General features: G+C 40.0%; 50 protein-coding genes and 1 tRNA gene (2 of these 51 cut by a window edge). 30 read left to right on the top strand and 21 right to left on the bottom strand.

Features of this window, described 5'->3' with window-relative positions:
- Positions 1-822: the 3' portion of a sensor histidine kinase gene (locus HJP15_RS10935; protein ID WP_212760669.1), read on the top strand. 486 nt of this gene lie to the left of the window's left edge; 822 of the gene's 1,308 nt are visible here — the last part of the coding sequence; its start codon lies off the left edge, out of view; its stop codon occupies positions 820-822.
- Positions 823-1,047: 225 nt separating this feature from the next.
- The gene (locus HJP15_RS10930; protein WP_054203172.1) at positions 1,048-1,431 is read left to right on the top strand and encodes a DUF1842 domain-containing protein; all 384 of its coding nucleotides are present in this window, start codon (positions 1,048-1,050) and stop codon (positions 1,429-1,431) included.
- Positions 1,432-1,651: 220 nt separating this feature from the next.
- Here the strand turns inward: HJP15_RS10930 and HJP15_RS10925 are convergent.
- Positions 1,652-1,736: transfer RNA gene (locus HJP15_RS10925), tRNA-Leu, on the bottom strand.
- 272 nt (positions 1,737-2,008) lie between these two features.
- Between HJP15_RS10925 and HJP15_RS10920 the strand changes: the two genes are divergently transcribed.
- Complete coding sequence (locus tag HJP15_RS10920) at positions 2,009-2,503, top strand: RDD family protein (protein WP_054203171.1); 495 nt, start codon at positions 2,009-2,011, stop codon at positions 2,501-2,503.
- 40 nt (positions 2,504-2,543) lie between these two features.
- On the opposite strand, the gene lptG is transcribed toward HJP15_RS10920, so the two are convergent.
- Positions 2,544-3,611, bottom strand: coding sequence for an LPS export ABC transporter permease LptG (lptG, locus tag HJP15_RS10915; protein WP_054203170.1), 1,068 nt, complete (start codon positions 3,609-3,611; stop codon positions 2,544-2,546).
- The gene (gene lptF, locus HJP15_RS10910; protein ID WP_054203169.1) at positions 3,608-4,720 is read right to left on the bottom strand and encodes an LPS export ABC transporter permease LptF; all 1,113 of its coding nucleotides are present in this window, start codon (positions 4,718-4,720) and stop codon (positions 3,608-3,610) included. Before lptF ends, lptG begins: the two co-directional genes overlap by 4 nt.
- A 272-nt stretch (positions 4,721-4,992) precedes the next feature.
- On the opposite strand from lptF, the gene pepA reads away from it, so the two are divergent.
- The 4 genes from pepA to HJP15_RS10890 all read left to right on the top strand — a co-directional run bounded on the left by pepA (position 4,993) and on the right by HJP15_RS10890 (position 10,595).
- Positions 4,993-6,504, top strand: a complete 1,512-nt coding sequence (gene pepA, locus HJP15_RS10905; RefSeq protein ID WP_054203168.1) for a leucyl aminopeptidase — start codon at positions 4,993-4,995, stop codon at positions 6,502-6,504.
- A gap of 168 nt (positions 6,505-6,672) precedes the next feature.
- Positions 6,673-7,119 (top strand): DNA polymerase III subunit chi, encoded by a 447-nt coding sequence (locus HJP15_RS10900; RefSeq protein WP_170173772.1) that lies wholly within the window; start codon positions 6,673-6,675, stop codon positions 7,117-7,119.
- A gap of 59 nt (positions 7,120-7,178) precedes the next feature.
- A complete protein-coding gene (locus tag HJP15_RS10895; protein WP_054203166.1) occupies positions 7,179-10,034 on the top strand; it encodes a valine--tRNA ligase in 2,856 nt (951 codons plus the stop codon).
- A gap of 117 nt (positions 10,035-10,151) precedes the next feature.
- Positions 10,152-10,595 carry a hypothetical protein gene (locus HJP15_RS10890; protein WP_054454511.1) on the top strand — a complete coding sequence of 148 codons (444 nt, stop codon included), beginning with the start codon at positions 10,152-10,154 and terminating at the stop codon, positions 10,593-10,595.
- A 120-nt stretch (positions 10,596-10,715) separates the two neighbouring features.
- Here HJP15_RS10890 and HJP15_RS10885 read toward each other — a convergent pair whose 3' ends face one another.
- Positions 10,716-11,978 carry an outer membrane protein transport protein gene (locus tag HJP15_RS10885; protein ID WP_054203164.1) on the bottom strand — a complete coding sequence of 421 codons (1,263 nt, stop codon included), beginning with the start codon at positions 11,976-11,978 and terminating at the stop codon, positions 10,716-10,718.
- Positions 11,979-12,263: 285 nt separating this feature from the next.
- Between HJP15_RS10885 and HJP15_RS10880 the strand changes: the two genes are divergently transcribed.
- Positions 12,264-12,605 carry a hypothetical protein gene (locus HJP15_RS10880; RefSeq protein WP_054454513.1) on the top strand — a complete coding sequence of 114 codons (342 nt, stop codon included), beginning with the start codon at positions 12,264-12,266 and terminating at the stop codon, positions 12,603-12,605.
- Here the strand turns inward: HJP15_RS10880 and HJP15_RS10875 are convergent.
- The 11 genes from HJP15_RS10875 to HJP15_RS10825 all read right to left on the bottom strand — a co-directional run bounded on the left by HJP15_RS10875 (position 12,565) and on the right by HJP15_RS10825 (position 25,524).
- Positions 12,565-13,788, bottom strand: a complete 1,224-nt coding sequence (locus tag HJP15_RS10875) for a cyclic di-GMP phosphodiesterase (protein WP_170173771.1) — start codon at positions 13,786-13,788, stop codon at positions 12,565-12,567. The two genes, HJP15_RS10880 and HJP15_RS10875, sit on opposite strands and share 41 nt — an antisense overlap.
- A gap of 712 nt (positions 13,789-14,500) precedes the next feature.
- Positions 14,501-14,836: a ribonuclease E inhibitor RraB gene (rraB, locus tag HJP15_RS10870; protein WP_054454519.1), complete on the bottom strand. Its 336-nt coding sequence runs from the start codon at positions 14,834-14,836 to the stop codon at positions 14,501-14,503.
- Positions 14,836-15,549, bottom strand: coding sequence for a 1-acylglycerol-3-phosphate O-acyltransferase (locus HJP15_RS10865; RefSeq protein ID WP_054203161.1), 714 nt, complete (start codon positions 15,547-15,549; stop codon positions 14,836-14,838). Before HJP15_RS10865 ends, rraB begins: the two co-directional genes overlap by 1 nt.
- A gap of 243 nt (positions 15,550-15,792) precedes the next feature.
- Positions 15,793-18,084 (bottom strand): DNA topoisomerase IV subunit A, encoded by a 2,292-nt coding sequence (gene parC / locus HJP15_RS10860; protein ID WP_054203160.1) that lies wholly within the window; start codon positions 18,082-18,084, stop codon positions 15,793-15,795.
- Positions 18,085-18,094: 10 nt separating this feature from the next.
- Entirely contained in the window at positions 18,095-19,189 is a 1,095-nt protein-coding gene (locus HJP15_RS10855) for a PQQ-dependent sugar dehydrogenase (protein ID WP_170173770.1), read from the bottom strand.
- Positions 19,182-21,107, bottom strand: a complete 1,926-nt coding sequence (locus tag HJP15_RS10850; RefSeq protein WP_170173769.1) for a tetratricopeptide repeat-containing diguanylate cyclase — start codon at positions 21,105-21,107, stop codon at positions 19,182-19,184. Before HJP15_RS10850 ends, HJP15_RS10855 begins: the two co-directional genes overlap by 8 nt.
- A 15-nt stretch (positions 21,108-21,122) precedes the next feature.
- Positions 21,123-23,012 carry a DNA topoisomerase IV subunit B gene (gene parE / locus HJP15_RS10845; RefSeq protein ID WP_169326747.1) on the bottom strand — a complete coding sequence of 630 codons (1,890 nt, stop codon included), beginning with the start codon at positions 23,010-23,012 and terminating at the stop codon, positions 21,123-21,125.
- A 5-nt stretch (positions 23,013-23,017) separates the two neighbouring features.
- On the bottom strand, positions 23,018-23,602 hold the full coding sequence (locus HJP15_RS10840) for a YqiA/YcfP family alpha/beta fold hydrolase (protein WP_054203156.1): 585 nt from the start codon (positions 23,600-23,602) through the stop codon (positions 23,018-23,020).
- Positions 23,587-24,378 (bottom strand): metallophosphoesterase, encoded by a 792-nt coding sequence (locus HJP15_RS10835; RefSeq protein WP_170173768.1) that lies wholly within the window; start codon positions 24,376-24,378, stop codon positions 23,587-23,589. The genes HJP15_RS10840 and HJP15_RS10835 overlap by 16 nt, the downstream gene beginning before the upstream one ends.
- A complete protein-coding gene (locus HJP15_RS10830) occupies positions 24,365-24,823 on the bottom strand; it encodes a DUF1249 domain-containing protein (protein WP_054203154.1) in 459 nt (152 codons plus the stop codon). The genes HJP15_RS10835 and HJP15_RS10830 overlap by 14 nt, the downstream gene beginning before the upstream one ends.
- 74 nt (positions 24,824-24,897) lie before the next feature.
- Entirely contained in the window at positions 24,898-25,524 is a 627-nt protein-coding gene (locus tag HJP15_RS10825) for an NUDIX domain-containing protein (RefSeq protein WP_054203153.1), read from the bottom strand.
- A gap of 174 nt (positions 25,525-25,698) precedes the next feature.
- On the opposite strand from HJP15_RS10825, the gene tolC reads away from it, so the two are divergent.
- The 3 genes from tolC (at position 25,699) to HJP15_RS10810 (ending at position 28,708) form a co-directional block, all read left to right on the top strand.
- Positions 25,699-27,039 (top strand): outer membrane channel protein TolC, encoded by a 1,341-nt coding sequence (tolC, locus tag HJP15_RS10820; protein WP_054203152.1) that lies wholly within the window; start codon positions 25,699-25,701, stop codon positions 27,037-27,039.
- A gap of 115 nt (positions 27,040-27,154) precedes the next feature.
- On the top strand, positions 27,155-28,081 hold the full coding sequence (gene lpxL / locus HJP15_RS10815; RefSeq protein WP_170173767.1) for an LpxL/LpxP family Kdo(2)-lipid IV(A) lauroyl/palmitoleoyl acyltransferase: 927 nt from the start codon (positions 27,155-27,157) through the stop codon (positions 28,079-28,081).
- Positions 28,082-28,135: 54 nt separating this feature from the next.
- Positions 28,136-28,708: a TcpQ domain-containing protein gene (locus HJP15_RS10810; RefSeq protein ID WP_054203150.1), complete on the top strand. Its 573-nt coding sequence runs from the start codon at positions 28,136-28,138 to the stop codon at positions 28,706-28,708.
- Here the strand turns inward: HJP15_RS10810 and glnE are convergent.
- Positions 28,697-31,495, bottom strand: a complete 2,799-nt coding sequence (gene glnE, locus HJP15_RS10805; protein WP_170173766.1) for a bifunctional [glutamate--ammonia ligase]-adenylyl-L-tyrosine phosphorylase/[glutamate--ammonia-ligase] adenylyltransferase — start codon at positions 31,493-31,495, stop codon at positions 28,697-28,699. The genes HJP15_RS10810 and glnE overlap by 12 nt on opposite strands.
- Before the next feature lie 73 nt (positions 31,496-31,568).
- Between glnE and HJP15_RS10800 the strand changes: the two genes are divergently transcribed.
- The 6 genes from HJP15_RS10800 to ruvX all read left to right on the top strand — a co-directional run bounded on the left by HJP15_RS10800 (position 31,569) and on the right by ruvX (position 35,865).
- Positions 31,569-32,462: a DUF350 domain-containing protein gene (locus tag HJP15_RS10800; RefSeq protein WP_054203148.1), complete on the top strand. Its 894-nt coding sequence runs from the start codon at positions 31,569-31,571 to the stop codon at positions 32,460-32,462.
- A 31-nt stretch (positions 32,463-32,493) separates the two neighbouring features.
- Positions 32,494-32,967: a hypothetical protein gene (locus HJP15_RS10795; protein ID WP_054203194.1), complete on the top strand. Its 474-nt coding sequence runs from the start codon at positions 32,494-32,496 to the stop codon at positions 32,965-32,967.
- Positions 32,968-33,052: 85 nt separating this feature from the next.
- On the top strand, positions 33,053-33,787 hold the full coding sequence (gene rsmE, locus HJP15_RS10790) for a 16S rRNA (uracil(1498)-N(3))-methyltransferase (RefSeq protein ID WP_170173765.1): 735 nt from the start codon (positions 33,053-33,055) through the stop codon (positions 33,785-33,787).
- 55 nt (positions 33,788-33,842) lie between these two features.
- The gene (gene gshB, locus HJP15_RS10785) at positions 33,843-34,796 is read left to right on the top strand and encodes a glutathione synthase (protein WP_170173764.1); all 954 of its coding nucleotides are present in this window, start codon (positions 33,843-33,845) and stop codon (positions 34,794-34,796) included.
- 27 nt (positions 34,797-34,823) lie between these two features.
- Positions 34,824-35,381 (top strand): YqgE/AlgH family protein, encoded by a 558-nt coding sequence (locus HJP15_RS10780; RefSeq protein WP_054203145.1) that lies wholly within the window; start codon positions 34,824-34,826, stop codon positions 35,379-35,381.
- A gap of 37 nt (positions 35,382-35,418) precedes the next feature.
- A complete protein-coding gene (gene ruvX, locus HJP15_RS10775; protein WP_054203144.1) occupies positions 35,419-35,865 on the top strand; it encodes a Holliday junction resolvase RuvX in 447 nt (148 codons plus the stop codon).
- Here the strand turns inward: ruvX and HJP15_RS10770 are convergent.
- The 3 genes from HJP15_RS10770 to HJP15_RS10760 are packed head-to-tail and all read right to left on the bottom strand — an operon-like array spanning position 35,828 to position 38,981.
- Entirely contained in the window at positions 35,828-36,787 is a 960-nt protein-coding gene (locus HJP15_RS10770) for a hypothetical protein (RefSeq protein WP_249365848.1), read from the bottom strand. The genes ruvX and HJP15_RS10770 overlap by 38 nt on opposite strands.
- 1 nt (position 36,788) lies before the next feature.
- Positions 36,789-37,919 carry a PilT/PilU family type 4a pilus ATPase gene (locus HJP15_RS10765; RefSeq protein ID WP_054203143.1) on the bottom strand — a complete coding sequence of 377 codons (1,131 nt, stop codon included), beginning with the start codon at positions 37,917-37,919 and terminating at the stop codon, positions 36,789-36,791.
- 21 nt (positions 37,920-37,940) lie between these two features.
- Positions 37,941-38,981, bottom strand: coding sequence for a type IV pilus twitching motility protein PilT (locus HJP15_RS10760; protein WP_054203142.1), 1,041 nt, complete (start codon positions 38,979-38,981; stop codon positions 37,941-37,943).
- A 2-nt stretch (positions 38,982-38,983) separates the two neighbouring features.
- Here HJP15_RS10760 and HJP15_RS10755 point away from each other — a divergent pair, with 2 nt between their 5' ends.
- The 8 genes from HJP15_RS10755 to HJP15_RS10720 all read left to right on the top strand — a co-directional run bounded on the left by HJP15_RS10755 (position 38,984) and on the right by HJP15_RS10720 (position 46,062).
- On the top strand, positions 38,984-39,697 hold the full coding sequence (locus HJP15_RS10755) for a YggS family pyridoxal phosphate-dependent enzyme (protein ID WP_054203141.1): 714 nt from the start codon (positions 38,984-38,986) through the stop codon (positions 39,695-39,697).
- A 15-nt stretch (positions 39,698-39,712) separates the two neighbouring features.
- The gene (gene proC, locus HJP15_RS10750; protein ID WP_054203140.1) at positions 39,713-40,534 is read left to right on the top strand and encodes a pyrroline-5-carboxylate reductase; all 822 of its coding nucleotides are present in this window, start codon (positions 39,713-39,715) and stop codon (positions 40,532-40,534) included.
- 31 nt (positions 40,535-40,565) lie between these two features.
- Positions 40,566-41,099 (top strand): YggT family protein, encoded by a 534-nt coding sequence (locus HJP15_RS10745; RefSeq protein WP_054454534.1) that lies wholly within the window; start codon positions 40,566-40,568, stop codon positions 41,097-41,099.
- A gap of 50 nt (positions 41,100-41,149) precedes the next feature.
- Positions 41,150-41,593: a DUF4426 domain-containing protein gene (locus HJP15_RS10740; RefSeq protein ID WP_170173763.1), complete on the top strand. Its 444-nt coding sequence runs from the start codon at positions 41,150-41,152 to the stop codon at positions 41,591-41,593.
- 3 nt (positions 41,594-41,596) lie between these two features.
- Complete coding sequence (rdgB, locus tag HJP15_RS10735; protein WP_054203137.1) at positions 41,597-42,196, top strand: RdgB/HAM1 family non-canonical purine NTP pyrophosphatase; 600 nt, start codon at positions 41,597-41,599, stop codon at positions 42,194-42,196.
- A complete protein-coding gene (hemW, locus tag HJP15_RS10730; protein ID WP_170173762.1) occupies positions 42,193-43,329 on the top strand; it encodes a radical SAM family heme chaperone HemW in 1,137 nt (378 codons plus the stop codon). Before rdgB ends, hemW begins: the two co-directional genes overlap by 4 nt.
- A gap of 82 nt (positions 43,330-43,411) precedes the next feature.
- Positions 43,412-45,244 carry a DUF885 domain-containing protein gene (locus tag HJP15_RS10725; protein ID WP_170173761.1) on the top strand — a complete coding sequence of 611 codons (1,833 nt, stop codon included), beginning with the start codon at positions 43,412-43,414 and terminating at the stop codon, positions 45,242-45,244.
- A gap of 125 nt (positions 45,245-45,369) precedes the next feature.
- Complete coding sequence (locus tag HJP15_RS10720; RefSeq protein ID WP_170173760.1) at positions 45,370-46,062, top strand: hypothetical protein; 693 nt, start codon at positions 45,370-45,372, stop codon at positions 46,060-46,062.
- 281 nt (positions 46,063-46,343) lie between these two features.
- Here HJP15_RS10720 and HJP15_RS10715 read toward each other — a convergent pair whose 3' ends face one another.
- Complete coding sequence (locus tag HJP15_RS10715) at positions 46,344-47,060, bottom strand: SIMPL domain-containing protein (protein WP_054454538.1); 717 nt, start codon at positions 47,058-47,060, stop codon at positions 46,344-46,346.
- 143 nt (positions 47,061-47,203) lie between these two features.
- Between HJP15_RS10715 and HJP15_RS10710 the strand changes: the two genes are divergently transcribed.
- From HJP15_RS10710 to HJP15_RS10690, 5 genes are all read left to right on the top strand, one after another.
- Positions 47,204-49,870 (top strand): bifunctional acetate--CoA ligase family protein/GNAT family N-acetyltransferase, encoded by a 2,667-nt coding sequence (locus HJP15_RS10710; protein ID WP_170173759.1) that lies wholly within the window; start codon positions 47,204-47,206, stop codon positions 49,868-49,870.
- Positions 49,871-49,880: 10 nt separating this feature from the next.
- Complete coding sequence (locus HJP15_RS10705; RefSeq protein ID WP_170173758.1) at positions 49,881-50,813, top strand: uroporphyrinogen decarboxylase family protein; 933 nt, start codon at positions 49,881-49,883, stop codon at positions 50,811-50,813.
- 30 nt (positions 50,814-50,843) lie between these two features.
- Positions 50,844-51,884 carry a tetratricopeptide repeat protein gene (locus HJP15_RS10700; RefSeq protein WP_170173757.1) on the top strand — a complete coding sequence of 347 codons (1,041 nt, stop codon included), beginning with the start codon at positions 50,844-50,846 and terminating at the stop codon, positions 51,882-51,884.
- Positions 51,881-52,354, top strand: a complete 474-nt coding sequence (locus HJP15_RS10695) for an FAD synthase family protein (protein ID WP_054203128.1) — start codon at positions 51,881-51,883, stop codon at positions 52,352-52,354. The genes HJP15_RS10700 and HJP15_RS10695 overlap by 4 nt, the downstream gene beginning before the upstream one ends.
- Positions 52,355-52,511: 157 nt before the next feature.
- On the top strand, positions 52,512-53,459 hold the full coding sequence (locus HJP15_RS10690; RefSeq protein WP_054203127.1) for an ion transporter: 948 nt from the start codon (positions 52,512-52,514) through the stop codon (positions 53,457-53,459).
- A gap of 11 nt (positions 53,460-53,470) precedes the next feature.
- Here HJP15_RS10690 and HJP15_RS10685 read toward each other — a convergent pair whose 3' ends face one another.
- Positions 53,471-57,671: the 3' portion of an EAL domain-containing protein gene (locus tag HJP15_RS10685; protein WP_170173756.1), read on the bottom strand. The gene runs 302 nt beyond the window's last position; 4,201 of the gene's 4,503 nt are visible here — the last part of the coding sequence; its start codon lies off the right edge, out of view; its stop codon occupies positions 53,471-53,473.

The raw sequence follows: 57,671 nt of genomic DNA, 5'->3' as shown, positions 1-57,671 counted from the left end.
GAATTTAAACAGACACAATGGCAAACCTTACGCTACACCAGCGCAGAACAATTAGGGCTTACAAAACAAGGCGCACATTGGCAATTTAGCGATGTTATTACAGCCCAGCAATGGCAAATACGTCACAGTGAATTTATAGAGCAAGGCAGCTGTCATCAGCTTATTGTTATGATCGACATCACCTCAGCCCTTCGCGAAAACCAACTGCAAGCATGGCAGCAAATTATTCGCGTACTTGGTCACGAAATTCGCAACTCACTCACCCCTGTTACTGCTATGGCTGAAAATCTCGCCGTGAAGCTCACCGAGCCACGCCAGGTACAAGCGCTTAATGTAATAAGTGAGCGCTGTAATTATCTTAATGAGTTTGTCACCCGCTATGGCGATATAAATAAACCACTGACGCTCAATATAGTTGAAATAGACACGGCTGCATTTTTAAAACAAGTATGTGCTATTTATCCTGATGTTAAATTTAGCTGCGTGACTAACGCCACAACCTTTAAGGCCGACCGCACGTTTATTCACCAAGTGATGATCAACCTAGTAAAAAATGCCATCGAAGCAAGCATCCCGCCCATAAAAATAGCACTGAGCGTGCATAATCAAGGCAAAGTAAACTGCATCACCATTGATGATAACGGCCATGGGCTCGCCAACCCCGACAACATATTCGTGCCATTTTACACTACTAAACAACAGGGCCAAGGCATCGGCCTCAGCTTTTGCCGTAACGTAATAGAGCAACATCACGGTAGCTTGAGTTTAATAAACAAGAACAAAACCCAAGGCGTGATCGCAACCGTCTTGCTGCCTAATTAGTTAATATCGAAAATAAATAATAAAAGATATTTAGCGCAATCTGTGAATACTTTTTTGCACAAACGTTTCGTTTTTTAAATATAACAGCGAAAATGCCCAGCCTCACTCACATTTAACTTAGTGTAATGTGCTGTAATATACTTTTTTTTGAGCCCCTCCTACACTTTTCCTCGATAAATGAATGACCGCACAATAATGTGCAGCACATATAAAAGGAAGAAGAAAATGTCTAATGAAAGCTTATACCTAGTTAAACTACAATTTAAATCTTCTGTAGTTGGTGGGGGCTCTATGGAGATCCAACTTGCCGTAGATCCAGTAACAGGCTCATTAAATGGTCGAGCGAATGGGAGCATTCAAGAAGGGACGCAGCATTCACCTCATTTCACATCCAGTGCATCAGGACATATGCATGCAACTGGCTTTAATGGTGTCACTAAAGTGGGCGCTGTAACAGGCCAAGCCGTTGTATCTTTCCCACCACCGGCAATTGGTAGTTACCAGTCTCCATTTACCGCAAGCTTTGGCGTTGATAATGAATACAATGGTAAAGGTAGTTTCTCTGTTGGTGATAACACCTATCAATGTGAAGTAAGCCTAATAGACTAATCGATTGAAGTTAGTTTTTATATTAAATGGCATTCAATTTTGTTGAATGCCAAATATCAATCTGGATAGATATGGGGTCTATTTAATTCGTTAAATTGTTCAAATATTTATGCAGATTGGTATAAGTCCCCACCAAAACCAAATACTCTAAAACTTATACCAATCGACTTTATTTCAGACATAAAAAAACCCCGACCAATTTGGTCAGGGCTATTAAAAGTGGTACCAGCGGCCGGACTTGAACCGGCACGCCTTTCGGCAGGGGATTTTGAATCCCCCATGTATACCAATTTCATCACGCTGGCATCATTTTTCTTTAACCTTCTAACATGAGAAGATAAAGAAAAACCACTTTAGAGCTAGGACTTATCTAGCCGTCTTCGTCTCTATGCCAAGCATTATACAAACAATAAACACTGCGGCAAGCGTTTTTTACAAAACAACGATCAACCGCTTAACAATTAAGCAACCATTAACATTCAATAAGGCTTGTAACTGTGTTGAGTGTTTGTGTGAGCCTAGTATTTATCAGCCTATTTGCTAAACTAGCGCGCATATTAACTTTGTGAGTGTATTTATGTCTGGTGAGTTTCCTCGTGCGGGGTTTTGGCGCCGCTTTGCTTCATTGATTTACGACTCTTTAGTCGTCATTTCATTATCAATGCTTACAGCGATACTCTATTTTGCGGCTATTCAGGCTTTAATTGCATTGGGTGTTATTGCAAAAACTGACGATCCTGCTGCGTTTATACAAGATTCACCGCTTTTGTATGGTATTAGAAGTGCGTTATTTATTGGCGTTAACGTGGTGTTCTTTGCTTATTTTTGGACTAAAAGTGGTCAAACAATTGGGATGCGTGCATGGCGTTTAAAAGTTCAAACACGTGATGGCGCGTTAATAAGTTGGCCACAAGCCGTTATTCGTAGTTTAAGTGCATTACTTGGGCTTGGCACGTTAGTGGTATTAATTGATTTTAAAAATAAACGTGCTCTGCAAGATTACATATCAAAAACAGACATGGTATCGCTAACTAAAGAAGAGAATAAGCGTATTTATCAATCTTTAGATTAAAACTAAGTTACTCAGGAGCTAGGGTTCTAGCTCCTAGCTATCAGTTTCGCTTGTTAAGTAAATACGTCGCAAAGCCAATAAAAATAACGCTTGGTAAGGTGGCGCCAACCACCGCAGGAATTTGATACACCATTACCACGGGGCCAAATATTTCATTTGTTAAGTGAAATACAATACCCGTGACAACGCCCATAACAATTCGTGCGCCCATTGTTACTGTTCTAAGCGGACCAAATATAAATGACAGTGCAACTAATAACATCACCGCAATAGAAACCGGCTGCATGATTTTACGCCATAACGCTAATTCATATGTGCTGGTGTCTTGCTCATTTTGCTCTAAATAACTCAAATAAGACCACAAACCAGTAAACGATAACGACTCAGGTTTTACTGATACTACACCGAGTTTTTCAGCGGTTAATTGTGATTCGTAAAACTCTTCTTTTAGCTGTAGTGTCGTTATTTGCTGCTCGCCAAGCTGCACTTTATTTACATCACGCAGTAGCCAACCATCTTTGCGCCCTACGGCCTGATTAGCTTTTGTTATTTGGGTTAATTGCAATGATTTATCAAAGTGATACATGTTCACGCCATGTAATACGCCATTTTGATCAACATCTTCTATATTAATAAAATTATTGCCATCTTTGGCCCAGACGCCTTGCTGCGCATTAAATACATCTCCACCATAAATCGCTTGGTTACGCATTTCTTTAGCTTTAAGTTGTGCAGCCGGTGCGCCCCACTCACCCAATGCCATCATGCACAGTGCCATAAATATTGCCGTTTTCATCACCGAGACAATAATCTGCAAGCGTGACATACCAGCTGCTTGCATAACCACCAGCTCACTATTCGATGCCAGTGCACCTAAGCCAGTTAAACCACCTATTAATGCGGCCATAGGGAAAAATACCACTAAGTCACCAGGCATGCTGTATAAGGTATATAACAACGCATTGGAAATATCGTAACTACCGCGCCCTACAGACTTAAGCTGCTCAATGAATTTGATGAGCGTGCTAATACCAACCAGTACCATTAAAGCAAAGCCCGTGGTTTGCAAAATGCTACGGCCTAAGTACCAATCAAGCATTTTCATCATGCGCCTAACTCCCGCTTAGTAACAATTGCTTTGAGCCAAGCACCTAAAGGCCGCCCTTTTATAATCAAAAAGCCACCGATAAATAATGCGGTAAAGTGGATCCACCACAGGCCAATTGATGGCGGTATTTTGCCATCCTCTACTGCAAATTTAGCCGCATTAAGTAAAATAAAATACCCTAAATACAAACTGATTGCTGGCACTAACTTAGCAAACTTTCCTTGGCGAGGGTTTACTACACTTAAAGGAACTGCAAGTAAGGTTAATAACGGAATAGAAAGCGGGATAGCCATGCGCCATTGCCATTGTGCTATTGCTTCTGTGGTATTCATAGCCATCAAATCAATAGTTGGTATGGCTTCTAGTTTGCGGCGTTGGTGTTCGATCTCTTGCCCGCGTATTTGTACGCTATAGCCATCGAATTCAGTTAGGTTGAGAGCCGGCGTTTTTCCATCGGTTTCGTAACGTTTACCATCACTGAGCACCAATTGTTGCTCCCCATTTTCTTGTTCAACCACCACACCGCGCTCTGCATACACTAAACGCGCTAAATTATCTTTTTTACTGTCTGGTAGTTGCGCTACAAATACTTTATTTAATTCTTTGCCACCGTTATCAATGTTGTGAATGAATACAACCGCTTTTTCATTACCCGTTTGCTGAAAACGCCCAGCCCGCAGCGCCGATAAACCCGCATCTGCTTTAGCTTGCTCTTTTAGTTGATATTCTTGCTCACTCGCCCATGGCGCGACATACAATGTGAGTACCCCCGCTAATAACGCTAAGACAAAGCTTGAAATTAGCGTAACGCGCACCACATACCATTCGCTTACACCGCACGCTTTAAGTACAGTCATTTCGCTGTCGGCATAAATACGGCTATACGCGAGAATGATCCCTAAAAAGATACTCAAAGGTAAGATTAAAGATGCAAGTTGCGGTAGTTTTAATGCAATCATCGACAACACTAACTTGGCAGGAATTCCACCTTCAGAGGCGTCACTTAAAATACCTACAAACTTTTGCGATAAAAAGATAGTCATTAAGGTTAGGAATACGGCGACCTGTGACTTTAAAACTTCAGTGGTCAAATAACGGAAAATTAGCAATGCTCGCCCCTGTTAAACATCGTGTTTCACTTCAATAGTAAGAAAATGTGAGTAAACTTAGCGTTTTACTTCGTTATTATATGTCATCAACATTAAATATCATACCTAGCAGCTCGATATATTGTTGCTTTAGTGGTATTGATAGCGACAAAAGTATAAAGTTCAAATACACATAATGAGTCAGGCTTTATAAGCTAGTATTAAACCAATAACTAGATTTTTATTTTATTGCCCTTATTTAAGGGAGCTATGACTCAAAATTAGGAGTGACAATGGAATTTAGCGTAAAAAGTGGTAGTCCTGAAAAGCAACGTAGCGCATGTATTGTAGTTGGCGTTTATGAGCCACGTCGCTTATCCCCCATTGGTGAGCAACTCGATAAAATCAGCGATGGTTATATCTCTAATTTATTACGTCGTGGTGACCTTGAAGGTAAACCAGGACAAGTATTGTTATTACATCATGTACCTAACGTACTAAGTGAGCGCATACTACTAGTAGGCTGTGGTAAAGAGCGTGAACTTGATGATAAACAATATAAACAAATTATTTCTAAAACCATTAATACCCTTAACGAAACAGGGTCGATGGAAGCAGTTTGCTTTTTAACAGAGCAACACGTTAAAAGTCGTGATACTTATTGGAAAGTACGCCAAGCCGTAGAAACAACGCAAGATTGCCTGTATACGTTTAATCAATTAAAAAGTAAAAAAAGCGACCCTCGTCGCCCACTGCGTAAAATTGTATTTAATGTACCAACCCGTCGTGAGCTCACAATTGGCGAAAGCGCAATTGAACATGGTTTAGCGATTGCAGCAGGTAGTAAGCTTTGTAAAGATGTAGCAAACATGCCACCAAATATCTGTAACCCAGCTTATTTAGGTGAACAAGCACAAGAACTTGCGACTAACTTTGACAATATCACTGTTGATATTATCGGTGAAGAAAAAATGGCTGAGCTAGGAATGAACTCTTACTTAGCCGTTGGCCGTGGTAGCGATAACGAATCGGTCATGTCGATTATTAATTACCAAGGGGGCGCAAAAGAACAAGCCCCTATCGTACTGGTAGGTAAAGGCTTAACCTTTGACTCTGGTGGTATTTCGCTTAAACCAGGCGAAGGCATGGATGAAATGAAATACGACATGGGTGGCGCTGCTGGTGTTATTGGTGCAATGCGCGCATTAGCACAAATGCAGTTACCGATTAACGTTATTGGTGTTTTAGCTGGCTGTGAAAATATGCCAAGTTCAAATGCTTATCGCCCGGGTGATATTTTAACAACTATGTCAGGGCAAACGGTTGAAGTACTTAATACCGATGCTGAAGGGCGTTTAGTGTTATGTGACGCACTGACGTATGTTGAACGCTTTGAACCTGAAACGGTAATTGATGTTGCGACCTTAACCGGTGCCTGTATTGTTGCACTTGGGGCACATGCAACGGGTTTGCTATCAAACCATAACCCGCTTGCTCATGACTTACTTAAAGCATCTGAGCAAAGTGGCGACCGTGCTTGGCAACTACCGCTGTGGGATGACTATCAAGATCAACTTGAAAGCCCATTTGCTGACTTTACCAATTTGGGCGGACGCGCAGCCGGCACAATTACTGCGGCGTGTTTCTTATCTAAATTTACTAAAAAGTATAACTGGGCGCATTTAGATGTAGCCGGTACAGCATGGCGCAGCGGTAAAAATAAAGGGGCGACAGGCCGTCCGGTCCCTATGCTAACGCAATACTTATTAAATCGTGCTGGTGTAAGCGAAGCCGCACAAGATTAATGAGTTAGTTTAATACCAACATTAAAAAAGGCGCTTTTTAGCGCCTTTTTTATTAAGACCTAACGCAGTGTATTAATTGAAGCAAACCCCGTTCTATGGCAAAATCCCTGCTCTGATTTATGTGTACTAACTCGTATAACATGCAATGCAATGGGAAGTCCCGATACTATGAACATGAACGCCCAGTTTTTCGTTCTAAAGCAACAAGATGAATCGCAAGCGAAGGCTGATGATCACTTTAGCTTAGCTGCTGATATTGCAGCTGAACAGTATCGTCTTGGCCAGCGTGTTTTTATTTTTGTAGATAACGCCGATACTGCCCACGCCATTGATGAAACGATTTGGTCATTTGACCCCGACAGTTTTGTGCCACATAACCTTCAAGGTGAAGGCCCAAAAGGTGGTGCGCCAGTTGAAATAGGCACAACCCCACCGGTTGGAAATCGTAAAGTTTTAATAAATTTGGCTGCACAGCTTCCGGATTTTATTCGGCGGTTTAACCAAGTTTTTGATTTTGTACCCGTAGAATCTGTAGCTAAACAAGCCGCCCGTGAGCGCTTTAAAAAGCTACGCCAACTCGGTGCAAACATCACCACGCAAGATATAAATCGCTAAGATGCCCAAGGTAAAATAGCAAACCAACTCATTTAAGTACTTATTTAAGGTTCTGTGTAATGGATAAAACCTACAATCCGCAAGATATTGAACAGTCACTCTATCAAGACTGGGAAGAAAAAGGCTACTTTAAGCCATCAGGCAAAGGTGACGCATATTCAATTATGATCCCACCGCCAAATGTCACCGGTAGCTTACACATGGGCCACGCATTCCAAGACACTATAATGGACACCTTAACACGCTATAAGCGCATGCAAGGTAACAACACATTATGGCAAGTAGGTACTGACCACGCCGGTATTGCTACACAAATGCTGGTTGAGCGAAAGCTTGCTGCCGAAGAAGGTAAAACACGCCACGATTTAGGTCGCGAAGCCTTCATCGATAAAATTTGGCAATGGAAAGAGCAATCTGGCGGTACGATCACTAAACAGCTTCGTCGTCTTGGCGCATCGGTTGATTGGGATCGTGAGCGCTTTACAATGGACGATGGTTTATCAGACGCGGTTAAAGAAGTTTTCGTACGTCTTCACAAAGAAAATTTAATCTATCGTGGTAAGCGCCTAGTAAACTGGGATCCAAAGCTTCATACGGCAATTTCTGATCTTGAAGTTGAAAACAAAGACAAAAAAGGCCACATGTGGAACTTACGTTACCCATTGGCTGATGGCGTAAAAACACCAGACGGTAAAGACTACATTGTTGTAGCAACAACACGTCCAGAAACCATGCTAGGTGACTCGGGTGTTGCAGTAAACCCTGATGACGAACGCTACCAAGATTTGATCGGCAAAGATATTTTATTACCGATTGTAAATCGCCGTATTAAAATTGTGGCTGACGAACATGCCGATAAAGACAAAGGCACGGGTTGTGTAAAAATCACACCAGCTCATGACTTTAACGATAATGAAGTAGGTAAGCGTCATCAAATGCCGATGATTAATATCTTCGACAAAGATGCAGCAATTTTAAGCCAAGGTGAAACTTACACCTTTGACGGTAAAGAGCTTGAATTTGATGCACCAATTCCTGAGCGCTTACATGGGCTTGATCGTTTCGATGCGCGTAAAGCGATTGTGGCTGAATTTGAAGAACTTGGTCTTCTTGAAAAAATTGAAGATCACGCTTTAACTGTACCTTATGGCGACCGCTCTGGCGTGGTGATTGAGCCATTGCTTACCGATCAATGGTATGTACGTGTTGCACCACTGGCAGAACCTGCAAAAGAAGCGGTTAAAAATGGCGACATTAAATTTGTACCACAGCAATATGAGAACATGTATTTCTCATGGATGAACGACGTACAAGATTGGTGTATTTCACGTCAACTTTGGTGGGGCCACCGTATTCCAGCTTGGTATGATAACGAAGGCAATGTATTTGTTGGCCGTGATGAAGCAGAAGTTCGCCGTGAAAATAACATCGCGGATGGCGTTGCACTTCGCCAAGACGACGACGTACTTGATACCTGGTTCTCATCTGCACTGTGGACATTCTCAACCCAAGGCTGGCCTGAAAATACCGATGACTTAAAAACCTTCCATCCGTCTGACGTGTTGGTTACTGGTTTTGACATCATCTTTTTCTGGGTTGCTCGCATGATCATGATGACGATGCACTTTGTTAAAGATGAAAATGGCAAACCACAAGTCCCCTTTAAGACGGTGTATGTAACTGGCCTTATTCGCGATGAAAATGGCGATAAAATGTCAAAATCAAAAGGTAACGTACTAGATCCAATCGATATGATTGACGGCATCGACCTTGAGAGTTTAGTGACTAAACGTACCAGTAACTTGATGCAAGAAAAGGTCGCTGCAAAAATAGAAAAAAACACCCGTAAAACGTTCGATAATGGCATTGAAGCACATGGTACTGATGCCCTGCGCTTTACATTAGCGGCAATGGCTTCAACTGGTCGTGATATCAACTGGGATATGAACCGCCTTGAAGGTTACCGCAACTTCTGTAATAAGTTATGGAACGCCAGCCGTTATGTACTTATGAATACAGAAGAGCAAGACTGTGGTTTTGCAAACGACGCAGCGAAAGAATACTCACTCGCTGATCGTTGGATCTTAGGTCAATTTGAGTCAACGATTAAAACGTATACTGAGCACTTAGATAACTACCGTTTTGACTTAGCGGCTAATACGCTTTATGAGTTCACTTGGAACCAATTCTGCGATTGGTATTTAGAACTAACTAAACCGGTATTGTTTAAAGGTAACGAGGCGCAACAACGTGGCACGCGCCATACGCTTATTACCGTGCTTGAAAGCTTGCTACGTTTGATGCACCCAATGATGCCATACATCACTGAAACTATCTGGCAACGTGTTGCACCATTAGCGGGTCTTGAAACAGCTAATACCAGCATAATGGTACAAGCCTTCCCATTATTTAATGACGCAAACGTTGACGCTAAAGCAATGGATGATTTGGAGTGGGTTAAACAATTCATTCTAGCCATTCGTAACATTCGTGGTGAAATGGATATCAGCCCAAGTAAGCCGTTATCAATATTACTAGCTAATGCATCGAATGATGATGTACGTCGTATTGAAGACAATAAATCATTTTTAGCATCACTTGCTAAAATTGAAGAGTTTACTTTGCTTGATAACAAAGACACAGCCCCTGCGTGTGCAACTTCATATGTTGGCAACCTTGAGATCATGATCCCAATGGCCGGCCTAATCGATGTTGAAGCCGAACTTGCACGTATTGCTAAGCAACTTGAAAAAGCTGAAAAAGGCCTAGCCCAAGTGCAAAATAAACTAGCTAACGAAAAGTTTGTTAATAACGCACCAGAAGCTGTTTTAGCTAAAGAAAACGAGAAGCTTGCTGAGTTCTCTGATGCAAAAGCAAAACTGTTGGAGCAAAAAGCTAAAATTGAAAGTTTATAAAACTTCAATTAGCTACTTGAAAACGCGAGCTTTTTAGCTCGCGTTTTTGTTTCTATTTTAAGTCCAGCCATCTATACTGCCTGATAAATAATTATAAATCACAGGAACCATCCCAAAATGAAAAAAATCTCTCTCGCTTTAGCCCTACTAGCTATAACCTCAATGTCACAATCAGCACTTGCACAAGGTAAGTTTTCCACTGGAGTCGGGCTCTATGAGTTTGGTGGTCATACCGGTGTTAAATATAGATACTCAATTGATGACACACATAAGTTATCTGCTTCAGCAGGTCTTATAGGTTACTCGTTAGGCTATGAATACACGCTCTCTGAGCATGTTACTGCCGGGCTTGCATTAGGCCAGCAAGTTGTTGTTGCTGAAGATGGTTATCTAGTTGCCAAGTTTAATTATTACTTTCAAGGTGTTGATAGTGCTAGCTGGGTAATAGGTTTAAGCGCAGGCGTAAAAGAAGATGACGGTGATTGCTTTGTTTTTTGTGAAAAAAAAGACACAGATAAAATAGAAGGAACAATGGGCATACACTTAGGTTATCAATTTTAAAAAGGCAGCTAAAACTGCCCTTTCATTTATTTTAACTAAATAGTTAACCGAGCTTCGGATAATACATCCACCTCCAGCTGGAGCTTGGTAAGTACCTTAACCTAAGTTCGGTTATTTAAGTTAAAACGTGTAGTTATACTGCGCACCAAATAAATATGCGTGGCCATTTGATTCAAATGACCATTGCTGAGCAATATTGTCATTCTCAGTAAATTTTTGTGTTTTGCCACGTAAGATACTCATACCAATATCTAAGTTTGATTGCTCACTCATCGTGTAATTCACACCAAACGAGTACCAAAAACGATCCGTATCTGGGATTGAAATAGACATATGATTTTTATCGGCTGGTGATTCATCGTAGGCTATACCTGCGCGTAATAATACTGACTTGTTAAACTGGTAATCACCACCAATTGAGTAACGCATCGCATTTGAAAAGTTTTCATCTTTAGAAAAACCTGGCTGATCACGACCTTCAACATCTGCTTCTAATTTGTCAAAGCTACTCCAACCTGTCCACATAACGCTATAATGTAAACCTGTTTTATCATCTAATTGATGAGAACCTGAAAACTCTGCAATCGCAGGAAGCGTTATTGCTACGCTGCCAGGAAGACTAGCCCCACTCGTGCCACCCATTGTTGGCGGCAACTCACTTGAAAACTCACCATCAAAGGTGATATCGGTTTCACTGCGATAGTTAAAACCAAAACGGCTATTTTCATCTAACTGATACATAGCACCAACATTCCAGCCAAAGCCAGCATCATCACCTTCTAAGTGAGTTGCCTCAGTCTCTGCAGGTAAACCAAATGGGTTAGCACCAAAGTTTCGGACAATTTTCGCATCAGCATAAATGTAGTTTAAGCCAAGACCAACACTAAATTGATCATTGATCTTATATGAACCACTTACATTCATGTTTACAGTCACGATCTCAGTTTCACCCGCAAGCTGACCCGCAGGGTAATTCTCATCAAACTCAGTCGCTAAACCAAAGTTTGAGAATGCGCCAAAACCAACCGCGAACTTATCATTAATTGGCATTAAAAAATAACCAGCAGGCACAAACGCACTAGGAGCAATACTACTATCATTCAGTGCATTTGGATTTACAGCAGCATTACTTGACCCTGTACCCTCTAGGCTTACATCTGGAACGACTGCAATACCAGCTATACTCAGCTGCTTTTCTTTAAATACTGACATTAAGGCAGGGTTACGTGCAATTACAGACGCATCTTCAGCTATAGCCGCTTCACCTGCATATGCCCGACCAAGGCCTGACGCACTATGTTCTGCAAGTTGAAAAGCTGCCGCAAAGCTATCAGCCGACATTACAGCAAGTGATGCCGCGATAAGTGTTTTTGTAAGTTTCATTATGTGTCCTTAACCAAGCACGACGCTTGGGTTCTCATGTATGTTGTTATTATGAGTAATTACTCTATTCAAAACTTTTATACACTACATCAATTTTTTACGAAAAACTGTAACAAAGCGTTAAAAACACACATTTAAGCGAATATTTAACAGCTAAGTAACAACTTTTTAAAACACATCGGATGAGAGTAAGGTAAAACCATTTGCAATTAATTATCATTTAGATTGACTTGATAATTAAGCGCATTTAGACTGGCAAACATATCAAGTGAGGGGATGATCGCTATGGAGATTGGATTAATTATTGCTGCATTAGCATTTTGTGGTGCTAGCGTTTACTGTTTTTGCAAAGCTAACTTCTGCGCCTGCACTAAAGCGGGTGAATGTGATAATCCAGTAAACCACTATTGGCTAGGAGCAATATTAACGGCGATGGTCGCATTACTTTGCTGCTGTGCTGCACTGCATTCAGAAAACGGTACATTATTATGGTTATTGCTGATGTGTAGTTGCTTTAGCGGTGCATTACTATCAGCCAAGCAATCAGCCAAAAGACGTTGTGATAAATCCATCACTAAAAAAGGTGTTAAACCACCAGATGCTCTTTTAACAAACGAGCCAAGTTAAGTTGATAATCTAGCGGTTTGATACTCGCGAGTATCTTTAGCCCTTGCTCTGACGTATTTAAATCAATGTCTTTTGATGTGACATGGTGGTTATGCTTAGCGTTATAAAATACTTTTACTTTAGGTTGAATTGGATTCTTATGGTTTCCTTCTGTGACCAAAGCAAGGCGTTCATTGGTTAATTTAACAATAGTACCGACTGGATAGACACCTAAACACTTGATGAATCGCTGTACTAACTCATTATCAAACAACAAATTATTACTTAACAAATGACGTAATGCATTTATTGGCTCATCACCAATTTGGTGCGGCCGATCGGATGTCATTGCATCGTATACATCCACAATTGCCATGATCCTAGCAGGTCGACTAAGTTTCTCTCCTTCTATACCACGCGGATAGCCGCTACCATCCAAACGCTCATGATGATTTACTATCATATCTAGCATCAATGGAGTAATACCCTTCTCCCCCTTAACAAGCCCTAAGCTTTGTGCTACATGCTTTTTAATTGCCTGCATTTCAAGCTTATTAACATCTTCGGACTTTGAGAATATCCCTTGTGGTAGCTTTGCTTGACCTAAGTCATGCAGTAAAGCCCCCATAGCCAGCTCATGTACTACTGATTCTTTGTACCCTAGGTATTTTGCAAACACAGTGACAAAAATGGCGCAATTAATCATGTGCTGCCAGTTATACATATGCTTATCTTTAATGCGCGTTAAAATTGTCATCGCATTGTGATTACGAAATACTGACGCAACAATGTCTTTTGCTATGTCATCAAGCAGCGAAATATTCATTTTTAAACCCGACGTTATATCGCCATATAACCCTTGTAGTTTACGATTATGCTGCTCATAACTCGTGCTAGCTTTTGCAAACTCTTGCTCTAGTGTAATTATCTTTTTTATTTTGTCTGTTTGAGTTTTGGAGGTGGGCTTTGTAACGGGTGTTGCTTTTGGCTTTTCTTGATATTTACTCGGAACCCCGACATTACTTTGCGTAAAATCAATGAGTAACTCCTGTACTCCTTCCGATACCAAACGTTTAATAATCGATTTATCGCGAACTAAACCCCGGGTTTTAATTTTAATGCTATCAATACCCTCAAATTGCTTGCTAACACTGTCAACAAACATACCAGGAATAAGTTCTGAAATAGGAAGGGTAATGAGCATATAAGAATTAATTTATTTCGCTAAATGATGATTTTAATTATCAACTATTCAATACAAATGTCTATAACAAAGATAAAGAATACGAAATAGGTATGAATAAGCTGGTGAGGTCAAGAATCGTTATTAACTAAACAATAGGAAATTGTTCTAGGTCCTAGGGCGTGTTGACCTTTGTGGATTGAAATTTGTTCAATCTAGGGGCGATTTAATCGCGGCGCGAGGTTTGGAATCGAGTGGGCTAAGTAAAAATCGAGCAACAAAGAGTTAATCGCCCCAAGAAAGAACCCTTTGGGCAGCGCATGTTTGGCATTTATACTACGTTATCGCCTATTTATACCCAAGCCACCTCAAGATGCAGAATTCAGCGTTTCACAGAGGCTTAATATCAAGGCGTTACTTTGTAGGAATGGCCGTCCCTTTTAAGAAAGAACAACGATGAGAGTAAGTCTCTGTGAAACGCCCAACGGGTTGGTTTAAAAGCGATTTATACTGCGTTATTGATTTTAATAATAGAACCACTATTACTTGCAATCAATGCCTTGCCTAAATCGCTTTTAATTCCAACTGAAACTCGCATCTTGAGGTGGTTTGGGTATATGGGGAACAACCACACGACATAGGCTCTGCCTTGCCTAAATACCAAACATACTGCTGCAAAATCAATCACGAAAGTTCAACACGCCCTAGTGGCTAGGACCTAGCGATTAACACATTACTCTTGAAAGTAAGTGCCCCAACCATCGTACTCAACGTCGGTATCTAAAGCTAATTTAGCTAGTTTATCAACGTCTTCCATAATAACTTCAACGTCTAGCTCTGCTTCAACAACAATATCAAAGCTCCAAATTTTGCTGCCGTCTTCAAGCTCAAGTTCCGCAGGCTCTTCAACGTCATAGCCAAGTTTAAATGCGGCTAATGCTGCTTGCTCAAGCTTTACAAAATCTTCGCATACAAAGTGATGCTCAACTTCATAAAGGATCTCTGGATCTGATCCGTCTTCTAGTAACGAAGTTACAATGTCTTCACTAATTTCACGCCAATTTTCCATTACTTTTCTCTCACTTGAGCATCTAATTCAGTTATTCTAGCAGCCATTATAGAGTGAATACGTGTTGCGTGTTCACGTGCCCCAATAGTTTTATCGAGGTGCACCGGCGCTAGCATGTCTATATAGATTGTACCATTGTCCCAACGATTTAGCTTAATGGTTTTATCAGTTGTACTCATACAGACAGGCACAATCGGCACTTCGGCGTTTAATGCAGTATGAAATGCACCTGTTTTAAATGGTAATAAGCCACGCCCATAGCTACGCGTTCCTTCAGGAAACATCCATACAGATAGACGTTGCTGCTTTATTTTGTCAGCTGATTTAGAGATAGTACCGGCAGCCTTTGAGCGATTACTTCTATCGATTAAAATATTGCCAGAAAGCCAATAAAGCTGCCCAAAAAACGGGATCCACTTCAGGCTTTTTTTACCTAAACTTACACAGCTTTTTGGTACCGCCGCGGGTAACGTAAAGATATCATAGTTATTTTGGTGATTAGCCACATACACCGCCGGTCCGCTATTTAATAGGTCTGGGTGGCGAGTGATCACTAAATTCACCCCAAGCATTCTGGCCATCGAACCAAACCAACCAGAAATAATGTGTACATTATTACTATGAAATGGCTTTACAAGGCACAATAACAAACCTAAAACACAGCTAAAAACAATAAATAAAGCCATGATTATTATACGAAAAAAAGCTAACAAAGAGACTCTCCTCAAAAATTCAGAGCACATTATATCGTTATTTTAGTCGCTAAACGAGAGTTAAGCGCACACTTGTAAGCTTAAATTAATTTTCATATTTCATTTCAACGAACTAGCGAGCCAATCGGTTTCAATTTTAATGCCCTCACTTAATAAAACTTTAGCCTGTATCCTAAATTATTCCAATCACCTCAAGCAAAAACGGCCTGCAAATGCAGGCCGTTTTATTAAGTAGTTACGCGATTATTCATCGCTCGTATCTACATCTATCTCTTCAACAGGGTTAAGCTCAACAACGGCTTCATCAACACGCTGTAATCCACGAGGTAATTTATTACCCCTGCGTCCACGTTCGCCATGATAATGCTCTAAATCGCTCGGCTTAAGCGTCAATTTACGCTTACCAGCATGTAAAGTAACACTTGTGCCATTTGGCACCACCGCAAGCACTTTTACAAACTCTTCACGTGCTTGAACCTTGGCACTTGGGATGGAGATAATCTTGTTACCTTTACCTTTACCTAGTTTTGGTAAGTCACGTAATGGGAATAACAACATACGCCCTTCATTTGATATCGCCATGCAGTAATCGCTGGCTACATCATTAACGCGAATCGGCTCAAGTAACTGCCCGCCTTTTGGTACACTCACTAACGCTTTACCATTTTTGTTCTTACTGACTAAGTCAGCAAAATCGGTGATAAATCCATAGCCAGCATCAGAGGCCATAAGCAGTACTTGCTTATCCTCCCCCATAACCACATGTTCAAACGTTGCGCCGGCTGATAAATTAAAGCGCCCTGTCATAGGCTCACCTTGGCTTCGTGCTGATGGTAAGCTATGTGCGTCAGTTGCAAAGGCTCGTCCGGCAGAATCTAAAAAGACTGATGGTTGGTTACTCTTACCCCGTGCTGAGGCTTTGTATTCATCACCTGCACGATAACTGAGCCCTGCCACATCCAGATCATGACCTTTACCAACACGTGCCCAGCCTTTTTCAGACAATACAACGGTTACCGACTCTGATGGTATTAAATCTTTTTCACTTAATGCTTTCGCTTCTAAACGCTCGACTACTGGTGAACGACGATCATCACCATACAACTCAGCCGCTTCTTGAATTTCTTTTTTCAGCAATGTCGACATACGACGATCTGAACCAAGCGTTAGCTCTAGCTTATCACGTTCTTTAGCGAGCTCATCTTGCTCACCGCGAATTTTAAACTCTTCTAATTTAGCTAAATGGCGAAGTTTTAATTCTAATATTGCCTCAGCCTGTATATCTGAAATACCAAAGCGTTCCATTAATACTGGCTTTGGTTTATCTTCAGCACGTATGATTTCAATTACTTCATCAATATTTAAAAAGGCAGCTAATAAACCTTCTAAAATATGTAGTCGCGCTAACACTTTATCCAAACGATACTGTAAACGTCTACGCACTGTTTCGCGGCGAAACACTAACCACTCAGTCAAAATGGTACGCAAGTCTTTGACCTGTGGACGACCATCAAGGCCAAGCATATTTAAGTTTACGCGGTAGTTTTTTTCCAGATCGGTTGTGGCGAATAAGTGAGCCATTAATGGTTCTGCTTTAATGCGATTTGAGCGAGGAATAATCACAATACGCGTTGGATTTTCGTGATCAGATTCGTCACGTAGATCAGCTACCATAGGTAACTTTTTAGCATTCATTTGCGCTGCGATTTGCTCTAAAACTTTACCGCCTGAGCATTGATGCGGAAGCGCGGTGATAACAATATCGCCATGCTCTTCGGTATACACCGCACGCATTTTAATCGAGCCGCGACCTGTTTGATAAATTTTTTGAATATCAGCTTTGGGGGTGATTATTTCCGCTTCAGTTGGGTAATCCGGTGCGTGAACTAACTCTAGTATTTCGTTAAGTTCTGCTTTTGGTTTATCTAGTAATAAACAACATGCACTGGCGACTTCACGCACATTGTGCGGCGGGATATCCGTCGCCATACCAACTGCAATACCTGTAATACCATTGAGTAAAATATGCGGTAAACGCGCTGGCAATACTTGTGGCTCATCCATGGTGCCATCAAAGTTTGGCGTCCAATCAACGGTGCCTTGACCAAGCTCTTTAAGTAATACTTCTGCAAATTTAGATAATCGTGCTTCTGTGTAACGCATCGCGGCAAAAGACTTAGGGTCATCTGCTGCACCCCAGTTGCCTTGCCCATCCACTAGTGGATAACGATAAGAGAACGGCTGCGCCATTAACACCATGGCTTCGTAACAAGCACTATCACCATGTGGATGGTATTTACCTAGCACATCACCGACTGTACGCGCTGATTTTTTATACTTAGCCGCAGACGAAAGACCAAGTTCGCTCATCGCATAAATAATACGACGCTGTACTGGTTTTAAGCCATCACCAATATGTGGCAACGCTCTATCCATGATCACATACATGGAATAATTCAAATAGGCGTCTTCGGTAAAACGTCCCATTGTTTGTTGTTCAATTCCTTGCATTAGCAAGGTATCTGTATCACTCATCAAAGCCTACCTAATTTTTTTTATAGCTTACACGGTAGATCACATTGGCATAATCATCGGAGATCAATAAGCTGCCATCGGCAAGTTCTGCAAAAGCAACCGGACGACCCAATGTTTCTTCGTTTTTCATAAAGCCCGTAATAAACGGCGTGTATTTTACCACACGTCCTTGCTCAATGGTGGCAAGCGCCACTTTATATCCAGATTTTTTACTTCGGTTCCACGAACCATGCTCAGCCACGAAAAGCTGTTGCTTATAATCAGCAGGAAATTGCTTGCCTTTATAAAAGTGAATCCCTAAAGGAGCTACATGCGCCCCCAATGCTAATGCTGGCGGGCTATAGTCAGTAATGCTCTTACCTCTGCCAAATTCAGGATCTAAGATGGCACCAGCATGTACGTAAGGAAAACCAAAATGCTCCCCTTCGTTTGTTAACCGATTTAGCTCATCAGGTGGTATGTCATCGCCCATCATATCTCGGCCATTATCACTAAACCACAATGCTTGTGTACTGGGATGAAAATCAAACCCCACAGAATTACGAACACCTTGCGCTAATGTTGTCATTTGTTTGGTGTTGATATCTAAAGAAAATATACGCCCATAACGTCCATCTTCAGCACACACATTACAAGGGACTCCCACAGGTATTATTAGCTCACCCGATGGCGAAAACCGTAAAAACTTCCAGCCATGATGGCGCTCAGTTGGTAATGCGTCGTACACTACATCGTATTTAGGTGCTTTAAGTTGTGTGTCAACATTCTTAAAGCGAATAATACGGTGCACTTCTGCTACATATAAATCATTATCTTTAATTGCTAAACCTGCTGGCATTGTTAAGCCACTGGCCACCAGTATTTGTTTATCAGCAACACCATCGCTATTGTGATCAATCAGCGCATACACATTGCCAGCTTTACGTGAGCCAACATACACGATGCCTTTTTTGGAGACTGCTAGCTGACGTGCATTTTCGACGTCGCGGGCAAAAATATTAATTTTAAAGCCGTCAGCAACACTTAGCTCTTTTAGCATATTTTTTGCTGCTAATGGTGTACTTAACATACTCAATGCGAGTAATGATGTTAGTAATTTATTCATTGATTTCTACCCTGTTTCGGCCATGCTCTTTTGCAGTATATAAGGCTTTGTCTGCTTTTTTCAGTAAATCTTTAAATGAAGTTAATTCAGAACTTTTTTGTGCAACGCCAAAACTTGCCGTTATTTTAATGATCTGACCATCACTAATTATATGCTCTTTCTCTATATCACTTTTAATGCGGAAAGCTATTTCAGTGGCTTCAACTGATGTTGTATTATTCAATACAACTAGAAATTCTTCACCGCCTATACGCCCTAAAAAATCACTTTCTCGAATAGCTCGCTGCGATATTTGAGTTACAGCCTTTAAAACTAGGTCGCCTGCCGGGTGACCATAGTTATCATTAATTTTCTTAAAGTGATCTAAATCAAAACAGATAAGTGTAAATTTTTGATTATCTAATTTAAGCTGTAACCACTGTAATTCAGCTAAATCCATAATCTTACGTCTATTAGCTACACCGGTTAAAAAATCAGTGTTTGCAAGCAAGCTAAATTTTCGTCGTAAACGATACTGTCGCCACGTAAATATTAATAACACCAAAAAGAGTAATAGCACACTTAACATTGCTGTTTTTTGAAGTGTTTGTTGTTGCTTTATTTCTTGTAAAGCAAACTCATTTAATTCTTTGTTTTTTTCAAGAAGTTGCTTTTCAAGCTCGACCTTTTTTATATCAAATTGCACTTTATGACGTGATCGAGATAATTCTCGTACTTGATTATAGTATTGTGCACTGAGCTCTATATGAGCTTGCTGATAAGAAACTGCTTGTTGGTAATTACCTTGCTGTATCGCTAATTGCGCTTGCAGTGCAACTAATTTCAACTCTAATGTCACACTATTTTCAACAGGGATATTTGCAAGTAGCTGTCGCGCCTTTTCAAGTGTACTACTTGCGTTAGTTAAGTTATTTTTTTTGAGTTCAATCTCGGCTTGAATATACAGATGCTTAATAATATTGTGCACATCTTCAAGTTCATGAAAATATACATTGCTCAAATTTAGGTAATCGATTGCTTTGTCTAAATTATCAAGTTGTAAGTTAGCTTCTGCAATAATGATGTAAGCGTAATAGTCAAAGCTAGGATTTGCCACTTCATAGTTTATTTTTAGCATTTTATTTGCATTATCAATGGCATCTTGACTACGTGATAACTTTAAATAAATTTTTGCTAAATGAAAATATGACACCATGATATCAAACGATAGGTCATTTTTTAAAAAGTAAGCGAGCGCTTTATTTTGCAGCTCAATGGCTTTTTCAAAATCAAACAAGAACTCATATGATTTTGCCATAGTTGACTCTATATAAGCTAACTTCAGTTGGTTGCCACCACGACTGATTAGTTCATACGCTTTATAAAAATAGTCAATCGCGCGAATTTCGTCATGATTGTAAACATAATAACTTGCTAACGAGCTGTACACATTACCTTTCAAATCATCATCGCCAAATAGCTCAGCTTTATTCTTTGCCTCTAATAATGCGGTTAACGCATTTTTAGGATCGCCTATAGAATTATAAATATTCGCTTGTACAAGTAAGTAATCTATGTAGGTAAAATTATCTAATAAGTCTAAATGAACGGAAACTTGCTTTTCGAGCTCAATTGCGGGTGTCAATTCACCATTTAACAGGTAGTTTTCTGCTAGATATATTTTTAATTTTGAACGTTGTAACGCCGTTACACTATTTTCATGTTTAGATAATAGTTGCGTAAGATAGGTAATTGCTTGAGTTGGGTCTTGAATACTTTTTTTCTCTGCAGTGGCTAATTGCGTGGTTAACCACTGTTCATCAAAGGTAGTTTTTGCACTTACGGTATTTAAAAACAAATACCCACATACAACAAAGCTCACTATTAAACTTTGCAAAACAGCTAATATAGCGTTTTTCCTTTGCTGTATGTGCATCATAAATCTTCCTGATTTTTATACTTGGGCACGATTACCGTGATCTTCTAACCATTGGCGACGATCTGATGAGCGCTTTTTAGCCAGTAGCATGTCCATCATTTCTAAGGTCGATTGCTCATCTTCAAGCGTTAATTGCACTAATCGGCGGGTATTAGGATCCATGGTCGTTTCACGTAATTGCAAAGGGTTCATTTCACCCAATCCTTTGAAGCGTTGTACGTTAACTTTACCACGTTTTTTCTCGGCTTCTATGCGCGCTAAAATACCTGATTTTTCATCTTCATCAAGCGCGTAGTAAACGTCTTTGCCTATATCAATTCTAAACAAGGGTGGCATAGCAACGTACACATGGCCTTCTTTTACCAATGTCGTAAAATGACGTACGAATAGCGCACATAATAAAGTTGCGATGTGCAAACCATCCGAATCGGCATCCGCTAGAATACAAATTTTATTATAGCGTAAAGTTGATAAATCACTTGAGTCTGGATCAATGCCCAGTGCGACAGAAATATCATGCACTTCTTGTGATGCTAAAATTTGTCCTGACTCAACTTCCCACGTATTTAAAATCTTACCTCGTAGCGGCATAATAGCCTGAAACTCACGATCACGTGCTTGTTTAGCCGAGCCGCCAGCAGAGTCACCTTCCACTAAAAACAATTCAGTTCGGTCATTATCTGCAGCGCTACAATCAGTTAATTTCCCTGGTAATGCGGGGCCTGCGGTAACACGTTTACGTACTACTTTTTTAGCTGCTCGTAGGCGTTTTTGGGCATTAGAAATACACAGTTCTGACAACAGCTCTGCTGTATCCGTGTGTTCATTCAGCCATAAACTAAACGAGTCTTTAACTACGCCAGATACAAACGCTGAACATGAACGCGATGAGAGCTTCTCTTTAGTTTGACCTGCAAATTGCGGATCTTGCATCTTCACTGATAAAACGTAACTACAGCGTTCCCAAATGTCATCAGGTGTCAGCTTTACTCCGCGCGGTAGTAAGTTTCTGAATTCGCAGAACTCACGCATGGCTTCAAGTAAACCTTGGCGCAGACCATTAACATGCGTACCACCTTGAGCTGTTGGTATTAGGTTTACGTAACTTTCAGCAATTGATTCGCCACCATCCGGCAGCCAAACTACAGCCCAGTCTGCTCCTTCGGTTGAACTTGAAAATACACCTGTGAATGGGTCTTTAGGTAAAACGTCATAGCCTTTTACTGCTTCATTTAAGTAATCTTTTAAGCCAGTTTCGTAATACCACTCTTGGGTTTCTTTAGTTTGTTTATTAACAAATTTAATACGCAAACCTGGGCAAAGTACGGCTTTGGCTTTTAATAGGTGATGCAATTTAGTCAGTGAAAAGTTAGCCGAGTCAAAATAGCTAGCATCTGGCCAAAATCGGACTGTGGTTCCCGTATTACGTTTACCAACAGTACCAATAATATTTAAGTCTTCAACTTTATCGCCATGTTCAAATGCCATCATGTACTGCTGCGCATCACGTCGAACAACAACTTCTACGCGAGTAGAGAGTGCATTTACTACCGAAATACCTACACCATGTAAACCACCCGAAAACTGGTAATTTTTATTTGAAAACTTACCACCCGCATGCAGTTTAGTGAAAATCAACTCAACCCCAGGAATACCTTCTTCTGGGTGAATATCAATTGGCATACCACGACCATCATCACTGACTTCTAAAGAATTATCTTCATGCAGAATGACGTCAATTTTTGTGGCGTGTCCGGCCATTGCTTCATCGACACTGTTATCAATTACTTCCTGCCCTAAATGGTTAGGACGAGTAGTATCGGTATACATGCCCGGACGGCGTTTTACTGGTTCTAAGCCATTTAAAACTTCAATGGCTTCGGCGTTATAATTTTGCTGACTCATAGTTTTTATCTTTTATATGCTTGGCTATTTTTCGTGATTTTAAGAAAATCGACAATGCTCGCAAAGGTGCTCTCAAAGTTAACAAAACTGTGATCGCCTCCAAACTCTATATGCTGCTTACATTGTGAATAATATTTAACTGCCTGTTGAAACGCCAATACTTCATCGCCTGTCTGCTGTAATAAGTACAGTAGCGATGGCTGTTGTAAATCTGAAATAGACAGTGACTTTAGCGCACTAATATGACTTTTATTTAGTTCGTAGTGGGTATCCTGATATGGATTATAATTTGACCCTAAGAATGAACTCAACAATAAAAAAGGCGTAACTGCAGGATTGATCACTACAGCTGGCAGCTGATATTTTTGCGATAAATAAGTGGCATAAAAACCACCTAAAGAGCTACCTAACAACACTGTATTTGGCGTTAGTAGTTGCTCGATTTGAATTATTGCGTGAAACGGTTCATGACTCAACCTCGGTACGCAGTATTCAACACCATAGTGTGCCATATACTCACCAAAGCGCACAGCTTTAAATGACTTTTCACTGCTATTAAAACCGTGAATATAAATTACTCGTTGAGCCATATCAACTCCGATTTCACACACAGTGGTTCAGCTGTATTTAGCCTTTCAAGTGTTATTAAACGGTAGCTAGCACCCATATTTTGCTGCTGCCAATCAATACTATGCTTAGTAAATTGCACCGAGCTGGCTGGTGTAGATAAAATATCTACACTTCTAAATTTAAACTGATAATCGTTATGTACATGACCATGAAACAAATGGTTAACTAGGTCACTGTTATGCAATACATTGAGTAATTGAGGGCCATTTTCTAGCATGTGTTTATCTAAATAACCATTTATAGGCAATGGATTGTGATGACAAAAAACCACTGCAGGCTGTTGCGATGTTGCCAATACCTCTGAGAGTTCATTGATATGTTGCTCACTCACCCAACCTGCAGGCGTAGGCCCTTTAGAGTTAACCAACAAAATATCGAAGCCACTAGCAATAAGGCGTTTAGCACTTTTTATTTGGCCACCAGAAATACGCTGCATTAAACTTATTTCATCATGATTACCTGGCACCCAAAATACGGGGCATGTTAAAGGGGAATCAGCGATTAACTGGGCAAATAATAAATAGGATTCAAAGCTGTGGTCTTGCGTTAAGTCGCCACCAAAAATCACAGCATCTAGAGGTTGCTGCGCCATATGTGTCAGCGCGCTAGAAAAATGCTTTGCGGTATTCACGGCAAAATACTCACCGTCAATATCACAAAATAAATGGCAGTCGGTGATATGGGCTAAACGTAACTGGGGAGTATTAAACTTTGCAACCTCATCAAACCAAGCCATTATCTACATCCCAGTTGAGAACTGCGCGGCCACTTTCAACACACGCAACTAACCAATCATACAAAAATGCATTAAGTTGGTACTTTTCATCTTTTTGGTGCATTTGTGGATTAGGGTAACCATAAGATGGCTTTATTCTTTGATGGTAATCATGGTGAACTATTTCTGCGACCTTCGCATCATGATACAAGCGCACAGTTAAAAAGAGTGGATTAAACCCCTTTAGCATCCCTGTTAATTGCCTGATTGAAATATCCATTGTGTACTTTGCGCAACCATCCACTTTAATCGTAAATTGATTATTGCCCAACTGAACGTCCCGAGCACTCCCGACTTCCCTATCACTAGGTAATAGTTTTAAAGCGCGTAAGTAATTGTGCTCACATAACGTAAGGTATTTAGGTAGATTTTGAATATATCGTTGTTTCACTGCAAATGCTGTCAAGTTGCCGCCATTAAATTAGAAATTAAACGTAATCAATTTTAAATGTACTTTAGATTATTCAACACTATGAACTGTTATTTTACGCATTCAGCTATTATACGCTCGCGATTTAGTGCAAGCCATTGTAATGAAATAACCGTAGCAGCATTATCTATCTCACCGCTTTTTAAACGCGCCATCGCATCTGTAAAACTCACTATGTGGGTTTTAATGTCCTCACCTTCGGTCTCAAGTCCATAAATCCCACTGTTAAGCTGGCTCAAATCGGTTTTAGCTAAATATAGATACAAACGTTCAGTGGAACCTCCGGGACTTGAAAGGTAGGACAACATAAACTCTAATTCAGTAAGCTCTAACCCTGCCTCTTCAAACGCTTCACGCTTAGCGACATTCTCGTAATCAGTGCTGCCATCCGTCATTCCTGCTATACACTCTAACAACCAAGGCGATGGCTTACTTTTAATTGCACCGATTCGAATTTGTTCTATTAATAAAATACTATCTAAAGCAATATCATAAGGTAGCACAGCCACGGCGTCGCCACGCTCTAGTATTTCACGACGAATCGTGTCCGATTGACCACCGGCAAAGAGAGCATGTTCAAACTGATACAAGTTAATATTAAAAAAACCTTTATACAGTGACTCTATTGGTGCGACTTTAACATCGTGTTTGCTAAATTTTGCAAGTTGCTTGCCCATATTCTACTTTCCTTAAATTAGTAAGCACAACAAAATAAATCATTATACTGTGCATACAAATAATTATATTCTGTTACATTTGATCACGGTGTTTTATGCAATTTTTTTTTTGTTATTTGCTAAAACAGGTTACCATGCTTTTAGTATGCAAATTGTCTAAGGACTGAACGAATAATGAAAAAGAACATTCTTGCTGCGCTGATCGGTTTATCATGCGCATTAACTGCTACAGCATCAAATGCTGAAAATTTAATTCAAGTTTACGAGATTGCCACGGTTAACGATCCAACTGTATTAAAGGCAAAAGCCCAAGCGGACGCGCAATCTTATAACAGTGACCGTGCTATGAGCGCTTTATTACCTCAAATCGGCTTTAGCATGGGTTATAGCAAAAGCGATAGTACTTCTTATGATGGTTCTGACTTGACTGGCTATGAAAAATTAAAAGGTGATTCAGACTCATTCACCCGAGGCTTAAGCTTAAACCAAACGCTGTTCGATTTAGGTGCTTGGAACTCTTTAGGCATTGCAGATAAGCAAGCATTACAAGCAAATGCACAATACGATTTTGCTCAGCAAGACCTGATTGTCCGTGTTGCTGATGGCTACTTTAATGTATTAAGTGCTATTGATAACCTAGAGTTCGTAAAATCTGAAAAGCGTGCAATTGAACGTCAACTTGAGCAAACTAAACAACGCTACGCAGTTGGTTTAACAGCTATTACTGAAGTTCATGAAGCCCAAGCACAATTTGATAATTCAGTTGCTCGTGAAATTGTTGCTCAAAACGGTGTTGAAACAGCCCGAGAATTACTACGTGAAATCACAGGTAAATACCACGCTAAACTTGATACTTTGAACACTGAAACTTTTTCGACGGTTACCCCAAGCAAGAAATCGGTTGATTTTATTGAAGTCGCAAAAGAAAACAACTTGAACCTTCAAGTTGCAAAAGTAACCGTTGATATTGCAAAGGATCAAATTGATTTAGCGCAAGCTGGTCATTATCCAACGCTGACTTTAAAAGCCAGCTATGGTGATACGCTTAGTGATTCAAACCGTAACCATATGAAACCACGTGGCGATAGCACAACTGTTGGTTTGAACTTTAACGTTCCGATTTACTCAGGCGGTGCTACATTGGCGGCAACTGAGCAAGCCCGTGCTTTTTATGTATCAGCGAGCCAAGATTTAGAATCTAGCTTACGCGGCGTAACTCGTTCAGTAATCACATCCTATAACCAAGTGGTTTCTGATATTGCGACGTTTAAAGCCCTTGAACAAGCCGTTGTATCAGCAGAAAGTGCATTAAAAGCCACTGAAGCTGGTTTTGAAGTAGGCACGCGTACCATTGTTGATGTATTAAACAGTACGCAAAACCTGTTCAACGCTAAACGTAATCTTGCTGATGTACGCTATCGTTATGTCGTATCAACACTGCGCTTAAAACAAGCCGCTGGTACGTTAACAAGCAACGATTTACAAGCGATCAACAAAGGTTTAAAAGCAATCTAATCCCTTCGTTTAGGTAATGATTGATAAATACTTCAAAAGCCAGCAACTTGCTGGCTTTTTTGTATTTTTACATTCATACAGTTAAACTAGCTTCTTTTCGATTTGAGATACTTTCGTGGTCAACACATCTGCATTTAAATTATCTTTTTTAAGCCCGCGTTATTGGCTGACTTGGATTGGCGTGTTTTTTTTATACGCTATATCTTGGTTACCTTTTAAATTTCAGCTTTGGTTAGGGAAACAACTTGGCCGTTTAGTATATCGGACGATGAAAAGACGCCGCCATATTGCAGAGGTCAATATTAAGCTATGTTTTCCTGACATGCCCGATACAGAGCAACAAGCTCTGGTTAAAAAGAATATGGAAAACACTGGCATTGCAACACTTGAAACAGGCATGGCGTGGTGGTGGCCAAATTGGCGTATTAAGCGTGTTTATGGCTCAGTAAAAGGCCTTGAACATTTTGACCAAATTCAACAATCCGGGAAAGGTGTATTATTACTGGTACCACACATTTTGCATCTTGAAATGGCGAGTCGTGTAATGGGAATTCATCATCAAGGCGTTGGCTTTTATCGCCCTCACAATAATCCGTTGATGGAATTTTTTATGACCCGTGGCCGATTACGTTCAAACGAATATTTAATCGGCAAACGTGATGTGAAAGGTCTTTTAAAAGCACTCAAAAACAAAAAGGTTTGTTACTATTTACCCGATCAAGACTATGGTCGAAATCGCTGTGAGTTCGCTCCTTTTTTTGCAGTCTCAGAAGCCGCCACTACCACGGGTACACTCCTATTTGCTGCAAGCAAAAATTGTGAAACAGTCAGTTTAATCAGTCGTCGTGATAAACATGGTAAATATCACTTAGAAGTACTTCCTTCTTTAGATAATTTTCCCAGTAGTGATGATAAAACAGATGTAACGCGTGTTAACCAACGCATTGAACAAGCTGTAAATGCCGCTCCAGAACAATATATGTGGTTACACCGACGATTTAAAACACGCCCAGATATTAACGCGCCCTCTTATTACAAGTGACAATTTCTCGTTAATATGCTTTTATAAACAAATATCAATACAAGGGTATTAGCCATGTGGTTTTGGGTTAAGCATTTATCATTAGCTGTTATTTTAATAGCTGCAGCTATCTATTTTTTATTTGGTCATGGTCCAGTTGTCGATATAAAAGAGACACAAAATGCTGCAGCTCAAGGTTTATCACGCTTTTATGCATCTTTACGTAATCAGGTAAATAAAAGTAATGAACGTGACAAATACGTACTTACTTTGCCAACGCCTGAAATGGGGATTGATGAAGTATTAACTGATCGTGCAAAAGTGGTTGATCCCTCTTCACCTAGCTGGTCAGGAGCTGTAACTGCACGTCGCTTTGAAAACGGCTCAACATTAAGAAAAGTGCTTTCTGACTATGCTCGCAGCGAAGATATCGTGCTGTATTGGTATTTAAGCAAAGATTATGTTGTTAAAGATCATTTTCGTGTTGATAGTAATTTCAACTCGACGTTATATCAGGTTGGTCGCGCCATTAACGATGATTTTGAAAACGAAGTGTATACTTTTTTTTGTTATAGACAGCGAGCAGCGGTGATCACCGAACTGCCCTCTGAATATGTACGTCAAAACTGTAGGCGCCTAAAGAGCTAGTTGAAATATCTGCTGCCACGTACGAGTAACAAACGAAATATGTGTGGCAAACTCATCTCTTGTGACACATCGCCCTCGTTGATCTAAGCTTAATACGTGGTAGCACGAACGATAGTCAATATAGGCTGCAATAAGCCCTTCTTTTGTGTCATTGCTAATACACCCAAGGCGTGCGGCATCCGTTAAAATTCTTACATTGTCCGAATAAGTAGTCAGTTGTTCAAATGTATGGGCATTACTGAGCACCAAATATTGAGTGATAAACTCAATATCAGCCATCCCCCCAGCATCTTGCTTTAAATCAAACAGCTCACTATCACCTTTAGCCAAATGCGTGCGCATCTTTTCTCGCATGTTGATTACATCATCTTTTAGCTTTTGTGGTTCTCTTTGATCGCATAAAATACCTAATCTAATCTGTGCAAAACGTTGTTGTAACTCACTTTGCCCTAAAATCATGCGAGAACGCACCAAAGCCTGATGCTCCCACGTCCACGCTTGAGTTTGCTGGTAATGATTAAAACTCTCTAGATTGATTGCCATTAACCCTGAAGCACCCTCAGGGCGCAATCGGGTATCTAGTTCATATAAAATCCCCGATGCTGTACGTGTATTAAATAAGTGTAATAAGCGCTGTGCTAGTTTTAAATAAAATTGACGAGAATCGATAGCTTTGGTTCCGCTTGTTTGATCTGTCCCGTCATGATTATGCACAAAGACTAAATCCAAGTCTGAATCATAGCCCACTTCAAAACCACCCGTTTTACCATACGCGATTACCGCAAAGCCTTTATTTTCGTCATCTGTATTTGGTGGTATACCAAAGCGCTGTGCCATTTGATGCCATGCAATATTTACTGCTTGCTCAACAATCGCTTCTGCAAGTGCTGTTAAATGATCGCTGACTTTCATCACATCTAAGACACCCGTTGCATCAGCTGCAGCAATTCGTAATTGGTGAGTTTGTTTGAATTGTCGCAATGCTTCCATCTGTAATTCTAAATCAGCACTGTCTATACGTAAAAAGTACTGTCGAATTTCATCCTTGTAAGCAGATAAAGGCGTTGGCTTATACAACACTGCTGGGTCAATTAACTCATCAAGCAAAATTGGATAACGTGAAATATGCTCGCCAATCCATTTACTATGACAACATAGTAAAACGAGTTGTTTTAGTGCACCTGGATTTTCATACAACAGCTCTAAATAAGCGGTTCGAGAAATCACCTTATTTAATACTTGGCAAATCATACCAAATACAGCGCCACTGGCTTTTTCGTTAGTAAGCTGCTTAAGTAAAAGTGGCATTAATTTATCTAAAATATCACGCCCACGCGTACCTATCTTTGTTTTGGTTAATCGTGATTTAAAATCATCAAGCGCACTTTGCCAATCTTCATTAGGTTCGCTAAGCACACTAATATCTGTATGCTCCCACGCGCTAACAAATGCCCCTTCACAAGGATCAACAGGCTCACTCTCATAACCAATGACATATTCAAATTCACTGTGAATGCCCGCCATTATTTTTTCAATAAAGACTAAGCAATGGCTAAAATCAACTTGATTAAGTAGATAATTTAAACGCGATTGATTAGGCTCGTCATCGGGCAGTGTTTGCGTTTGTTGATCACTGAATATCTGCAAGTACTGCTCAATACGCCTAAGTATTAAATAGTTACGCTCTAATAATTTAGCCTCAGCTTCGCCGATAACTTTTATTTGATTCAGTTGCTTTAGTGCTTTTAACAATGATTGGGTTTGTAAATTTGCATCACGACCACCACGCACCATTTGTAGTGCCTGCACTACAAATTCAACCTCGCGTATACCACCCGCTCCTAATTTAATATTATTAGTTAATCGTTTGCGGCGTACCTCTTGCGCTATCATTTGCTTCATTTTTCTTAGTGATTCAATCACTGAAAAATCAATATAACGACGATACACGAACGGCTTGAGTAGTTGATAAAACTCATCGCTATAACGAGTTTGAGGGCCAATCAAGCGACCTTTTAGCATCGCATAGCGCTCCCATTCACGCCCTTGTTCTTGGTAGTAGTCTTCTATGGCATTAAAACTCATTACCAAAGGACCACTTTCACCAAACGGGCGTAAGCGCATATCCACTCTAAATACTTGCCCATCTAACGTTGTTTGATTAAGTGCTGCAATCAGTTTTTGTGCAACTTTATTATAAAAAACCTGCGCCTCTAAAGAACGTCGCCCACCTTGGGTTTTAACACTGCGTGGATAAGAGAATATTAAGTCAATATCTGATGAATAATTAAGCTCTTGTCCACCTAGTTTACCCATTCCCAAAACCATCATGGCCAGCGGCTGCTGCTGTTCATCTAAGGGTTTGCCATTGACTTGAGATACTTGCGTAAACGCCCAATTATTAGCACTGTTGATGAGTTCATCGGCTAACTTAGAAATATAACCTATACTATCGGCAATCTCATTTTTATAACATAAATCTAAGCAGGCTACTTTTAACCAATAGCGCTCACGGTAATGGCGTAATATTCGATGACACTGCGCCTCATCAACGTCGCTTAGTATTAAATCTTGAAATGGATTTGGTGCATCACGCAACGCCATTTCTGCGTCGTTAATTAACATATCACTTAACGCTGGTTGTGACTGTAGAGCACGCCAGGCAAAGTCACTCAATCCCAGTAAGTTAATAATTAACTCATTCGGTGCCTGTTCTGGATATAGCTCAAAAAAGCGCTCGCTACCGAGGGTGTAAAGTGGTGTTGGGAGTTGCTTGCCAAGTGTCATCAAATACTCTCTTTTATCTAAGCCATAACCGTACTAAAATGAATCACATAATAATAACCAACTAAGGTTTTACATGTCATATTTGTCTTTATCTAACACTAGTTTACTCGCGATTGCTATTAGTTTTATCGTTATTTGTTTAACCGTTATTTTCCTGCGCATCGTAAGTCAGCTCAAAGCGAAACAAGCGCTCAAAGAAGAGCTTGCCCAACATGACAACTTTGCAATGGGGATCAGCTTTGCATCTGAAATTACGGTCGTAATTACAACCATTGCTTTTTTATTCGATGAAATTAGCCTCAGTGCAGCACAATCCAACCCATTAAAAGTTGTCTTTTTAGTAGTATTATTATTTGCGTTTATTAAATTAGGGCACTTAATTCACCGAAAATGGATTCTCCATAGATTTAATGAAGAAGCAGCCATATTAAAACAAAACGTCTGCGCTGCTTTGGTTGATTCAGGTATGTTATTGGCTAATTGTATTATCACATTAGGCTTATACAGTTGGTCACATACTCAAGGGTATAGCAGTTTACTTATTGTGTTTGTTAGCTTCTTTTTATTACAGGGCATTTTTGCGTTAGATAGCAAAATACGTGAATATCGTTTTGCTCACGCAAATCAAGGCGCATCGCTGCAAAGTAACTTTAATTTAGAAAACACATCAATTGGGATTCGTTATGCGGGTAAATCTATTGGTCTTGCTTTAGCCGTCTATGCAGGTTTAGCAAGTGCAACGTTTCATAGCGGTAAAATGGTAGAGAATTTATTCACATTAGCTTTACATTGCGGCACTATGTGGTTATTACTGTATCTACTAACTAGTATCATTAAATTTATTTCATTGCCAAATATTGATACGGCACTTGAAATTGATCATCAAGATAACATTGGAATTGCTTGTATTGAATTTGCTGTTTTCAGCGCTATAGGCTATTTACTAATAAGTATGTTTTCAATTTAGCCATGAAAAGTTCCAAAATATGTGGGGCCCTATGCCGTTTGAAGTAAAGAATTATCTACTGATAGATAACGATAGTGAATTCAGTCGGCAATTTACTGAGTCTTATTTTGCCAAACCAAACGCAAAGGTCCCAAGCACATTAGTTATCGCAGGTGCTAATACTCGTCACTTAGTAAAGCTGATGTTTGATGAACTAATCAAAGACTATTGCTATTGCGATTTTAATAATGAAATTAGCGTATCAGAACTTGCCAGTTATCTGCATGAGCATCACGATATTGCAGGGGTATTATTTAACCAAACTGACTATTTGCTCGCCGATGAAAAGCAACGCTTTATATTTAACTCGTTACACTCAATTCGTTTTTTAGTCTCAGAAAAAGAAGGAGGTTACCACTTTGAGCCCGTCACTGACGAAGCACAAAACAACCACCTTTCTTGCCAAACTGAAATAGCGGAAACCCCTCAAGATTTAGCCAAATTATACGAAAAGCTAAATAACTAATTACAGTCACGCCGCAATAAATATTTGCACCTAAGTGGTGACTTACATACCATAACGCCATTAACCCATTCTGTTAAAGGTCATCATGCGAGTTCCTCATATTTATCAAGCAAGCGACATAGTTATTTCAACTCCTCTTACTTTAGACGACGATGCCGCAGGCCACATTGGTCGAGTATTACGCATGAAAGTAGGTGAGCGTATATCGCTGTTTAATGGCTTAGGTGGTGAATACCTTTGTGAGCTTATTGAAGTGGGTAAAAAAACAGTGGTTGCAATGCCGCTAGAGTTTCATGACAAAGATGTAGAGTCACCATTGAGCATACATTTAGGCCAAGGAATTTCTCGAGGCGATAAAATGGACTTTACCATTCAAAAATCTGTAGAGTTAGGGATCACTGAAATCACCCCTATTTTTAGCCAGCGCTGTGGTGTTAAATTAAGCCCTGAACGACTAGCAAAAAAACACTTACAATGGCAAAAAATAGCCATTGCTGCTTCAGAGCAATCTGGCCGTAATCGTATTACCACTATCCACCCACCTATTGATATTAGCGATTGGCTTGTGCAAAGTAGCAACGAAATAAAACTTACTTTACACCCTCGCGCAGAGCACAGCATTAAAACAATTACAGTGCCTAGTAGCGGCGTACGCTTTTTAGTAGGCCCTGAAGGTGGCTTTACTGATGATGAAATAGCCCAAACCAAACAACAAGAATTTGTTGATATTCGGATTGGTCCTCGCGTGTTACGAACAGAAACTGCCGCTTTAACGGTCTTAAGTGCATTACAGCTACAATTTGGCGATTTAGCTAATTGAAATTAGTAGAACTACCCTCATATCAATAGCAACATATTCAGTAAGGCAAGCGAACATGGCAATTAAGTTAGGTATAATTTCAGATCCGATCAGCGGATTTAACATCAAAAAAGACACCGGATTTGCAATGATGATGCAAGCCCAAAGCCGTGGTTATGACATTTATTACATGGAAATGAACGATCTTTCATTACGTAAAGGCAAAGCCTATGCAACCGCAGCTAAAGCAACCGTATTTGATGATGAAAACCATTGGTATGAGCTTGAAGAAAAGGCCACTATTGCCCTAGCTGATTTAGATGTTATTTTAATGCGTAAAGATCCACCATTTGATACTGAATACATTTACGCAACTTATATCTTAGAACGTGCTGAACTTGAAGGTACACTTATTATTAATAAGCCACAAAGCCTACGTGATGCAAACGAAAAGTTATTCACCGCCTGGTTTAGTGAGCATACCCCTGACACTTTAGTTACACGTTGCAAGCACCAAATTCGTGCATTTTTGGCTGAGCATAAAGACATTATTCTAAAGCCTTTAGATGGTATGGGTGGCGCATCTATTTTCCGCGTGACTGAAAATGATGCCAACATTGGCGTAATTTGCGAAACACTTACAGAACACGGTAGCCGCTTTGCAATGGCGCAAAATTATATCCCTGAAATTAAGCAAGGTGATAAACGTGTACTTGTAGTCGATGGTGAAGTTATTCCATATTGCCTTGCTCGTATCCCACAAAATGGTGAAACACGTGGTAACTTAGCTGTTGGTGGCCGCGGTGAAGCTCGCCCAATTAGTGACTCAGATCGCAAAATTGCCGAAGCAGTTGCGCCAACATTAAAAGCGAAAGGACTTATTTTTGTTGGTTTAGATATTATTGGCGATAAGTTAACTGAAATAAACGTTACTGCTCCTACATGCGTAAAAGAAATTGAAGCAGCCTATGATATTTCAATCACAGGGCGCTTATTTGATGCGATAGAGAGAAAACTGAGCCATACTTAATTTTCAACATATTAAAGGGGTATCGTTATGCAATCATTAGAAAATCATTTTTTAATCGCTATGCCATCAATGCAAGACCCTTTTTTTAAACGTGCTGTTGCGTACATTTGTGAGCACAATGAAGACGGGGCGATGGGGCTGGTGATCAACCAGCCTATTAATATAACGGTTGGGGACTTACTCGATAAAATTGAAATTGATAACGATAAGTCTACACACGCTGCAAGCGTTGCTGTTTTTGCTGGCGGACCTGTAAAAACCGATCGTGGTTTTGTATTGCACTCACCCACACCAGGGTATGCTGCAAGCCAAGAGCTCAGCAGCGATATAATGATCACAACATCAAAAGACGTGCTCGCAAGCCTGACAACTCCTGACGCACCAGAGCAGTTTATTATTACGTTAGGTTACTCCGGCTGGGAACAAGGACAACTTGAAAAAGAATTGCTTGAGAACTCATGGCTAATTATAAAAGCTGACCCTGATATTATTTTTAATACTCCCATAGAACAACGCTGGGAAAAAGCTGTTGCAACGCTCGGCTTTGATATTAGCCAACTAAGCTCTGAAGCAGGCCACGCATAACAAGCCCTTATTTGGGCTTTAATTTCATAGAGACAACATGAGTAAAAAACAACTCAAACCCAAAGGCGAACGTACCGTTATGGGTTTTGATTTTGGCACCACCAGCATTGGTGTTGCTATCGGCCAAGAACTAACCGGTACTGCAACGAGCCTGACAGCAATTAAAGCCAAAGATGGTATTCCAAATTGGGACTTTATTAAAAAGCATGTAGATGAGTGGCAACCTGATTTACTTGTCGTTGGTTTACCGTTAAATATGGACGGAACCAATCAAGAAGTCACTTTTAAAGCCAAAAAGTTCGCTAACCGTTTGCATAACCATTATGGACTACCTGTAGAGACTCAGGATGAGCGTTTAACGACCGCTGATGCAAAAGCACGCCTATTTGAACAAGGCGGCTACCGCAGCTTAGGTAAAGGTAACGTGGATAATATGTCTGCGGTTATTATTTTAGAGAGCTACTTTGAGCAGGCTTATGGCTAACGGGTAAATTTATAATAAGCTTATCAGTCAAATCTGGAATAAAACCAGCTTGACGATAAGCTTTTTCAATTAGCCCTTGTTTACGTAATAATTGCAAGCCTTGTTGAAGTGATTTATAAGCCCGCTTGCCATCAGGATGAAGTTTTGAAACTACATAATGGCGACTATCATCTAGTAACATCAGCACCTTGGGGACGGCTTTTAAATTAATATTTTCAAGTATGTAGTGATTATTTATTTCAGGCATTAGTGGCATTAGCATAAAATCAATCCATTGCATTGACACCATTCTAACTTGGCTTAACCATTCATCTTCACGCGTTAAACTTTTTAAAGGCAAAGCGGATAAAGTATCCCAATCAGTACGCCAACGCGGTGTTGATACACTTGTTAATTGACTAAAATCAGATAGGTGTTTTATTTCAAATACTTTACAATTACTTGGTGATGTAAAAACCCCCGAAAAATACTCCCCTTTGCGTATCACTGGATCGCTAATAAACACTTTATCACTCAGTGCATTAGCATCCTGACTCCAGTAACTATCAAAACTAAGTAATAATTCACCTTGCTCCAATAATTTAGTGTTTCTAAAGTTAACTTTGCCAATTTGATAACTAAATTGTTTATTAAATCCACCAAGTAACAGAGCTTGTTGAGCAATAATCATATCAACAACGTCTCGTCGAATAAATTGCCCACTAAAATCATTGACATCTTGTACTTTTCGACCATTTAAAAAGCGCATGTAATCATGATAGACATCATCGCGAATATAAATTACAACGTTATTATCCGTAGTTTTAAAGTTCTTTATTGCTTCAGAAATCGCTACATCATCGCGCAATGCACTAACACTAAATGGCATACTCAATAAAAATATAAGTGCCGTAAAGAATAACCATTTAATGTTATTGATCATACTATGAACCTTTTTGATCTAACCCGTCGATTGTCACACCTTGTAGAAAACCAGCTCCTTGCTGTTCGTTATTTCTAAGTTTAATCATCAAGCGTAAATCATTTGGTGAATCGGCGTGATGCAAGGCATCAGCGTAATTGATACGCTGTTGCTTATAAAGTTCAAACAAGGCTTGGTCAAAGGTTTGCATGCCCATATCCTTAGCTTTTGCCATCGCTTCTTTAATACCGCCTATATCACCTTTTTTAATTAACTCGCCGATGATTGGCGTATTTAATAAGATTTCAATTGCAGCTACACGCGAGTTACCATCAGCTGTTGGCACTAGCTGCTGAGCAATAATGGCGCGTAAATTTAACGACAGATCATATTTTAACTTATCGTGTTTTTCTTTTGGCACTAAGTGCATAATACGGTCAATTGCTTGGTTAGCATTGTTTGCGTGCAATGTAGCAACACACAAATGACCTGTTTCAGCAAAGCTTAATGCGTATTCCATTGTTTCTTGCGAACGTATTTCACCAATTAAAATAACGTCAGGTGCTTGGCGTAAAGAGCTTTTTAAAGCTGATTCAAAGCTTTCTGTATCAAGACCCACTTCTCGCTGAGTGATAATGCTTTTACGATGCTCATGCACAAATTCAATCGGATCTTCTATTGTAAGAATGTGCCCACGTTGATTACGATTACGATAACCAAGCAATGCAGCGAGTGAGGTAGACTTACCCGTGCCTGTGCCACCTACAAACAACACTAAGCCACGTTTAGCCATTATCACATCAGTAAGTGTTGAAGGTAGCCCTAAATCAGCTACGTCAGGGATTTGAGTAACGATTCGGCGAATAACCATACCAGCGCGATCCCGCTGCCAAAAAGCAGATACCCTGAAGCGACCTTCTTCTGTCGCGATTGCAAAATTACATTCTTTCGAGCTATGAAATTCTGCTTTTTGCTTGTCACTCATCGCTGATTCAACGAACGCAAGCGATTCTTCGTCAGATATTTTTTCATCGCCTAACGCAATGAGTTCACCATTAATTTTAGCACTGACAGGAAGCTGGCTTGAAACAAATAAATCGGATCCTTGTTTATCGATCATCAGCTGCAAAAAGTAATTAAGAGAATGTGTCATTATAGTTCCTTATCGCTTTGCCTAACTGCCAAAGTTTGTTTTATCTTGTGCTTTAACACGCGCTTCAGCATTAGTAACAACACCATGATTAACTAAATTAATTAAACACTGATCCATGGTTTGCATTCCGTGCGATGCACCTGTTTGAATTGATGAATACATCTGCGCAATCTTGTCTTCTCTAATTAAATTACGAATGGCTGGAACACCTATCATAATCTCGTGCGCAGCAACACGCCCCCCTCCTACTTTTTTAAGCAGTGTTTGCGAGATTACCGCACGCAATGATTCCGAAAGCATCGAACGTACCATGTCTTTTTCATCACCAGGAAATACATCGATAATACGGTCAATGGTTTTTGGCGCTGATGTGGTATGCAACGTACCAAACACTAAATGGCCAGTTTCTGCTGCGGTCATTGCCAAGCGAATTGTTTCCAAGTCTCGAAGCTCACCAACCAAAATTACATCAGGGTCTTCACGCAGCGCACTACGTAGAGCTGCCGAAAAGCTATGCGTATCGCGGTGAACTTCACGCTGATTTATTAAGCATAACTTATTATCATGCACAAATTCGATCGGATCTTCGATCGTAAGAATATGGTGATGCTTATTACGATTAATATAATCAACCATCGCCGCTAATGTAGTTGATTTACCCGACCCCGTAGGACCAGTTACCAACACTAAGCCACGTGGGTTATCCGAAATAGTTTTAAAAATATCTGGCGCGCCTAAGTCATCAAGCGTTAATACTTCACTTGGAATAGTACGAAACACAGCAGCAGGGCCACGATTAGAATTAAATGCGTTAACACGAAAACGAGCAAGATTGGGGACTTCAAAAGAAAAATCCACTTCGAGGTTTTGCTCATAGTCCTTGCGTTGATTATCGTTCATAATGTCGTAAACTAGGCTGTTTACATCTTTGTCTTCCAGTGCTGGTATATTAATACGTCGCACATCACCATCGACACGGATCATTGGCGCAACCCCTGATGATAAGTGTAAATCCGATGCTTTATGCTGCACACTAAAGGCCAACAATTCGGTAATATCCATTTATGACTCCACAACTAACTGATAATTATATGGTTACAATAGCAGAACGACTTAAATCCGCCTATGCTAGAATTGCCATAGCGACAAAAAAATATCATCGTAATGAGCATGATGTCTGCTTACTAGCAGTATCCAAAACAAAACCTGCTGATTTCATTCTAGCGGCTTATCAACAAGGTCACCGAGAGTTTGGTGAGTCCTATGTTCAAGAAGCTGTCGATAAAATAACCCAATTAGCAAATTATAGCGATATTGTTTGGCATTTCATCGGTCCTATTCAATCAAATAAAACGGCCGCTGTTGCCGAAAACTTTGATTGGGTGCAAAGTGTTGATCGTGAAAAAATAGCCAAACGTTTAAATGATCAAAGGCCGATAAATAAGGCCCCTCTTAAAGTATTAATTCAAGTAAATATAAGCTTGGAAGACTCCAAATCAGGTTGCCACCCAGATGATCTAGCCGCATTAGCGCAGTTCGTTAACGACAGCCCCAATTTAGTTCTGCGTGGGCTAATGGCAATCCCAGCAAAAACTGACGACCCACAGCAACAAATACAATATTTTGAGCAATTACGTGCTTGCTTTGATAGACTTAAGGCCCAATATCCTCATATAGACACCTTGTCGATGGGGATGAGTGGCGATGTAGAAGCTGCAATAGCTGCAGGCTCAACCATGGTACGCATCGGCACGGATATTTTTGGCCAACGAAGCTAAGGTGATAACTAAGATATGTCAGATAAAACAATCGCATTCATAGGCACAGGTAACATGAGCTATGCCATCATTGGTGGCATGGTAAAAAAAGGATTTGCTGCCTCCAATATTATTGCAACAAATCGTAACCAAGAAAAACTCGCTAAGGTAGCAGCGGATTTCGGGGTGAACACCACCTCAGATAATAACGCAGCGCTTCGTGATGCCGACGTGATTGTCCTATCTGTTAAACCACAAATGATGGGGGATTTATGCAAATCATTCCAAGATTCAGGTGTAGACTTAAGCGATAAGCTATTTATTTCTGTTGCAGCAGGCTTAACAGTTAAACGCTTACGTGAAATGTTAGGTCAGGACGTTAAAATGATCCGCTGTATGCCTAATACACCGTCATTGCTTGGTCGTGGTGTGTCTGGCTTATTTGGCGACGGTGAAACGGCCGATGAGCATGCTTTTGTACAACAAGTATTTGAATGTACAGGTATTGCGGTTTGGGTTGAAAAAGAGTCTCAAATTAACGATATCATTGCGGTTACCGGTTCATCACCAGCGTACTTTTTCTTATTTATGGAAGCCATCGAAGAAAAAGCCAAAGCGCTTGGCTTTAGCGATGAAGATGCACGCCGCTTAGTGCAGCAAACCGCGCTAGGGGCTGCTGAAATGGCAGTATCACAACCTGATATCAGTATTTCTCAGCTGCGCGCTAACGTAACATCTAAAGGTGGTACCACACATGCTGCTGTTGAACATTTAAAAGCACAAGGTTTAACAGGTACCGTCGCTGATGCTATGGATGCTTGTATTGCCCGCGCAGAGCAAATGGAACAAGAACTTTAAAATTTCTCAGTTTTATATTTAAGGTAATATTATGAATGCCATGCAATTTTTAATTGGAATTGTTTTTGATCTGTTTTTAATGGTCGTGTTACTGCGCTTTTGGCTGCAAACGGCTAAAGCTGATTTTTATAACCCTTTGAGCCAATTCGTTGTCAAAGCAACCTCTTTTGCAGTTAATCCTCTACGTAAGATTATTCCTGGTTTTGGAGGGTTAGATTTAGCCTCTCTATTATTGGCATTCATCGTTGCAGTCGCAAAGGTTTCAACATTGCTATTGATCATTTATGGCGGCTGGTCTGCACAGACGGTATTTATTACTGCATTAGTAACGGTTGTCAAAGAAGGCTTAAACTTAATGTTTTGGGTGTTAATTATTCGCGCTCTATTAAGCTGGGTAAGCCAAGGTTATAACCCTATTGAAGCGGTATTCCATCAACTAACAGAACCTATGCTTAAGCCAATCCGTAGGGTACTGCCGCCTTTAGGTGGTTTTGACCTATCAATTGTAGTGCTTATTATCAGCCTACAATTCATACAAATTCTATTTATGGATTTCATTGGCTAATAACCTCATTTCCCAGAGGCCATTGTGGCCTCTTTTTTTAAGAGTCATTTATGAAAAAACTAGCCAGTATTTTATTCTTCGCACTTGCGGGGATTACCTTTAGTGCTCACAGCGAACAAATACAAGGTGCTCAATATAAAGAACTTGGCCCTTGGCAAGTACACTACATTGCATTCCCATCCACGTTTATTCAACCACAAATTGCAAAAGCGTATGATCTCGAACGCAGTAACTACAAAGGCATTGTTAATATCTCAATTTTAAAAAACAATGCAGATAAAACAGCGCAAATTGCGACTCTTAGTGGCACAGCTAAAAATTTACTTGGCAATAAACAAACCCTCACATTTAAAGAAGTGATTGAAGGTGAGTCTGTTTACTACCTTGCACAAGTGAAATTTACCAACGAAGAAATTTTGCGTTTTGATATTGAAATTAAACAAAGCAATCAATTTCAAAAGCTGCAGTTTCAACAAAAATTCTATGTAGATTAAATCATGACAAAAACCTTAGTTTTAGCCACAGGTAACCCTGGAAAGGTTAAAGAATTAGCACAAATGCTAAGCCCACTAGAAATAAACGTTGTGCCGCAAAGTGACTTTCACGTCAGTGATGTTGCAGAGACTGGCACTACCTTCGTTGAAAACGCGATAATTAAAGCGCGTCATGCGGCTAAAGAAACTGGCCTGCCCGCGATTGCTGATGATTCAGGGCTGGAAGTTGATGGCCTAAACGGCGCACCTGGCGTGTATTCCGCTCGCTTCGCGGGTGTCGGTGCCAGCGATCAAGATAATATCAACAAACTTTTAAAAGAGCTTGGCGATAACCCTATTCGTACTGCACGTTTTTGGTGTGTTTTAGTATTAATGCGCCACGCTGATGACCCAACGCCACTCATTTGCAGTGCAAGCTGGGAAGGTCAAATTACATTAACGCAAGATGGCCAAGGTGGCTTTGGCTACGACCCTGTTTTTTATGTACCAGCGCTTCATTGCACCAGCGCTCAATTGACTAAAGAGCAAAAAAACGCGGTGAGTCATCGTGGTCAAGCGCTCCAAAATTTACTTATCGAGCTTAAGCTCAAAGGCGGCCTGTGAATTTGCCACCACTAAGCTTATATGTGCACGTGCCTTGGTGCGTCCAAAAGTGCCCATACTGTGATTTTAATAGCCATGGTCAAAAAGGCGAAATCCCCGAAAAAGAGTATGTACAGCATTTAATCGATGATTTAAAAGCTGATTTACACTTGGTACAAGGGCGTAAAATTCACTCCATATTTATTGGCGGCGGCACACCTAGCTTATTAACAGGTGAGGCATACGTTAACTTATTGCAGGCCGTTGATTCTTTAATAGGCTTGAGTGATAACTGTGAAATAACCCTCGAAGCCAATCCGGGTACAGTTGAAACTGGCCGCTTTAAAGAATATGTAGCCGCTGGCATTAATCGTATTTCGATTGGCGTGCAAAGCATGCAAGATGATAAGTTAAAAGCACTGGGTCGTATTCACGGTGCTGACGAAGCTATCTATGCAGCAACACAAGCACACGAAGCGGGATTAAACAGTTTTAACCTTGATTTAATGCATGGCTTACCGGGGCAATCACTTGACGATGCACTCGATGATTTGAAAAAAATCATTGCGCTTAACCCGCCGCATATCTCTTGGTATCAGTTAACCATTGAAGCAAATACAGCATTTGCATCAAAGCCGCCAACTTTACCGCCTGATGACACTTTATGGGATATTCAAGAGCAAGGCCAAGCGCTACTCAGTGCGGCAGGTTATCAACAATATGAAATATCAGGCTATGCCAAAGCCGGCTTTCAATGCCAACATAACTTGAATTATTGGCGTTTTGGCGACTATTTAGGAATTGGCTGCGGCGCACATGGTAAAATTACTGATGCAACCTCCGGCCTTATTACACGAACCATGAAGGTAAAACATCCGCGTGGTTATATGGATTTATCTAAACCTTATTTATTTAAGCAATGGCCGGTTGAACAAGACGACTTACCATTTGAGTTTTTTATGAATCGTTTTAGGCTTTTTGAAGCCTGCCCAAAAAATGATTTACATGCGCTTACAAAGTTATCACTACAAAGCCAGTCAGATGCCTTGAATCAAGCAATAAATAAAGGCCTACTGGTGGATATGGACACACATTGGCAGGTAAGCCAAAAAGGTCATCGTTTTTTAAATGACCTGCTAGAATTGTTTGTGTAATTACTTGTTCAAATTTAATGAACAATTACACACTAATAATAACGAACAACCTTTAATGGTTTCTAACAACAAAAGGGAAAACATGCGTAAACTTACCTTTATCGCCGCTGCAGTGAGTATTGCACTGCTAGGTGGTTGCCAGCAAACACCTGAGCAACAAAGTACACCAAGCGTACAAGCACAGCCTGTACAAAGCGAAATAGAAAAAGCCAATGCGTTTTTCGAAGATACCTTTAACCGCGATGTAATGAGCAGCCCGGTTTACCAAACTTATATGGGTATCAAACAAGATTACGACAAATGGGATGATGGCAGCGAAGAACGTGCCCTAAAAGACCTACAACAAACCAAAGACGATCTTGTCGCGTTAAACGCAATTAATCGTGATTTGTTAGATGACAGCACCAAAGTTAGCTATGATCTTAAAAAACAAGATCTTGAAAATAACATTGCTGATTTTAAATGGCGCTACCATAACTACCCAGTAAACCAAATGTTTGGTGTTCACTCGATGATCCCAGCATTTATGATCAACCAACACCAAATTGGTGATGTGTCTGATGCAAAAGCGTATATATCTCGCTTAAATGGCGTAACAACGGTTATCGATCAGTTAATTAAAGATTTAGAAACACGTGCTAGCAAAGGCATTATTGCACCTAAGTTTGTGTTTCCACACGTGATTGATTCAAGTAAAAACATCATTCTCGGTGCGCCATTTGAAAAAGGCGAAGATTCAACATTACTTGCTGACTTTAAACGTAAAGTAACGGCACTGGAAATTGATCAAGCACAGAAAGACAGCCTAATCAATGACGCTGAAAAAGCGCTTAAGTCGGCTATAAAACCGTCTTACTCTAAGCTAATTAATTATTTAGCGCAGCTTGAAAAGCGTGCTGACGATCGCGATGGTGCGTGGAAATTTCCTGATGGTGAAGCGTTCTACAACAACGCATTAGCACGTACAACAACGACTGACTTAACAGCAAAAGAAATCCACACTATTGGTCTTGCTGAAGTGTCTCGTATTCATGATGAAATGCGCGAAATTAAAGATAAAGTAGGCTTCAAAGGTGATTTAAAAGCGTTTATGCAGTTTATGAAAACTGACAAGCAATTTTATTACCCAAATACAGCTGAAGGTAAGCAACGTTATCTTGATGAAGCAACAGCAATGATCGATAACATGAAGACGCGTTTAGACGAGCTATTCATTGTTAAACCAAAAGCGGATTTAAAAGTAAAAGCGGTTGAAGCCTTTCGTGAAAAAGCAGCTGGTAAAGCGTTTTACCAACAACCAGCACCAGATGGCTCACGCCCTGGTATTTACTACGCAAACCTTTATGACATGGAAGCGATGCCAACTTACCAAATGGAAGCATTAGCCTACCATGAGGGTATTCCAGGTCATCACATGCAAATAGCAATTTCGCAAGAACTTGAAGGTGTCCCTAAATTCCGTAAGTTTGGTGGCTACACAGCGTACATTGAAGGCTGGGGTTTATACTCTGAATTAGTACCAAAAGAAATGGGCCTGTATGAAGACCCATATTCAGATTTCGGCCGTCTTGCTATGGAACTATGGCGTGCATGTCGATTAGTTGTAGATACCGGTATCCACGAAATGAAGTGGACTCGCCAACAAGGTATCGACTATTACGTGAATAACACACCAAACGCGACCTCAGATGGCGTAAAAATGGTTGAACGTCACGTTGTAATGCCTTCACAAGCAACAGCCTACAAAGTAGGTATGCTTAAGATTTTAGAGCTACGTGAAGCTGCGAAAGTGAAACTTGGTGACAAGTTTGATATTCGTGAATTCCATGACGTTGTACTAAAAAATGGCGCAGTGCCACTTAACGTACTTGAGAGCTTTGTTGATCAATGGGTAGCAAGTAAATCAGCTGCTTAACAACACATCAGTTACTATATTAAAGGCCGCAATTGCGGCCTTTTTGCTGTTTGTAAACCTAGTTAACAGCTTGACCTGTAAATGGTTTCAGCTAGGATAGAATAAACGATAATGAGGGAATACCAATGGATACATGTATAAAACAACTAACACACCAGTTACAGCACCACCAGCTACAAGCTGTTGTGGATGACTTCCCTACATTATCGTCACAGCAACAGAGCATGCAACTGGTACATTTATACCAAAGTGCACAACGGATGGATGTTAAGTACAGCTATTTGCAAAATGTAGCGACCCGAATACTTACAGAGCATCCATTTCCTAAAGATTTAATTAGTGAATTTAAAAGCACTGATTTATTAAGTTTTTTCACCCCGGGGCTTAAATTTAACAATGGCTTTGCACTGCAAAATGAGCAAAAAAACAATGTGATTCACACATTATTTAGCCACTGCGCAGCTAATAAACCTCCCTTTAATTATGTTCGTTCATTAATGTTATTTGAAAGCAATGAAAGCCTCTTACTTGCACTTACACAAGCAAATAATGCAGGATTAACGCCTGTTGCATGTTACATCACGTGCAATGTTGAACAAGCCAGTTTACCTAAGCACGAATTTTCCGCACTGCTCGCGCTGATGGAAGCTCAGTTTAAGCAACATGAAAATATCAATACGGCTGCATTTTTAAATGCGCTGATCAACCTAAAAAACACTCTTTCGAGCCACACACTTAATGAATACACGGTATTGTTAGCAAGCGCTTACCTGCGTTGCAAAACAGACAAGATAGAAACTTACCTTCAACAACATTAATAAAAATGAGCGAGCGTGAACACCTAATGTTAATTCAAATAACGCCTTCAAATGTTCACATTGCCATTTTATATTAGGCCGTGTTGATCTTTGCGGATTGAAATTTATTCAATCTAGGAGAACCCTTTGGACAGCGCATGTTTGGAATTTATACTGCGTTATCGCCTATTTATGGGGAATAACCACACATCATAGGCGCTGCTTTGCCTAAATAAAAAACATACGGCTGCAAAATCAATCACGAAAGATCAACGCGCCCTAACCGCCACACGCGCGGTAAATCAGTCAGATAAATAATATTCAACACTTGTTACAACGCGGATCTTTTTAAGTTGTGGTGTGTTTGAATCTCGATCCGAAATACTAAACTGACCTTGGCGTGCTGTTTTAATTTTACCTAACTTTGATTGCGAATCTTTGGCAAATTTAATCGCAACTTCACGCGCTTTTTCAGTCGCTTCTTGCACCATGGCAGGTTTAACATCGTTTAACCCCGTAAATAAATATTCAATACGTGTGTCATAACTATCTTGCACAATGGCAATCCCTTGCTTAGCCAATTGCCCTACTTTCGCTAAAGCATTTTTAACTTTATCTGGCTGCGATGAATAAACGGTTACACTCGCGCGTGCTATATATCTAAATTGCTGGTTTTCAGCGCCATATTCTCTTGCTTGTTTATCTACAATTGATTGCGCGCCTCGACTAATTTCGTCATCATCAAAGCCATGTAGCTTTAAAAAAGCAATAACGGCATCATTTTTTTGCTCAATGCGCGCTACTAACTTTTCAAGGTCGTTGTCAGCATCACTAAATTGCAATGGCCAAATTACCGTATCCGCTGCCACTTCTATTTCTGCAAGCCCTTTCACTGTGACAGTACGCTCCATATTTTTTACATCAATTGCAGCACTTTTTAAGATCAAGCCCAAACCTAATAACCCAACGGCTAATACTGCAGCAGCCACAGTCAAACTGTTGCTTTGTGATTTATTCATTTATAACTCCTTGATATAGATCTAGCTAAGACTCATTGCCACTCGAAACTTCGTGATAAACAGGTTACATTAATGAGTATAGATTGGGATATTAGAGTGTAAGTATCTAAACTTAACTCGCCCTGTACAGCAAAGGAAAAGCAATGAGTGTAAAGCGCATTAGTCAGTTTTTTAATCCAACCTCCGTAGCCGTTATTGGTGCTTCAAACAATCAAACCCGTGCTGGGTTTGTTGTAATGCGAAATTTATTACAAGGTGGCTTTAAAGGGCCGATAATGCCCGTTAGCCCGTCACACTCTGCAGTGCATGGTGTGCTTGCTTATCCATCCATAACTGACTTACCAAAAATACCTGACCTTGCGGTTATTTGTACCAACAAGAACACTTTAATAAATATTATTAATGAGTTAGGTGAGCTAGGATGTAAAAATGCCATTGTTATTGCTGCGGGCTTAAATAAAGAACAAAAAGAGTCTCTGCAACAAGCGGCACTTACCGCTGGCGTTTCTTTACTTGGCCCTAATTGCCTCGGTTTGCTTATTCCTCACTTGGGGCTTAACGCGAGTTTCTCACACACAGTAGCAAGCCCAGGTAAACTGGCGTTTATTTCTCAATCAGCCGCTGTATGCTCAACTATTTTAGATTGGGCTAAGCATAAAGAAATTGGATTTTCATATTTTGTATCCGTAGGTGACTGCCTTGATATTGATTTTGCAGAGCTGCTGGATTTTTTAGGACGGGACGCCAAAACCAAAGCTATTTTACTTTATATTGATAACATTGAGAATATCCGCAGCTTTATTTCCGCTGCGCGGGCTGCGGCATTTAGCAAACCCGTTATAGCGATTAAAACGGGAAAAACAGCCGCAGGTGCACTCGCGGCTGAAATACACACCGGCGGACAACAAAGTTCTGATGCCGTGTATGATGCACTATTTCAACGTGCCGGCATGTTAAGAGTTAATGATTTAACCGAGTTATTTGCAGCAACACAAACTCTCGCCATGCACCCTAAATTATTAAAAGTTGAACAGCTGACCATTTTAACTAATGGCGGCGGCCCTGGTGTAATGGCTGTTGATAGCCTATTACAAAGCTCAGGAAAGCTCACACAACTGAGCGAGGAGACACGCGCCGCGCTTAATAAAGTCATTCCACAATCAGATATGACTTCAAATCCAGTTGATATTTTTGGTGACTCAGCCCCCGCACGCTATCAACAAGCATTAGAAATATTACTACACGCTAAAGAAGTGAAAAACCTATTAATCATTCATACACCATCGGCACTGGCACCCAGTGAAGACTATGCGCATATCATTGCGCAGACTCTTAACAAACTCCCGCCAATGGCGCGCCCTTATGTGATCACCAACTTTATGGGTGAAGATGCTGCTTATGCTGCTAGGCGTTTATGTAGTAACAATAGCATTCCAACCTATCGTACCCCAGAGGGCGCTGTCAGAGCCTTTATGCATTTAGTGAGCTATCGTCGTAACCAAAAGCATTTAACGCAAACGCCTGAGTCAAATACGGACGATGCGAAAATAAATAAGCAAGCAGCTAAAGAAACCGTCAATGAGTTTTTAGAAGAGCAACAAAGCTATTTATCAACTCATCAGGCAAGTCAAATATTGACTCATTATGGCGTTGAATGTATTCAAACTGAAGTGGCTTACACCCCCACAGAAGCCAAAGAGCAAGCAATTGAATTAGGTTTTCCTGTCGCCCTTAAATTAATTAGTCCAAGCATTCCCTCTAAATCAGAAGTCGGTGGTGTGGTGCTGAATTTAAATGATGCTCAAGAGGTAGAGCAAACCGCATTTGCGATGTTATTAAGAATACGAAACACCTACCCCGATGCAATTATTGAAGGTTTCTCGTTACAAAAAATGGCACCGAGAGCTGGCGCGAATGAACTGCGAATTGCCGTAAAAACTGAACCTAACTTTGGTCCTGTTATACTTCTTGGTGAAGCAGGCACAGGCTTAGAATTTGCTCAAGCAGCGGTCGCCCTGCCACCATTAAATATGAACTTAGCAAAATATTTAATTGCTGCGGCACATGATAAAGGTGTGCTTAAAGATCGCATTCTGCCAGAGAAGGTTGACAAATATCGCTTATGCGCACTTTTAACGCGTATTTCTCAGTTAGTTATTGATCAACCTGACATCACTTCTGTTGAGTTAAACCCTATTTTAGCCAGTAACGGGCAATTTTTAGTCCTTGATGCAACCATGACCTTGAATCGTTATAAAATACAGTCGCACCGTAAACGACTCTCCATCCGCCCTTACCCTATTGAACTAGTTGAACATGTCACATTAAAAAATGGTAGCGCCGCCATATTACGACCTATCAAACCTGAAGATGAGCAAGCCCATCAGGCATTTGATCAATCATTGAGTAAAGAAGATCGTTATAAACGCTTTTTTGGAGAACTGCCACAATTTAATCATGACCAACTCGCTAAAATGACGCAGATTGATTATGACCGTGAAATGGCCTTTATCGTCACTCAAGAGCAATCGGGCGAACACCTTACTTTAGGTGTATCTCGTGTTTTAATGGATCCTGATAAAGTTCATGCTGAGTTTGCGATTGTAGTGCGATCTAATTGCCAAGGACTCGGATTAGGAGGAATGCTTATGCGTGCTGCGATTGCTTATTGCCAAAGCCAAGGGGTGCAATTTATTGAAGGGATCACGCTGCCTGAAAATACCGGCATGATCGAGCTTGCTCGTAAACTTGGTTTTAAGATAACCCGTGATTTTGAAGAAGGCAGTATAAACATGGTACTGACACTATAAGGCGCTTTAGTTGAAAGTAACGACTTGGAGGCACTGGCCAAATATCGACTTAGATGCTGACTTACTCGCTGAGTCAGTTATTGCCTATCAAGATATTCATGATCATTGCTTTATTAAACTAAGCTGTAATAGTAATAGTGTATGCAGTGCATTTGGCATTAAACGACACTTTCAACATAACCCTTTGGGATCAGTTGAAAAAAACAGCTATGTTTATAATTTATCAGCTTTATTAAATGATGAAAAAAGCCCTAAAAAATTAAACGATTGCCCGCAGTTACTCATAAATATTGAAGCACACAAACGTGTTAGCGAACACCCTAGCAGTATCAATAAAGCATGTTTTGCAACGGTTTACTCTCCGCTTTATCACTTAAATTCAATGTTGGGGGGAACATTAACAGCAGCCCAATTAGAGCACGCATCTTATAAAAAAATGTTATCTTTATTAACTGATATTACAGCGCAATATATTGACGCTTTACTGTTAATCAAAAATGTTAGAATTTACTACTGCAGCTTTCATGCGAGCGCTGCATTTTGCAATTATGAGCAATTTAAAACTCTCGTAGCCCCATATGATGAACAATGTATAACGCAATTACCCCACCAGCACCACCTTATTCATTATCATTGCAGTGCACCTATTTATTTTGATTTCCTTGATAGTAAGAAGTTCTCATTACTATCAATTGATGATTGTGATGATGTTATAGCTATAAAGGCTTTACTGACTCGCTTTCCTGATATTACATTTGTAGGGCTATTGGATAAATTATTATTACCACACCCACTTAAAGCAAAAGAAATTGAACGAATTTTTTCATCTTGCAGCCGCCATTTGGATTTTAATAGAGTCATTATCGCCCCAAGCTGTACTCTACCTTTAAGCATTAAAAACAATACATTATTAAAAACATGTTCTATTGTAAAAGGACTGTGAATTAAGTTTATGCCTACGGAAGATAAACAATTGACTACTATACATGCCGAGTTAATAAAGGCCGTTGAGTTATACCAACAAAACCAATATCAATTAGCGCGGGGGCAGTTTGAGTATGTACTGAGCCAAGATAACTCATGTTTGATTGCACATCGTTATTTGGCCGAAATCGCACTGATAGAAGGCACAGCAAAAAATCACATAGAATCATTGATAGCTTCCTTAGCGGCACACCCAACATCAAGCGAGATTAGCCATACGCTAGGCATGTGCTACCAACAAGCACGCGAGCTGCCCCAAGCAGTTGAGCAATATCGCCATGCACTAGAGGTGCTGTTAAACACGCCACCTAATCATAGTTATAAACCAAAACCAAACGTTGAATTCGATACCGAAATACATGAAAGCTTACTATGGCAAACCCTTGCTCTTTTTCGTCAAGCAAATATTAAATCCTTTGCCACCGCCGGTAGCCTACTAGGCATAATACGCGAAGGCGCAATCCTACCTTTTGATAAAGACATTGATATTGGGGTTGATTGGGGGCAAATGGAGCAAGCCATTACACTTTTAAAAAGCCAAGGTTGGCATGAGCATATGCGATCCTATGATTTAATTAACCCTCGCTGCTTTGCCCACCCCGATGGGGTGACCATGGATCTTTGTGGCTTTGGCGTTGATACCGTCAGTCAGCGTACTATTTGCGGGCTTTGGATGAGTGATATTCCCTTTGAGTGGAATAGAATTACAGAGTATCCAACTATAAATTTAGTCGAAAAAATAACTCCCCATGGCAATGTATGGCATCTAGCCCAACCTGAACTAACGCTAAATGCACTTTATGGAGATTGGCAAACACCCGACCCACTTTTTGATACAATTTTATGTGCAAAAAACATTCGATCATTTTCGTTATTAACCCAGTGCTTTGTGTATTCAAGACTTTATAAATTATGCCTAATGAGCGAATGGGGAAAATTAGAGCACACATTAAACCAACTTTCTTTTTTTGATAAACACGACATATTAATAAATAAACTCACCGATAAAGCCAAAAGTATGCAGACATGACCCTAAACTCAGAAAATAAAAGTAACTATAATACACGCTGCTTAGCCCTGGGTGTGTTTGACTTATTTCATATTGGTCATTTAAATTACTTAAAGTTTGCTAAAGCCCAAGGCAGTGAACTATTTGTTGCTGTTGCGCCAGATGACTTGTGCTTTGAAAATAAAAAAACATTTCCCATCATCAGCCAGCATGAAAGAATGTCCATAGTAAGCGCATTGGCGATCGTGGATCATGTGGCCTTAGTACCAAGTCCAATTATAAAGACCCAGAGCGCTTGTAGGTGGATAAAAGCATGGGGAATTAATAAAGTAGTTGTTGGTGGGCAATGGCAAAACAGTGAGCGCTGGAATGAAGCTGCGAATGCATTACAAGCGCATAATATTGACGTTATGTTTGCACCACAAACCCCTGATATTTCGAGTACTGATATTAAGCAAAAAATAATCACATACTGCTCAGAGGTTTTATAATGTGTATACCCAAACCACCTCAAGATGCGAGGTTCTGTTGGAATTAAAAGGGGCTGCCATTATTACAACGTATCATTATTACAACGTATAGTCGTATATTTTTTGCATATAATTACTAAAACTGAAACAACAATATTTTTGAACACACGGATTTAATTTGAATAATTTACGTAAACGCACAGCTCTATTTTTCGAAGGCAACGGTGAATACCGTAAAGTGGGTCATTACATTGATGTATTTCTAATATCATTGATCATGATAAATGTGGTTGCGATTGTGCTTGAGTCTGTAATCAGTCTAGCGCAGCAATATAAACATGAGTTTTTATTACTAGAACTGATCTCTGTGAGTATTTTTAGCATTGAGTATTTATTAAGAGTGTGGTCGTGTGTTGAGCGTATCGAATACACGAGTATGAAATGCAGTAATTTAAAGCGCCGTATTAAATATGTATTTTCACCATTGGCATTAATTGATCTTATAGCGATTCTACCCACCTTATTAATGTTTTTTATTACTTTCGATTTACGCTTCTTGCGGGTATTTAGACTATTACGTGTTTTTAAGCTCACTCGTTACTCAAGAGCAATGCAGCTGCTTTTACAATCATTTCGTGATGAAAGCAGCTCACTTATGGCTGCATTTTTTATTATGGCGGTGGTGCTTATTTTAGCTTCATGTGGGATTTACTTAATTGAACATGATATTCAACCTGATAAATTTGGCTCTATTCCCGCTGCTATGTGGTGGGCAATGGCTACTCTGACAACCGTTGGCTATGGCGATGTGGTGCCCGTTACTCCACTAGGGCGTTTTTTTGGTGGTCTAATCACATTGCTAAGCATGGGCATGGTAGCAATACCTACTGGCTTATTAGCGTCAAGCTTTTCTGAACAACTACGAAAACGTAGGATCATGTTTAGCGATGCAGTACATGAGCGCCTACATGACGGTCAAATTGATGACGACCAAGCAGAGTACCTAGAAAATTTACGCTGTAAATTAGGTTTAAGTAAACAAGAAGCAAATAAAGCAATTAAAGTTCAACTTAGCTCTCGCTCAAAACACTTATACTGTCGCCATTGTGGTGAGCGCCAAGATTAAAGTACGTTATTTTAACCCAGTAGCGCTCGCCAATCATGCTCTAATAACATCGCAACTTCATCGCCAGGGACTGGCTTGCTAAATAAATAACCTTGGAATAAATTACATCCAAGCTTTCGTAAAAAAGCTAATTGCTCTGGTGTTTCAACCCCTTCAGCAACACATTCTTTTCCTAAACTTTTAGCCAGTGCAAGCGTTGACTCTATGATTGCTTCGTCATCACTATCCACCCCTATATCATTAACAAAGCTACGATCGATTTTTAGTACATCAATTGGAAAGCGCTTTAAATAAGTTAATGAGGCATAGCCAGTACCAAAGTCATCCATATATAACTTACAGCCTAACTGCTTAAGCTTAAGCATGCTTTCTTGTGCATACGATGAATCATGCATTAACACAGATTCAGTGATCTCAAATACAACGGATTGAGGTTGTACACCTGCGGTGATCAAGGCTTGACGAATTTCGCTCACCAAGTTTTTATACTCAAAATCCAACGCAGATAAATTAATAGATATATATAGCTGCGGTGAAATTCGTCGCCATTGCTTTAGTTCAATTAAAGCCCGCGCAAGAGTTTGTAACATAATTTTAGTGATTAACCCTATCCCTTCAGCGGCTAAAGCAAACTCTTGAGTCTTATATTCATCATTCTCAGGCCAACGAAGCAATACTTCAAATCCCTCAACCTGCTGGGTATGTGCATTTACAATAGCTTGGTAGTGATTACAAAATTCATGTTCTTGATATGCTTTGGTCAACTGAGATTCTAAATGTAAGGCTTTTTGAACATGAACATTCATTTCTTGCTTGTAGAATTGGTAACATCCTTCTACGCTTTTTTTAGCGTGGTAAAGAGCGATGTCAGCCGCTTTAATTAAGCTTTTATCACTGCTGGCATCATCTGGGTAAATAGCAACTCCAATACTAAGGCTAACATTAAGTGCTTGTTCGTTGGCGACAATATTCTCACTCACGCACTGCATCAGTTTAGCGCAAACTAACAATACCTCTTCCACTTGATTGATGTCTTCAACTAGCAGCATAAATTCATCACCACTAAAGCGTGCAATACTGTCTTGAGGACGTATTGTGGCTTTCAATCGTAAGGCTACTGATTTTATAATTTCATCGGCTACGCCATGCCCTAATGAGTCATTAAAGTACTTAAAACGTTTAATATTTATATTTAGTAATGCAACTTTGCAATCATGAGATTTAGCCTGTTCAAGCGCATGCTCAACACGGTCGTTAAATAATGTGCGATTAGGCAAACCTGTTAAAGCATCATAATTAGCCAACAAAAACAATTCATTTTCAGCTAATTTCTGCGCATTAATATCTGTCAAAATAATTACATAGCTTTCTAAACGCTGATCACTTCCTGCAACAGCGCTTATTTTTATGAGTACTTGGCGTGCTTCACCACTTGCTAAATATACTGTTTCTTCTGCAGAATAATGCTCACCAACCAATTGTTTTTTCATGATACGTAAGTAATTCACGCGCACAGTTCGTGCTAGCCCTAAGTTAAGCGAACGACTAGAACGGTACTCTGACGGAAAGTTAAATGCATTTTGCAGTGCTTTATTCGTTGCTAAAATTCGTAAGTTTTTATCTAAAATAAACACCCAATCTCGTGTTTGCTCAAATGCAGCACCAAATAGTCGCGCGTGCTCCTCAAAAACTAATTCGCGTGTCATATTTGTATAAGTGCCCGCAACCTTTATTGGTGTACTGCCTTGCCAAGCAACGACTTTGCCAAAATCTTTATACCAACGCCAATCGCCATTTTTGTGGCGTAAACGGTAAGTGCAATTAAAATAGCCTTTATCCGTAGAAAGAAATTCTAGCCACTCTAACCGAAATGTTTGTTTATCCTGCGGATGTATTTTTGCTAAATAATCGTCTAAATTAACAGCGTCCATATCATAATCGAGTTCATTTTTAAGCCGTGGTTGATAGATAATAGGGCTCGTAGACTGCCAATCCCAAACACCAGAATGACTTCCCTCCAACGCTAGTTTTAAGCGCGCTTCACTCTCTTGGCTTTCTCTATGTGCAGCAAGTAATAATTGTTGTATACGATTACGGCGCATATTCCAAGCACCGGCTAAAGCAAACAAAATTATCGCGTAAAAAACCATAAAGTGAGGCGCTCGCCACAGTGGATACTTCACAATAATATCTAATACTGCGGGCGTAGTATAATCTCCAGTTAAAGGGTCTTTAGCCCAGATTTTTAGTTGATACTCACCAGGATTAAGTTTTGGAAAAAGTACACGATTATTATTTCGTGTATATGATTTTTGACCATCAGAAAGCTGATACTCGTAAACAATACGCTCTTGGTAATTAAACGCCATGGCTGAAAAAGCGACTTCAAGACCGATATCATCATGATTTAAAATAACCTGATTAATTGGCTGTTTTAGATCTTCAGATAGCTCTCGCGACATTAGATCGATATTAGTAATATTGACCTTATCAATTAGCCCATGCTGTGGATAATTTTCATTCGGGTAGAAGTAAGTAATGCCTTTTAATGTTCCATAAACAATTTCACCGCTTTTTAGACGTGTAAATGCACCACTGTTAAATTCAGTTGAAACGAGTCCTTCTGATGTTGTGAACTGCTGAAAATGTTGATTCTGTGGATTCAATCGCCAAATACCTTTGTGGCTACTCATCCAAATCATTCCCGCCTCATCCAACACCATGTCATAGAGCAAGGTACCTAATTTATTTTTATCAAGATCTATCGTATAAAGCAGCTTATAGTTACTGGCATCTAATCCAATAAGGCCGTAATTTGAAAATGAAATCCACAATATATTATTGTTATCAACAATATATGACATCACATTGATAGCAACATTTTCATGCTGTTTTGGCACTGAGTAAATTTTTGATAACGCAAAGGTTTGCGGGTCAACGTGGTATAAAATACCTGCATTATAAAATAAAGGCGCGTCTGGTTTTGTTGGTAATGGTGGTAAAAATCCATAAACTAAGAAAGGTTCAAAACTATTAAAATCACCTTCTAATGGCGTAATAATCTGACTATCTAAATTGAAGGTAAACATACCATGATCTGAGTGCACGTAAAAAAGATCACCATTGGGCATTAGTGTTGTTCCGTGAACCCAACCATCAATTAAATGTTGTTTACTAGGTTGCGCACTTTTTGCTGGTGTTACTTCATATGTTTTTGGGTCAAAGCTAAATACCCCTCGATTACTGTGTAGCCACAACTTACCTTTATAAGGCATAACCTTGTAGATGCTAAACTCTGTTGTAAACAAATCAACCTGATAGTCCTTCAAAAACACCTGCCCTTGCAAGGTTTCTAAATCGACCGCAGTTAAACCATTATTAGTTGCTAACCATACTTTATTTTCAAACTCAGCAACTCCCCAAATAGAGGGGTGTGATAAGCCATCTCCTTTCAAAATATTGCTGTTAACATTCTTGAAATGGTAATGATCTGATGGCAAATAAAATGCACCATCACTTTTTGTTGCCACCCACATAGCACCATTACTATCTTTAACTATATCGATAATACTTGCGTCAGAAAGTGAGTAATCGCTATCATTTATTCTCTGGCTTTTAAATAACTCACCGCTCGCTAAGTCATACTTAAATAAGCCTTTGTCTGTACCTAGCTCTACTGATGAATTCTCATTAATAATTTTCCATATATTTAAATCAGCCAGTAGTGTTTTATTTTTAAAAGGGATATCCGGACGTTCAAACATGGTTGGTAAATCACTAATATCTACTTCATATAGACCGCGAACAGCCCCAACCAATAAACGGCCACTCTCGCCTAACGCAAAGGACTTAACATAGTTTTGATATACATGATCGGGGTCACCGCTTAGGTGCTCTAGTGGGCGGTATTCACCACTTGGAATATGATACACATACGCACCAATACTCGTGGCGATAAAAATATAATCTTGGTAATGGAGTAACTCTCGGATGACAGTGCTACGAGTGCGCTCTGGTAGTTCAAAAATCGTTTCTATTTGTCCACTCGCAATATCTAACCTAGCAAAATCCCACCCTCGCCCCATCCACAGTGATTTATCATCAACCGCAATCATGCTAAAAACAGATTGACTAAGTATCTCTTGTGCAGTGATGGGTTTTGATAAAAACTGTTGATAACTGTCGGTACTCGGATCATAGCGAAACAAACCA

This window comes from Pseudoalteromonas sp. NEC-BIFX-2020_002, from assembly GCF_013002825.1.
Lineage (GTDB): Bacteria > Pseudomonadota > Gammaproteobacteria > Enterobacterales > Alteromonadaceae > Pseudoalteromonas > Pseudoalteromonas neustonica.
Note: the sequence above shows the minus strand (reverse complement) of the source record. Positions and strands in the feature narration are given on the sequence as shown.

Bases quoted from the DNA above. Each gene is read 5' to 3' on its own strand.
- HJP15_RS10930 (WP_054203172.1), top strand. From the start codon at position 1,048: ATGTCTAATGAAAGCTTATACCTAGTTAAACTACAATTTAAATCTTCT.
- HJP15_RS10920 (WP_054203171.1), top strand. From the start codon at position 2,009: ATGTCTGGTGAGTTTCCTCGTGCGGGGTTTTGGCGCCGCTTTGCTTCA.
- lptG (WP_054203170.1), bottom strand. From the start codon at position 3,611: ATGATGAAAATGCTTGATTGGTACTTAGGCCGTAGCATTTTGCAAACC.
- pepA (WP_054203168.1), top strand. From the start codon at position 4,993: ATGGAATTTAGCGTAAAAAGTGGTAGTCCTGAAAAGCAACGTAGCGCA.
- HJP15_RS10900 (WP_170173772.1), top strand. From the start codon at position 6,673: ATGAACATGAACGCCCAGTTTTTCGTTCTAAAGCAACAAGATGAATCG.
- HJP15_RS10895 (WP_054203166.1), top strand. From the start codon at position 7,179: ATGGATAAAACCTACAATCCGCAAGATATTGAACAGTCACTCTATCAA.
- HJP15_RS10890 (WP_054454511.1), top strand. From the start codon at position 10,152: ATGAAAAAAATCTCTCTCGCTTTAGCCCTACTAGCTATAACCTCAATG.
- HJP15_RS10885 (WP_054203164.1), bottom strand. From the start codon at position 11,978: ATGAAACTTACAAAAACACTTATCGCGGCATCACTTGCTGTAATGTCG.
- HJP15_RS10880 (WP_054454513.1), top strand. From the start codon at position 12,264: ATGGAGATTGGATTAATTATTGCTGCATTAGCATTTTGTGGTGCTAGC.
- HJP15_RS10875 (WP_170173771.1), bottom strand. From the start codon at position 13,788: ATGCTCATTACCCTTCCTATTTCAGAACTTATTCCTGGTATGTTTGTT.
- rraB (WP_054454519.1), bottom strand. From the start codon at position 14,836: ATGGAAAATTGGCGTGAAATTAGTGAAGACATTGTAACTTCGTTACTA.
- parC (WP_054203160.1), bottom strand. From the start codon at position 18,084: ATGAGTGATACAGATACCTTGCTAATGCAAGGAATTGAACAACAAACA.
- HJP15_RS10855 (WP_170173770.1), bottom strand. From the start codon at position 19,189: ATGAATAAATTACTAACATCATTACTCGCATTGAGTATGTTAAGTACA.
- HJP15_RS10850 (WP_170173769.1), bottom strand. From the start codon at position 21,107: ATGATGCACATACAGCAAAGGAAAAACGCTATATTAGCTGTTTTGCAA.
- parE (WP_169326747.1), bottom strand. From the start codon at position 23,012: ATGAGTCAGCAAAATTATAACGCCGAAGCCATTGAAGTTTTAAATGGC.
- HJP15_RS10840 (WP_054203156.1), bottom strand. From the start codon at position 23,602: ATGGCTCAACGAGTAATTTATATTCACGGTTTTAATAGCAGTGAAAAG.
- HJP15_RS10835 (WP_170173768.1), bottom strand. From the start codon at position 24,378: ATGGCTTGGTTTGATGAGGTTGCAAAGTTTAATACTCCCCAGTTACGT.
- HJP15_RS10825 (WP_054203153.1), bottom strand. From the start codon at position 25,524: ATGGGCAAGCAACTTGCAAAATTTAGCAAACACGATGTTAAAGTCGCA.
- tolC (WP_054203152.1), top strand. From the start codon at position 25,699: ATGAAAAAGAACATTCTTGCTGCGCTGATCGGTTTATCATGCGCATTA.
- HJP15_RS10810 (WP_054203150.1), top strand. From the start codon at position 28,136: ATGTGGTTTTGGGTTAAGCATTTATCATTAGCTGTTATTTTAATAGCT.
- glnE (WP_170173766.1), bottom strand. From the start codon at position 31,495: ATGACACTTGGCAAGCAACTCCCAACACCACTTTACACCCTCGGTAGC.
- HJP15_RS10800 (WP_054203148.1), top strand. From the start codon at position 31,569: ATGTCATATTTGTCTTTATCTAACACTAGTTTACTCGCGATTGCTATT.
- HJP15_RS10795 (WP_054203194.1), top strand. From the start codon at position 32,494: ATGCCGTTTGAAGTAAAGAATTATCTACTGATAGATAACGATAGTGAA.
- rsmE (WP_170173765.1), top strand. From the start codon at position 33,053: ATGCGAGTTCCTCATATTTATCAAGCAAGCGACATAGTTATTTCAACT.
- gshB (WP_170173764.1), top strand. From the start codon at position 33,843: ATGGCAATTAAGTTAGGTATAATTTCAGATCCGATCAGCGGATTTAAC.
- HJP15_RS10780 (WP_054203145.1), top strand. From the start codon at position 34,824: ATGCAATCATTAGAAAATCATTTTTTAATCGCTATGCCATCAATGCAA.
- ruvX (WP_054203144.1), top strand. From the start codon at position 35,419: ATGAGTAAAAAACAACTCAAACCCAAAGGCGAACGTACCGTTATGGGT.
- HJP15_RS10770 (WP_249365848.1), bottom strand. From the start codon at position 36,787: ATGATCAATAACATTAAATGGTTATTCTTTACGGCACTTATATTTTTA.
- HJP15_RS10765 (WP_054203143.1), bottom strand. From the start codon at position 37,919: ATGACACATTCTCTTAATTACTTTTTGCAGCTGATGATCGATAAACAA.
- HJP15_RS10760 (WP_054203142.1), bottom strand. From the start codon at position 38,981: ATGGATATTACCGAATTGTTGGCCTTTAGTGTGCAGCATAAAGCATCG.
- HJP15_RS10755 (WP_054203141.1), top strand. From the start codon at position 38,984: ATGACTCCACAACTAACTGATAATTATATGGTTACAATAGCAGAACGA.
- proC (WP_054203140.1), top strand. From the start codon at position 39,713: ATGTCAGATAAAACAATCGCATTCATAGGCACAGGTAACATGAGCTAT.
- HJP15_RS10745 (WP_054454534.1), top strand. From the start codon at position 40,566: ATGAATGCCATGCAATTTTTAATTGGAATTGTTTTTGATCTGTTTTTA.
- HJP15_RS10740 (WP_170173763.1), top strand. From the start codon at position 41,150: ATGAAAAAACTAGCCAGTATTTTATTCTTCGCACTTGCGGGGATTACC.
- rdgB (WP_054203137.1), top strand. From the start codon at position 41,597: ATGACAAAAACCTTAGTTTTAGCCACAGGTAACCCTGGAAAGGTTAAA.
- HJP15_RS10725 (WP_170173761.1), top strand. From the start codon at position 43,412: ATGCGTAAACTTACCTTTATCGCCGCTGCAGTGAGTATTGCACTGCTA.
- HJP15_RS10720 (WP_170173760.1), top strand. From the start codon at position 45,370: ATGGATACATGTATAAAACAACTAACACACCAGTTACAGCACCACCAG.
- HJP15_RS10715 (WP_054454538.1), bottom strand. From the start codon at position 47,060: ATGAATAAATCACAAAGCAACAGTTTGACTGTGGCTGCTGCAGTATTA.
- HJP15_RS10710 (WP_170173759.1), top strand. From the start codon at position 47,204: ATGAGTGTAAAGCGCATTAGTCAGTTTTTTAATCCAACCTCCGTAGCC.
- HJP15_RS10695 (WP_054203128.1), top strand. From the start codon at position 51,881: ATGACCCTAAACTCAGAAAATAAAAGTAACTATAATACACGCTGCTTA.